Consider the following 57,671-nt stretch of genomic DNA (forward strand, 5'->3'; position numbering starts at 1 on the left):
CCGGGGCCCCGTTCGTCGCGTGGGCCACCTTCCCCACCGCCGGGCTTCAGGTCACCTGCGGCCAGCTCGCACAGTATCCGTCCTCAGAACGCGTGCTGCGGGGATTCTGCGCTTCGTGCGGTACCGGGATTTCGTACCGCAATCTAGATCGCAGCGAAGAGATCGACGTAGCCGTTGCCGTTCTCGACAACCCGGGCTTGCTTGAACCGGAATACCACATCTGGGTCTCCCACAAGCTGTCGTGGGTGGACCTCGGCGACCGGATGCCGCAGTTCGCGGAATGGCGGACGAGCAGAGTCGAACATCCGGCCTGACGAGCCCCGTTGAAATCCGCGGTTCAATGGACCGCTATACTGATTGGCAACGACCTTCAAATCGCCGGGTAGCCGCCTCGATGCCGCACGACAAAGACCTCCCTGAAGATTTTCTCGCGGGCAAGGCGCTGATAACGGAGCGCTACCTCCACAACGACGATCCCTATCTTCAATTCGGGTTCGGCGGCGGGGCCGAGCGCTGGCGCAATGAGCGCCGGCCCATTCTCGAGGCCGTTGATCGCGATGGCACGATTCTCGATCTTGGCTGCGCGAACGGCTTCTTGCTCGAGTGCCTCGTCTCGTGGGCCAACGAAGATGGCTTCCAACTCATCCCCTATGGCGTCGACCAGAGTGCCGCGTTGATTGAGCTTGCGCGCAAGCGCTTGCCTCGCTTCCAGAAGCATCTGTTCAACGCCAATGTGTGGTCCTGGATTCCTCCGAGACGCTTTGATTTTGTCTACACTCTGGCAGACGTCGTTCCGGAGGAGTTCCTCGGACCCTATCTCCGGCGACTCCGAACAGATTTCCTGGAGCCGTCGGGCAGGCTCATCATCGGATCGTACGGCAGCGACTCGCGCGGCGTGCCTCCACTCCCGCTGGAGACCCTGCTCCCACAGTACGGTCTTTCCCCGATCGGCTCACTTCGGGCCGGCCCAGGTAAAATCATCCACTTCGCCTGGGTTCAAGCCGCCGCTTCCTGACGAGGCGCTGAGCGAAAAAGAAGGAATTGAACATGAAACTCAGGCCAACCGCGTTTGTCATTCTGATCGCCGCGACACTTCTCGTGTCCTGTAGCGATCATGCTCCCGACTCGAACCACGATGAAGGCGATGCCCATTCAGCTCATTCGACCCCGCCTGAAGTTGGAGTCCGCCTGAACGACGGGCACAAGTGGAAGATGGACGCTCATACGAGGTCCAGCTTTGCCCAGATGGCGAATTCCTTCCTGACAGCCGATCACTCCGCCCTGAAGGAAGAGGGCCTGAAGAAGATGGGTTCCGATCTACAGGGCGAGATCAAGAATTTGATTCAAGGCTGCACCATGACCGGTGAGGCACATGATCAATTGCACACCTACCTCGGAGGTTATGTCGCCGCCGTTGCATCACTCTCGAAGTCGGGTCGAATCGAGGATGCCAGGAAGATCAAGCACTACCTGGAGGAATACGGCGAGTTTTTCGAATAGGGAAAGATCCGGAGGTGGCTCCACCGGCCGCCTCTGAAAGCTCGCCTCTCAGCAGGATCGTTCAGGGGCGTTCATTGCTGAGCACGATGGTCCCACTGGCAGCGAACATTCCGCCCACTCCGTGGGAGATGGAAATGCGCGCGTCGGGAACCTGCGCGGCTGCGGTTCCGCGCAACTGACGCACGCTTTCCTGGAGCGCGTACATCCCGTACATGCCGCTGTGCATATAGCTCAGACCGCCGCCATTGGTGTTGAGCGGCAGTTTTCCACCGGGGCGAGTGTTCCCGTCCCAGATGAACCGGCCCGCTTCGCCGCGGGCGACGAAGCCCAGGTCTTCCAGTCCGTAGATCGGCAGATGGGCGAAGGCGTCGTAGATCATCAGGTGGTCCACGTCGGCGTGCGCGATGCCCGCTTCGTCGAAAGCCTTGCGCCCCGACACGCGGAACGCCTTCGAACTGGTGAAGTCCTCCATCTGACTGACCAGTGGGGTTTCGACGCTCTCGCCCGTTCCAACCAAGTAGACCGGTCGGGTCGGAAACTCGTTGACGCGCTCGGATGCGCTCAGAATCAACGCTCCCCCGCCGTCGGTGACCAGACAGCACTCGAGCTTGTGGAAGGGGTAGGCGATCATGCGCGACGACAGAACGTCGTCGACCGTGATCGGATCGCGAAACGATGCGCGCGGATTGTGGCCGGCCCATTCCCGCTGCACCACGGCCACCATCGCCAGCTCTTCGTGGGAAAGACCGAAGTCCTTCATGTATCGCAACACCGGCAGCGTAAACATCGTCGGTGGGCCGGTCGGGCCGTAGGGCATTTCGAATTGACCCGGCCAGGTCGATGGCGCGCGAGCGGGTCGATTGCGACCGATCCCGGAACGACCGCTCTCACCGTGGGTCACCAGCACCGTCTTGCACAGGCCTTCGCGGATGGCCGCGGCCGCGTGACGCACGTGAAGCATGAACGAACACCCGCCCACGGAGGTACCGTCGACCCAGGTCGGCGTGATTCCCAGATAGTGAGCCACGGCCGCAGTCGACTCTCCAGCCGTGGCCACGCCGTCGATATCCGCAGCCCGGATCCCGCAATCGGCCATCGCGTTCAACGCCGCGTCGGCGTGCAGTCCCAGTTGCGAGAGTTCGGGAATCTTGCCCAGTTCGGTGGTCTCGGCCGCTCCGACAATGGCTACATCGTACGGTTTCACGCGGAGTCTCCGATCGGTCGGAAGAGCGGCAGACTGATCTCCTGATCGAGCGCTTGAAAGGTCACTTCGAGCGACATATCGAGTGGCAGGGCTTCGGGCGTCTGCTCGACCTCGACCAGGTTCGTCATCATGCGCGGGCCTTCTTCGAGTTGTACGACGGCGATGGCGTAAGGCGCGTCGAAACCCGGAGCCGGACGGTGATTGATCACGTAGCTGTACAGAGTGGCCCGACCGCTCGCCGCGAACACCTCGACACTCCGCGAGGTACAGGCCGGGCAGAACGGGCGCGGTGGAAAGTACACCTGCGCGCAGTCGCGGCAGCGCTGCAGGCGCAGTTCACCGGCGCGGGTTCCGTCCCAGAAGTGCTGGGTTTCAGGAGTAGGCTGCGGAATGAAGCGGCTCACGAATTCTCCGGGGCTATGGGCCCGGGGATCTTGCCGCCCGGCGATGCACGGGGTCAAGCCGGGAACCGGGCCAGACACCGACCCATGTCTTTTCCGCAGGGTCTGCGGCATTCCAGTGTGAATACTCCCTGACACCCGCCAGATCCTCGCGATCAGTGCTTGACAGGGGGTTGCTTCATCCGCTGTCATAGCTATTCGGAAGGAGTCAATGGAATGCAGCAGTCGGGCATCATTCTGATCGACGTGGAGCGAATATACGCAGACCTGTTCTCCGACTGGTGCGTGGCTCGCGGCCTTCCGATGGTGCGATTCGACGCCGAGACCTTTTCACCTTCCGGCAGCTTTGGCTTGTGCGTCCTGTCGATTTCGGCCGAAGACCCCAACGCGTTCGAGCGCGTGCGCGCGGCCTTCAAGACGGCCCGCTCCAGCCCGGTCGTGGTTCTGATGCGAAATCCCAAGGTGGAACTCGTGGTTCGCCTGATCCACCTGGGCATAGCAGACGTTCTGGAACTACCGGCCCCTCCCAATCAGATCGTCGCCAATGCCATGTCGCGCTTCGCCGATTCCGGCGAAGCCAAAGGTGGAAATGAGTTCATCGGTCAGGCGCCCGCGATTCGCGAACTCAAGGCCAAGCTCAAAGACGCGGCTCGGGTGCGCTCGACCGTGCTGATCGAGGGTGAGACCGGCACCGGCAAGGGCGTGCTCGCGCGCCGGATTCACGAGATGTCCGATTTCGAGGATCGGGGTTTTGTTCACGTCGACTGCGCTGCTCTGTCTCCGAGCCTGATCGAGAGCGAGCTTTTCGGGCACGAAAAAGGCGCGTTCACCGGGGCCGCCGGAGTGCGACGCGGGCGCTTCGAAACCGCCGGGAGAGGAACGATCTTCCTCGACGAAATCGGAGATCTCGACGCGGGATTGCAGACGAAACTCCTGCGCGTGCTCGGCGACCGCTGGTTCGAACGCGTCGGCGGCTCGCAGGGAATGCCGATGCAGGCCCGCGTGATCGCTGCCACCAGTCGCAAGTTGCTCGAAGCGGTTCAGGAGAATCACTTTCGCAAGGACCTGTACTTCCGGCTCAACGTGCTGCACTTCCAGATTCCACCGCTGCGCGAAAGACTCGACGACATCCCGCTGCTCGTACAGGCCGGCTTGAATCGCATCTGCACAACCCTGGCGATTCCACTGCCCACGGTATCGAAAGAGTTCTACGAACACCTGACCGACCATCGCTGGCCGGGCAATGTGCGCGAACTGATGAACCTTCTGGAACGCGTCCTGGTGCGACGCCGCGTCAGCGAACTGCTACCAGAAGATCTCGAGAGCGTGTTGCCCTCTTCGACGGAAGAAGTCCCGCCGCCAGCGGTTTTCGACAGCTCGAATTCCAGCGAGCCACTTGACGAAGCGGCGCAGATTGCAGCGGCCATTCACGACACCGGTGGGAATCTGGCACGGGCCGCTCGCCGTCTGGACGTGCCGCGCGGAACGCTGCGCTACCGCATCAAGAAGTTTGGCCTCGAACACCTCGTGCCCAAGGACTGATTCACTTCAGCCCTTCAAGAGTTCCCGCGCGATGATCATGCGCTGAATCTCCGAGGTTCCCGCACCGATCTCCATCAGCTTCGCGTCGCGCGCGATTCGCTCGACCGGATAGTCCCTGGTGTATCCGTAACCGCCCAGGACCTGCACCGCGGTCATGCCCGCGCGGGTGGCCGCCTCCGACGCCAGAAGCTTGGCCGCCGAAGCCAGCTTGCTGCACTTGGTGTCGCTGATACAACGCTGTGCTGCCTCGTACACCATCAGGCGGGCGGCCTCCACATCGACATACATATCGGCGAGCATCTTCTGCACCATCTGAAAGTCGCCGATCGGGCGGCCGAACTGCTCGCGCTCACGCGCATAGGCCACGGCCTGATCGAGCGCTGCCTGGCCCAGACCCACGGAGATCCCCGCCAACGTCGCCCGTTCGACGTCGAGTCCGCGCATCATCATCGCCACGCCCTGGTTCTCGTCGCCGATCCGATTTGCCGCGGGAATCTTCATGCCCTCGAAACGAAGCTCGGCCGTAGGACTGCCGCGCATGCCCATCTTGCTGAGCGTTCGGCTCGTGGAAAACCCCTGGGCATCTCCACTCACCAGGAACACGCTCACCCCGTGTGCACCCGATTCGGGGTTCGTCTTCGCGTAGACGACAAGCGTGTCGGCCAGGTTTCCGTTGGTGATGAAGGTCTTGGAGCCGTCCAGCGTGTAGACGTCGTCGTTGCGTTCGGCCCTGGTCAGCATGCCCAGCGCGTCAGACCCCGAGCCCGGCTCGGTCAGGGCCCAGGCACCGATGTGTTCGCCCGAGCACAGCCCGGGTAGCACGGCCAGTTTCTGCTCGTGGCTGCAATCGCGATTGATGGCGCCCATACAGAGCACCGCGTGGGCGCCGTACGAGAGCGACGCCGAACCCGAGAAGCGCCCCAGTTCTTCCATGATGAGCGTGGCGCCCACGTAGTCGCCGCCGCTGCCGCCGTACTCTTCGGGAATCAGTACGCCAAGTGCGCCGATCTCGCCCAGCTTGTGGAAGAAATCGCGCGGAAACCAGTCTTCTTCATCGATCTTCGCGGCCAGCGGCGCGAGCTCATCCTGAGCCAGGCGGCGCGTGGTCTCGCGAATCAACTCCTGCTCTTCGCTGAACTGCATATTTCCTGAGACTAGCAAATGCGCCGACACACGCGGGTTCCCGGACGCGCGACAGGACGGGACTCAGCTCGATTGAAAAATCGATTCATCGGGCAGGCGGATTGCCGTGAGCGGACCGCCGAACACGGCGCCGGTGTCGATGCCAATCGAGTACGGCGGGTTCCAGCGCACCTGCATATCGGGCAGCGGCGTGTGTCCGTAGATGATCGTGATGCCCAGGCTGTGGGGCAGATCGGCGGTTGCGCGCATCCAGAGCAGGTCGCGCGGAGTTTCCCGAGAAAGAGCGTACTTCGGATCCGACAGGCTGAGCGCGTCTCGCGACAGACCGGCATGCAGGAACGCGTACTCCCCTTCCAGGTGGTACAGCTCGAGTTCGCGAAAAAAGCGCTCGTGATCCGGGGGCAGGCGGAAATCCGGGCCGGACTCGAAGTAGCCATAACTGGTCAGCGTCGTCTCGCCGCCGTTGTGCAGAAACGCCTCGGAACCGAAATACCCCTGCCCTTCCCAGCCCAGAAACGACAGGAACATGGCCTCGTGGTTGCCTATGAGAAAGATGCACTCGTATTGCTTCTTCAGCTCGAGCAGCAGCTCGATCGTGCCCTTGGGATCGGGTCCTCGGTCCACGTAGTCACCCATGAATACGAGTTTGTCGCCCGGCGCGAGCGGCAGGCTCTTCAGCAGTTTTGCGAGAGGCTCGCGCATGCCGTGTATGTCGCCGATCGCGTAGATCATCCCAGTAGATCCTTATCGGAGATCGGCGCCTGATCTTTGGACACGACCTCGGAACCTTCGACCGAGTCGGCTGCCAGCGCTCCTAGTTGTCCACAGGCGGCGAAGATGTCGTCCCCGCGCGCACGCCTCAAAGTCGCGGTAACGCCCTGTGCTGCCAGGGACTCGACAAAGTCGTGAATGCGGATCTCGGTTGGACGCCGATAGGGCGCTCCGGCGTGCTCGTTCATGGGAATGACATTGACTTTGCAACGCACTCCTCGGATCAGCTTCGCCAGGCGGATGGCATCGGCCGGGGTGTCGTTCACATCGCGCATCAGCGTGTACTCGAACGAGATGCGATCTCTGCGGGCAACCGGGAAATCCCGACAGGCCTGGAGGAGCTGCGCGATCGGAAAGCGCCGGTTGATCGGTACGAGGGTGTCGCGCACCTCGTCGGTCGTGGCGTGCAGCGACACAGCCAGACGTACGGGCACAGCCTTTCCCAGGTCCGCCATACGCGACACGACACCGGCGGTCGACACGGTGATGCGCTTGGGAGAGAAGCAGAGCCCCTGATTGTCGAGTAGAACGCGAATCGCCTGCACGACGTTTTGCAGATTGAGCAGCGGCTCACCCATTCCCATGAACACGACGTGCGACAACTCCTCGCCGCGCTCGGCCAGCACTTCCCAGCCGTGCAGGACCTGATCGACGATCTCCTCCGCTCTCAGATTGCGGCCCAGCCCGAGACGCCCGGTCGCACAGAACGAGCAGTCCAGACTGCATCCGACCTGCGACGAAACGCACAGCGTGTTGCGGCGCTGTTCGGGAATGATGACCGATTCGATGCGGGCATCGTCATCGGTGCACAAGACGAGCTTGCACGTACCGTCGGCCGCTGTGTGGACATCGGCGCGTCGCAGCGCGCTGGAACGCCAGATCTGGGCCAACTGCTTGCGCAGGGGCAGGCTCAGATTGGTCATGGCATCGAAATCGCGTACGCGCCGCCCACACAACCAGCGTGCGACCTGCTGTCCCCGGAATCCGGGCAGACCGCGCTCCTCGAACTGCTGGCGCAACTCGTCGGACGTGTACGCGAGAAGTGACGAACGTTCGTCTGGCGAACTCAAGCGCGCCTCCTGTACTCGAAGTAGACGATAACGCGGCCCTCGGCGAGCCACTCGAGTTCGTAGGCCGTCGGATTTCGCTCTGGGCGATTGGCTGACCACGGGAGCGGCTCGTGGAGATTCTCGAGACCCGACTGTTCGCGCAATACGTCGTCGATCCAGCCCGCGTAGTTCTCGTGGTCCGTGCACAGGTGCAAGATCGCCCCGGGAGCCAGCGCGTGTACCAGGCGTTCCACAAACGGTGCCTGGATCAGACGGCGTTTGTAGTGGCGTTTCTTGGGCCACGGATCGGGGCAATTGATCCAGCACTCGTGGATGCTCGCTTGCGGCAACACGCGATCCAGGACGAACTCGGCCGGCGCATTCAGCAGGCGCACGTTCGCGATACCGCGCTTTTCGGCGCGCCGGCCCGCCTTCACCACCCGCTTGCGAGAGACTTCCACACCCAGGAAGGAGCGGTCCGGGTTTTTCTCGGCCAGATCCAGGATCAACTCGGCACGACCAAACCCGATCTCCAGCACGTAGGGTGGCGGACCGAGACACTTCTCCAGACCGAGCTGAATCAGCTCTTCGGCCTCGAGCAGTGGATTCAATCCAGTGGAACCTCGGTCGGACACAGGCACTGGGCTCCGGGCGAAAGGAGATGAGTCTCCAGAGGGTTCGAGCGCAACAGCTGCGCCAGTGAACTCGCCGCGGGATAGTACACCGCTTCACCCTCATCGGAACCCAGGCCGGCCAGGGCGCGGGCGCGTTCCAGAGCCAGATCGACTCCCCCGAGCGCGTCGACCAGCTTCTTCTCGTGCGCCTGGGCTCCGGTCCAGACGCGACCCTCGGCCACGATGCGCAGATCGCGTTCCGAGACCCCGCGGCTCTCTGCGGCCTTTTTCACGAAGCTCTCGTAGATACTCTGCACCTGGCGCTTGAGCACGGCCTTGTTCTCGCGACTGCGGCGACCGGTGGCATCGTAGATATCGGCATGGGCGCCGCGTTGCACGCCCTCACTGCTCGCACCCAGTTCGTTCAAGAATTCGTCGATGCCCAGACTTATGAGCACGACGCCGATCGAACCGGTGAGCGTGGTCGACTCGGCGACGATCTCGCGCGCAGCCATTGCGGCGTAGTATCCGCCCGAGGCGGCGGTGTCGCCCATGCTGGCCACCACGGGCTTGGCTTCGGAAAGCGTCCGCACGGCGCGCCAGATCATGTCGGACGCCAGGCTGTCCCCCCCTGGACTGTCGACGCGCAGCACGACCGCGCGCACGCGATCATCGCGTTCCAGGCGGTGCAAGAGGCCGACTACACCCTTCGGCGAGCTGCTCGCACGGCGAATCGTACCGGTCAAAGGCACCACGGCGACCTGCGCGCGACCGCGGCTGAGCGAGTGCCAGACGAAGCGCGGTCGGGCGAGCTTCAGGTAGGAGGACGTGCCAATCAAGCGGGCTTCGGGTTGTTCTTCGGCGTCGTCAACGGACTCGAGCTCGTCGCGTTCGAGCTGCGCCAGTCGGACTGGAAGCTCGTCGGGATACAGCAACTCGTCGATCAGCCCGGCTTCGGCGGCTTCGGCGGCCAGATAGGGACCTTCGTCGATCCAGCGCACGGCCTGTTCTTCGTCCTGGGCGCGGCCTGCGACGAGTCCGCAAACCAGCGAGCGATACAAATGCTCGACCACGGCTTCCAGCGCCTCGCGCGCCGGCTCACTCATCGAATCGCGATCGATGATGTCTGCGGCCGACTTGTAGCGACCCGCTGCGATCACTTCCGGACGGATGTGCCAGCGATCCAGCGCACGCCGGAAGAACAGACTCTGGGCGCGCACTCCAATCAGATCGAGTCGGGCTTCGGGTGCCATCCAGAAGCGATCCGCCAGACCCCCGAGCCATGCTCCGGCGTTACCCGTGCTCTCCGAATAGGCGACCAGCTTCTTTCCGGACTCGCGCAACAGGCTAAACGAGCGAGCCAGGGATGCGACCTTCGCCCAGCCCAGAGACGCGCTCCCCACGCGCACGATTACACCGCGCAGCCGGGGATCTTCCCGCGCCATTTCCAGAGCTTCCAGCGTCGAGGAAAGCGGGGGGGGTGCCGGCATGAACGATTCGAAAAAACCGGGGCGATTGCTAGGCACTTCGGTCACACCGCGGTCCAGTCGGATCACCAGCCAGTCGCGCGGAACGAAGCTCGCAAACGGGGCGACCGCAGCGTCTCGCAAGAACCCGCCCAGATTCGCGAGCGCGCGGCCCGCGATTCGCGCCGGGGCTGGTGATGTGCGCTTGTCCGTCATCAACGAATCCGCCGTCGCTTCTGGCTCAGATAGTCCACCATGACGTACTCACCGATCTGCCCCGGCGTGGTGTAGAACGCGCGCCCCTTGTTGATGCGCGTCATGCCTTCGACAAAACTCATCAGCTCGGGTGCATTGTCCAGCATGAAGGTATTGATCGTGATGCCCTTGCGCGTAACGCGCTGCACCTCGCCGAAAGTCGCCCGGTTCGCGTGCGGGCTCGTACCGCCGGTCCCATTGGGCCACTCGACGCGCAGTTCGTCACCTGCAAAGTAGGCCGTGGGTTGGCCATCGGTGATCACGATGATCTGACTGTTCTCACTCGGATGCCGGTCGATCAGCCTCTGTGCGACCCGGAGACCGTCCTGCAGATTGGTAAACGGATCCGACATATTCCACGACAGCTCTGGCAACTCGTCGATCTGCAACTCGCGCGCTCGCGTGTAGAAGCCGACGATGAAGAAGTAGTCGCGTGGGTAGCGCGTGCGGATCAGGTGATCCATGGCAATGGCCACGCGTTTGGCGGCCGCCCAGCGCCCCGACCACGACATGGACCAGCTCATGTCCAGCAGAAGGACCGTGGTCGTCTCGGTGGTCTGATCGGTATCGTAGACCTGCAGATCGGTGGGTTCGATTCTCAGCGGCACACCCGCGTTGCTCGGATCGCGCAGGAGCGCGTTTCGCACCGTGCCTATGGCATCCAGGTGGGCCGGATCACCGAAGCGATACGGCTTGGAGCGCTCGACCGCCACATCACCGCCACCGCGGTACTGCGTCGCGTGTCCACCGGGATTTCCGTCCTTGAGCGAAGCGTAGATGTCGTCGAGCGCGAGTTCTCCGATTCGCCGGATCGCGCGCGGGGTCAACTCCAGACCGTTCTCGCCTTCGCGCAGATAGCCGCCGCGCTGCAACGAGTCTTCCAGGTCGCGCAGAATCATGATGGACTGGGCGCCTTCTTCGCCGAATAGTTCGCGCATCTGCTCCATCGACAGCTCTTCGAAGTTCCCTTCCATGAGGTTCCGCGCCAGATCACTGATCTGCTCGACCTGGTTCATCAAGTCCAGCGCTTCCTCGTAACTCAGGTCGTGATCGCCTCGCATCGTCTGCTTGTTGCGACTGTAGAACTCCTCGAGGGCGCCGACGTCCTCCAGGTCTTCGAGAAGCTCGCGAAAATCCGCTTCGGCTTGCGCGTCGGCCCACTCGTAGTCCGCGAAGCGCTGGATGGCCTCCGATAGCTTGCGCGGCAATCCGTCGGATCGCTGGCGAAACTCGTTGAAGCGACTCGACTCGGTGCCCGATTGCTCGCGCACTGCCTGCTCTTCGCGTTCGAGGATCTCGTCGAGCTTCTCACGTCGCGAATCGAAGCTGTGGTCCATATTGTGCGGCGACATGAGTTCGCGCGCCTGGTCGCGCAATTGCCGGAGCATCTCCTCGACGCCCATCACGCGAAAGTCCATTCCGGCCAGATCAAAACCGTTGAAGCGCATCCAGTCCAGAGATTCCTGCGCGTCGAGGCCTTCCATGAGGAAGCGCGAAAACTCGTCGAGCGCGGCGTCCGCGTCGAGCGAGAATTCCGTCTGGCTGCCGTCCCAGCGGCTGTAGCGAATCAGGACCATGGCCTGGCTCAACTATAGAGGATTCGCTGATCCTGAACTTCCCGGTTCAGCTGATTGGACAGGTGGAGCCCCTCGAGAATGAATTCGACGCCCGAGGCCACGCGTGCCGGGCTCGACACTTCTCCCAGCTTTTCGAGCAATGGACGCAGACCCGGAATTTGATCCACACCCTCGGCGTACTCCTTCGACGGCATGCGATCGCCCACCTCGACCTTCCAGCCCTCGTTGAACGCGCGGACCACCGGTTCGAGGTCTTTGTCCTCGAGTAGTTCGTCGAATACGACTTTCAGCGCGCGACGGGTGAGCGCGTCAATGATCTCCGCCTCGCTCTTCTCGGTGCCGGCGTACTCCAGCTCGATCTTCCCGCCCATCGACGCGGCCAGTCCGGGCAGATCGCTGACTCGTGGAACGGCGCTGTCCTCGCCGAGCATGAGGGCCCGGCGTTCCGCGGCGGCGATCAGGGTTTCGTAGTTGGCGATGCTCGCACGCACCGAGACACCCGACGACTGACTGATGTCGGGGCTCTGGCGCGCCTGTAGAGTGATCTCGGCAACGACCTCCGCCAGGAAATCGGGCACGTGTACATCGACCAGGCGCTTTTCGGGCTCGCGCAGTTCCTGCTTCATGACGTCCATCTCGAGCGCGCGCGTCAGCGGGTAGTGCGTGCGCACCTGAGACTGGTAGCGATCCTTCAGCGGAGTGATGATGCGACCGCGTCGCGTGTAATCCTCGGGATTCGCGCTGGCCACGACCAGTACATCGAGCGGCAGTCGCACCTTGAAACCCTTGACCTGAAGATCGCGTTCTTCCATCACGTTGAACAGACCCACTTGCACCTTCTCGGCCAGGTCGGGCAGCTCGTTGATGCAGAACAGACCGCGGTTCGTGCGCGGAATCAGCCCGTAGTGGATGGTGCGTTCGTCGGCCAGGTAACGACCTTCGGCCACGCGGATCGGATCGATCTCTCCGATCAGATCCGCAATGCTCACGTCGGGTGTCGCCAGCTTTTCGCCGTAGCGTTGCTCGCGCGGCAGCCAGGCAATCGGAGTGTCGTCGCCCAGTTCTTCGACGCGCGCCTTGCCATAGTGGCTCACGGGTTTTAGTGGATCGTCGTTGACCTCACTTCCCTCAATCACCGGGACCACTTCGTCGAGCAGCTCGACGAGTTGGCGAATCATTCGCGACTTGCCCTGTCCGCGCTCGCCCAGAAAGATCATGTCGTGACCGGCGAGGAGCGCGCTTTCGATCGCGGGCAGCACGCTGCGTTCATAGCCGATCATATTGCGGAAGAGCGGCTCCTTGCGACGGATCCGCTCGATCAGGTTGGCACGCAATTCCTCGCGGACAGAACGTGCGCGATACCCGGAGGCCACGAGTGCCCCCAGCGTCGTCGGTCGATTCACGGCCAAGCTCCCTTCGCTTCTGAAGCCTAGAACCGACGTCCGGTCACTCCTCGGCTTCGTCTCCCTCTTCCACGTCGATACCCGCATCCGTTCCGACGATCAATTCCAGGCGCTTCTGGATGATCGCGAGTCGACCACCATCGTCCTTCCGCGCTCGACCGAGGTCCGGCAGGGCGGCGATCTCGGATCTTGCATTTTCCATTCGATCGGTCGTCGCCGGATGACTCGCCAATAACTGCGGCGGCTTGAGCCCGCCGCCAGCCTCCTCCTTCAAGGTTTCGAACATCGTGATCAGTGCATTCGGATCGTATCCTGCGCCGCGCATCGTCTCAACTGCAAGCAAATCGGCCTCGCGCTCGAATTCCCGCGAGTAAGTCGAAAGATAGGCCTGAGCCGCAACCCTCGAAGCCATGTCGCCAGCGTTGGCCATATAGTAGTTGCCGGTCAATATCGCGATGGCCATCGAGGCGACCTGTGCAATGAAGCCCGTATTTCGCTGTCGCCGCACGTTCTGTGCCACATGACGCGCCGTGACGTGCCCGATTTCGTGGGCGATGACACCGGCGAGTTCGGCGGCGTTGTCCACGGCCTGGATGAGCCCCGTATTGACATAGATGGCGCCGCCCGGGATCGCAAAGGCGTTGAGATCTTCGCTCTCCACCACGTAGAAGCGAAAGTTGAAAGGACTGGGACGCGCGGCCGAACTCAGTTCCGCACCCAGCTTGCGGACATAGGAGACGGTGACCGGCTCGCGCATGAGCGTGAACTGCTTGGCGACCTGCCGCTGCGCCTGATGCCCGAGCTGCTTTTCTTCTTTGACCGAGATCGTTCCGCACGCGACGCTCGCACTGGTGAGGAGCAACAGAAGCGAGGTCCGGCGAATCCACCCCCTGGAAGTAGCGGGCGAGCTGTTCAACATGGATGGCTCCGTATGCCGGGGGTTGATTCGAATGAAAGGGCTTTGCTCTACCGAGCTGCTGATCTGTTTCAGACAGCCCCGGAGATCGACTTGTTCAAGGTCGAGATGACCGAACGGATCACCGAGAGCACGGCATTGTCGAAGTGGACGTTGTCGATGATCGGAAGACCGTAGTTCTCGGCTTCCGCCAGGATGTGGTCCTGGATCGTCAGAATTTCCGCGAAGTGATCGATGTAGTGGTGGGCCGGTCGTTCTCGGGCGCGAACTCCACGGCGCAGGAAGCGGCTTCGATAGGCCTCTTTGTCGAGCGAAGCCGTGACCAGGAAGATGACGTGCGCGTCCTCGCGATAGCGTTCGAAGTCGACGATCCCGGGTACGAGATTGGCACCTTCGATCAGCATGCTGGTGTTCTCGGCGACAGCGCGGTCGAGCAAGGCGTGAACACCGACCGCAATCTTTTGCGCCTGCTCTCGAAAGCCGACGATCAGCGGATCGGTTCCCGAGCCCGGGTCCGGGTCCGTCGTCAGGCGCAGGTGGACATCAAAGGTGGAACCGTGGATCTCGGGCATCAGGTTCTCGGAGAACATCAGCCGCATGATCTGACGGATGGAATCGGTGCCGATCACACGCGGGATCTCGAGCCGGCGGGCGACATCGACCGCAATCGAGGTCTTGCCCACACCCGCAGCCCCACCTAGCAGAATGAAGACCGGGTGGCCGTCGTCGAGAGCCCTCCGCCATACGCGATAGCGCGTGGCGCTGTGCATACCGTGCGTCTGCTCGATCGTTTCAGCCACGCGCGTGCGCAGGTCGCTGCGCTTGATGCGCTTCATGCCCTCGCGCGCCATCCGCGCCTCCAACTCACGCGCCACGTCGTAGGCATCGCCCGGCTCGAGCCCGGCCCCCTGGAGCGAAACGGCGAGAATGCCCTTCGAGAACGGATTCGAGCTGCTGTCGTCGGACTCGACCCGTGGTGGATCCTGGAAAGGTGGGAGCGCATCGGCATCGATATCCGGATGCTCGGCTAGTTGGGCGTCCACGAGCTTGGACAGCTCGTCGATCTCCAGCCTACCCTGGCTCGCGACCTGTGCGCGAATCTTGTTGGCAATCTCCAGCGCGAGTTCGAAAGGGACTCCGCGAGAAACAAGAGACTGCACAAGGATTCCGCGCATGAAAGGCCGGTCACCGTCGGGTCCGACAACGACGATAGATGCGCTAGACACGAGGCTTGGACCTTATCAAAACGCGGGGTCGCCTTCGAGAAGCCGAAGAGCGACGCCGTGCCGAACTCCCCGCCCGCTGGCTTCGAAGCCGTCGGCACCCAGCTTTTTCAGGATGACATCCAGGATCATCAATCCCGCCACGATGACATCTGCGCGGCCGGGTTCCAGACCCGGAAGACTCTTGCGCTCGTCCACGCTCATCTTCGCCAGACCGGACAACCAGCGCGCGAGGGTCAGGCTGGACACCCGATACCCCTCGACCCGACCCGCATCGTAGACGGCGAGGTGCTGATCGAGCGCCGCCACGGTCGTGGCCGTACCCGCGACCGCAATCACGCGCGCGCCGAGCGGCGGCTGGACCTGGCTCCCGATCGGGCTCGCGATCGACTCGATCCGGGTCCGAAGATCGATGAGTTCCGTTTCCGGCACCGGATGGGAAGTCACGCAGGCTTCGGTCAGACGGACTGTTCCCATGGGCAGGCTAATTCCGCTCACGCGCTCATCCTGCTCCGTCCAGGCCAACTCCGTGCTGCCCCCTCCGACATCAATCACAATCAGTGGCGTTTGCCCCACGTTTCGATCTCGACGCAACGCCTCAATTGAAAACTCCGCTTCTTGATCGCTGGTTAAAACACACACCCGATCCAGGCCGTCCAGCGAGTGAAGGAATTTGCCCCCATCAACAGCTTTCCTTACCGCTTCCGTCCCGACGGCATCGATGCGATTCGCCCCCATGCGACGTGCCTTGTCACTCAGGAGTTGAACGGCCTCGCGAGTGCGCGAGATCGCATCGGCGGCCAGTCGACCGGTCTCGAACACTCCCTGGCCGAGGCGCGTAATTCTTGAATCTTCAAGAACTACTTTGCCTCCGGCTTCCATCACCAGCAAGACGACAGTATTCGAGCCGATGTCGAGCACGCCGACACATGTTTTTGTATCACTGTCGCGATTGGCCATTCGTTTCGTCTGCTGCTACGCTTTTTTTTTCTGATTTGGGGGTGGTGAGCCGTGGGGCGGGTCAACCGATCTGGTACTCACATACACGGACGGTACGCGGAATGCATCCGTTCAAGTTTCAAAAATCCGCTGCGAGTAATTCGCGGCGACGCACTCCATCCCCAACACTCTAGCCAAAGTCATTCGATGACTCGTTCCAGATGCCCCGGTTCATTCCCGTCTGGTCTCGTGTTTCGGATCCGATTCCCTGAATCAGGGAGAGTGTGACCCAAGGGGCAGGAGAGACCATGCGTTGTATCGCTGTCATGAACCAGAAGGGTGGCTGCGGAAAGACCACGACCACTGTCAACCTTGCCGGGTGCCTGGCGGTGGAAGGGAACCGCGTTTTGGTCGTCGACATGGATCCGCAGGCCCACGCAACGCTGGGGTTGGGAATCGATCCCGAAGAAATTGATCAGAACCTGTACGAAGTCCTTTCAGAGGATCAGGACTCCGCTGCTCGACTCGACGAGATCATCGTCAACGCGAGCGACGGCCTCGATGTCGCGCCCTCGGGCGTGATCCTTTCGGCTCTCGAACAGAAGTTGACTGCGGAAGGTGCCCGAGGTCGGACCAATCGCCTGGCCTGTGCCCTTGAGAAGCTCGAACAGACCTATGACTTCGTGCTGATCGACTGCCCTCCGAACGTCGGCATTCTCACGTTCAATGCCCTGCGCGCGGCCGAAGAAGTCGTCATTCCTCTGGAAACCAGCTATTTCGCCATGCACGGCGTGGGAAAACTGCTCGAAACCGTCGGCCTGTTGGAGGACCGCATCGGACACACCTTGAAGGTCCGCATCCTCCCGACCCTTTTCGACGGTCGTACGCGCTTCGCCAAGCGCGCCCTCACGGAGATCCGCGAGACCTACAAAGACCTGGTCTTCGATACGGTCATTCGCCAGAACGTTCGCCTGCGCGAAGCCGCCCAGCGCGGCATCTCGATCGCACAACTCGACCGGCGAAGCTACGGATTCGTCGATTACATGTCGCTGGCGCTCGAGCTGCTCTTCGACCGCGAGGAAGAAGTGCTTCCGGCAGACGCCGGTAACGAAGAGGTCGAGGGCTTCGACGACGAGGATCTGTCGGTCGGGGAAAAGGGCGTCGTGTTCGCCTACAAGGATCCCGGCGTGCGTGAAGTCCTGCTGGCCGGGGATTTCAACGATTGGATCCCGGACAAGGACGTCGAAACGCGCCTCGGACCCGGCGGAACCTGGGAGAAGATTGTCCGTCTCGGTCCTGGGGTGTATCAGTACAGGTACTTCGTCGACGGAGAATGGCAACCGGATCCCAGCAACCCACGACGCGTCGAGGGCCCTGCCGGCGGGATCAATTCAGTTCTGATCATCAGCTAGCCGACGTCCCGCGCCCGGGCGTCCCGGGAGAACAGCGTGGAAGGAAGCGAGCACCCCCCTGGCGATCCACCGCGGGCAAATCCGCGCGCGCGGCGTAGTCGAAAGCTCACCGACGTCCTGCACTACTTCATCGACGAAGAAGAGCAGGCCGAAGCTCTCGCAGCCAGGAGCGCGACGGACCCGCCCTCCGACGTCGCTGAACCGACCGGCAGGGAATTCGAGCCGGAGGCGACGCCCGCGAACCCGGAGGACTCGGACAACCCGAAACGTGTCGAGGGACGCAGCATGCGCTGGTGCATCGCGGCAGATCCCCAGCGCATGCTCTGTTCGGCCCTCGCTCTCGATCTGGCTGCGGCCCTCGCACGCCGCGGAAACGCCGTGCGCGTGATTTCGCCTTTCTCACCCTCGCCCGTGGTTCCCCAGCCCCGCGATGTCGAGTGGCAGACGATCGAGCACGCACTCGCGGATCCCGCGGCGATTCAAGCTGCGCTCTCCGACCTCGACGGGCAGACGGGAGCGATCGTTCTTCTGCCGCCGAACAGCGTGTCGCGTATACTCAGCGGGTTGACGCCGCAGGCGCTCGACGGCGTCTTGCTCCCGGTCGACTGTGCACCCTCCGGACTCACGCGCGCGCTGGGTTGGCTGGGCCGACTGGGAACCGCCCTTCCGAACCTGCGCATCGGCGTCACCCTGATGGGCGCGCCGGATCGAGAAACGGCGCAGCGCCTCTACCGAAAGCTCTCGGGCGCCGCACTCCGACAGTTCGGACTGCAGATCGAACACCTGGGTGAATTGCCGCGCGATCAGAGCAGCGATCGCTCTTTACTGCTGGGCATACCCGTGGTCGACGTCGACGCCCAGGGAAACGCCGCGCGCTGCCTCGACGCCGTGTGTGGGCGACTGCAGTAAAGCCCGGGTCCCCTCAGTGAGCCTCTGATCCCGCGACTTCCGGAACGCCGCGCGAATCGGACGACGCTTGCGGCGGTCCGACCTCGATCGCAAGCAGAGTTCCCGCCGTGACGAACAGCGGCAGGCACAGGAAGTTGAGTCCGGGGATCAGTAGCGTGAACAGCGCGGTCGAACCAAAACCGAGCATGGTTGTCCGGTTGCGCCAGATCCAGTCCCTGCGCTGACCAAAGCGCACGCTGCGTCGATCGAGCACATAGCCGGTGTAATCGAGCGGAAGAAACAGGGCCGTGAACAAGGCTCCCCCGGCGACCGCAAACGCTTGCGCTCCCGGAATCAGCGCAAGAACGACAAACACCAGCTGGATCGCGACGAAGAACGCCACGCGTTTACCCTCTTCTCTCAGACTGCGCAGAGCGGAAAGCCAGATTTCACGCCAGCTGGCCGATGGCCTCGGGGACCCGTCGCCGAGACAGATCGACTCGATTCGCTCGGACAGGACATCGAGAAACGGGGACGCGATCAACGCACCAAAAACGGTGAACGCAAAATACCCCGCGACCAGAAATGCAAGCAGCAGAAGCCACTGCACCAGCCACGAGATCGCGCGCAACGGACCGACCCACAGCCACTCGTACCAGACCTGGGCCTCGGGAGCCGGAATGCCCGAGCTGATCCATTGCGAGAGTTCCGCCAGATTCGCGATGAAAGCCCAGGCTGCGAGTCCAAAAACCAGAAGATTCAGCAGCATGGGCAACACACACAGCGGCCACAGTTCCTTGCGGGTGCGCAACAGGCGCAGCGCATCGACCAGGAATCGCGGTCCGCGGAGAACACTCACTCCCACACCTCTTGGATCAGCCCTCGATCACCGGCAGTAGCTGCTCACAGCGGAGCTTCACTTCCTCCTCGCTGGGCGCCTCCAGATTCAGGCGCAGTAGCGGTTCGGTGTTCGAAGGCCGCAGATTGAACCACCAGTCCTCGTACTGCACGGTGAGCCCGTCGAGTTGATCGGCTTCGCCATCGGGAAAAGCCTCACGCACGCGCGTGGTAGCCGCGGCAACGTCTTTGACGCGTCGGTTGAGCTCCCCGCTTTGACTGTACTTGCGATACGGAGTCCAGAGTTCGGACAGGCGACAATCCCGAAGCTCGAGCGTCTTCATGAGCAGTAGCATCGTGGCCGCGGCATCGTCGGCAACGTATCCGGAAGGAAAACTGAAGTAGTAGTGCCCGGACAGTTCGCCACCGAAACACGCCCCGGTTTCGCGTAGCACCTGCTTCATGAATGCGTGGCCGACGCGACTGCGAATCGGGATGGCTCCACAGGCTTCAATCGTCTCGGGCACGATGCGGCTCGATCGCAGATCGTAGACGATGCCGCCTCCCTGCTGATGATCGAGCCATCCCTGTTCTACGACCGCGCACGCCAGAGCCGCGGTCATCAGGTCGGCCGGGATCGCTTCCCCAGTCTCGTCGACGAAGACCGCACGGTCGCCGTCACCGTCGAAGGCAATACCCATGTCGGCCCCCTGCTCGCGCACCGCCTTCTGCAGATCCTCCAGGTTCTCGGGTTCGAGCGGGTTGGCTTCGTGATTCGGAAAGCTCCCGTCCGGTTCGAAGTAGAGCCGCGTCTGTTCCAGCGGCAGACTGTCCAGCAAGTCCGCGTACGCCTCGCCCGCAATTCCGTTACCCGCATCGATCGCCACCTTGAGCGGGCGGCTCACGGGAAACAACTCGCGCAGGCTTTCAGCGTAGCGATCGTGGACAGACTCTTTGCACACGGACGCCTGAGCGGTGCCCGGTGATTCGTCCAGCAACTGGAAAGCCAGGTCGCGGATCTCGGCCAGGCCACTCTCGATGCCGATCGGGATCGCAGCGGGACCACAGAGCTTGAAGCCGTTGTAGCCGGCGGGATTGTGCGACGCCGTGATCATGACGCCGCCGGTTGCGCCGAAAGCGGCCGTGGCAAAGTAGACCATGGGAGTGGCAACACGACCGATGTCGATCACCTCCACCCCCTCGGAACTCAGGCCCTCGATCATCGCGTCGCGCAGCTCGCCGCCGCTTTCGCGCATATCGGTTCCGATCACGATGGATTCCGCGCTCAGATGGCGCGCCAGGGCGCGACCCACTGCGTTCCCCGCGGGTGCGTCGATTTCCTGAGGGAATAGACCGCGAACGTCGTAGGCCTTGAATATGCTCTTTTTCATGACGGGAATGTCCCCGGTCGTCGCGTTGACTTCAACCCGTGAGTTGCCGATGCTGTCCCTATGTTCGGACTCGGAGTACCTGAACTCCTCATCATCATGGTGATCGTGGTCGTCATCTTCGGCGCCACCCGTCTGCCCCAGATCGGCGAGGGGCTGGGCAAGGGAATCAAGAATTTCCGAGGAGCCATGCAAGAGCCCCCGGAAATCGATGTGACACCGGACAAGGACGACGACAAGGAATAGTCGTCCGAGCTCCCCACACGAGCTCTAGCAGGCCTGCGGAAGAACGCTGCTAGCTCGGGATCAGCTCGACGAGAAAGCGCCGGGCGCCGGGCGCCGGTTCAGGCAGGATCAGTGTGAACCCGTCGGCTTTTTCAGGGGCGGTCCTGGGGCCCACCGCGGCCCCTTCGCCGACCAGAGGATCCAATAGGGGATCGTCGCGACGTCCGACCGTTGCGACCCTGGGCGCGCCGAGGGGCTGGCCTTTGGCGTCGATCAGAGTAACCTGAACGAGGGGAACGGGACTCGCCGACTCGGCCTTGAGCGTCCCGCGCAATACGAGCAACCGGCGCCGGCTCGGGTCGTAGATGTGGAAGGCTTCGATTTCCGTGGCGGTCCAGCCTGCCCCTTTTACCGCTGCGGGGCCGGGAATCTCGCCAAGCCCGTGGGTCCAGGTCGTATGAACGACTCCCAGACTCACGATCACACCCAGCGCGAGGGCCAGAATCTGAATGATCGCCGCGCCCCGACGCCGGGCCGGAGCTTCGAACTCGACCTCGGGCTCATGCTCGATCGCAGGCCGGAAGCGGGTGGAATCCCGCTCCGTCACTTTGTGGGCGGCGGCGAGTACGTTGTCGGTCCCGGCCGGGCCTGCCGGCTCGGACGGCTGGGCAGCTGCGGGAGTGGTCGGAACGGCCAGGGATCCCCAGCTGTCGTCTTCATCGTCGTCGAGATCCTTGCCCAGCACGTCTTCGAAGCTCTCGACATCACTGATGGGGGGGGGGGCCGCCTTCTCGTTGCGCTCGACCTCGAGAATAGGCATGTCATCGTCTTCCGACAGGCTGACACCCTGGGCCGCGACCGGCTCCTCGGAGTTGAGGGCCGAAGGCTCCACCCCGATCATCTGCGAATCGCGCTCGAATACGGGTGGATCTTCCTTGCGCTCGGCCGGTTCGGAATCCTCTTCAATCTGGTCGGGAGGCTGCTCCGTAGCGAGATCCGGCACCTGTTCAAAATCGAGCTGCTGCCCCCCCTGCGCCTCGCGCAACGACGGTGCCGTCGCGGAAGTCGAAGGCCCGGGTTCGTCGAACAAGAACTCGGGGTTGTCCAGATCGGGATCTCCCGCGGACGTACTCGGGGGTAGAACGCTCGAAGACTCCAGCGTCTGCGACGCGCTATGCTCCGGTGCGTCCGATGGGGGCGTGGGTGTCGCAGGAGGCGGCGTTGCGTGGAAGCGGTGATGGCAGTTCGAACAGCGAACCCGTGCGCCTTTCGAGGAAAGACGACCATCCGCGAGATGGAACCGCGTCTTGCACTTTCCACACTCGATAACCATGAAACGCTTGATTCCCCTCGGACCGGTGCGGATCTGCACCTACCCGTTCTCCGGGTCGGCGACTCCTGCGTACTGCTTGAGGTAATGGCTTGAATACGACGCTCGAAGAACTGCTATCGCGTCGTCTCTTGATCGTTGCGGGAAAGGGAGGCACAGGAAAGACCACCTTCGCCGCTGCGCTCGGTACTCTGGCGGCTCGCGCTGGAATCGACACCGTGGTGGCCGAAGTCGGTGCGGAACCGGTGCTCCCACGTCTCTTGTCGGAAAAACCAGCGCATTCCAAAGACCCGGGACGCAATCCGATCCGCATGGCTCCGCATCTGTTCACCCTTCACGTGCAACCACGCGCTGCGCTCACCGAGTTCCTGGAGTTGCAACTGCGGGTGCGCGCCGTCGCCCGCGGGATCGTCAACAACCAGGCTTTCGGCCTGTTTCTCGAGGCCGCGCCGGGCTGGCGTGAGTTGATCACGCTGGGAAAGCTCTGGTATCTGACTTCCCTGGAGACCCGAGGCAAGCCGCGCTGGCCGCTGGTCATTGTCGACGCACCCGCCACCGGTCACGGCCTTTCGCTTCTCTCGGTCCCGAACGTCGTCCTCGAAACCGTGCGTCTGGGACCGCTGCGCCGACACACCGAGGCCGTGCAACGGCTGCTGCGCGATCCCGCAAAGACGCTGGTCCTGCCGGTCACCCTGCCCGAAGAGCTGCCGGTAAACGAAACGCTCGAGTTATGCGAGCGCATGCGAGATCTCGAACTGAGCGTCGGTCCGATGATCGCCAACGGCGTGGAGACCCCACCCGATCTCCCGGATCTCGACGCAGTCGTGAGAAGCCTCTCGGGGCTGCCGAGTGCCGAAGCTCCCCCGTTGGCGAACCCGTCGAGCGTAAAGGAAGCGCTACAGCACCGCCTGTTGCGATCGCGCATGCATCGGCAGTTTCTCGAACGACTGGCCAATCGAGGCGATGAGAGCTGCTGGGAATTGCCTTATCTGGCCGCGGACCTCGATGCGCCGTCCGGCATCGGACTGTTGAGCGACGCGCTGGGGGCGGCACTTTGACTGCGTGGCTGGAGCATCGCGTATTGATCACCGTCGGTACGGGCGGAGTGGGCAAGACCACCGTCGCTGCCGCGCTGGCGTTGCAGGCCGCGCGCAGCGGCAAGAATGTGCTCGTCCTGACGATCGACCCGGCCAAACGCCTGGCCGATGCACTGGGCATCGGCGTGTTGGACCACGAACCGCGCGAAGTACCAGCCGAACTCGTTCGCGGAGAGTCCGGCGAGAATAAGGGCCGAATGTTCGCGATGATGCTCGACACCAAGCGCACCTTCGACGAACTGGTCGCGCGCTTTGCGCCCGACGAGGAGGCGCGCGCGCGAATTCTCGCAAACCCGATCTACCAGAACCTGACCGATGCGCTCTCAGGTACCCGCGAATACTCTGCGATGGAGAAACTCCACCAACTCGCAAGTGACAGCGAGCACGATCTGATCGTGCTCGACACGCCCCCGGCCGCGCACGCACTCGACTTTCTCGATGCACCCCGCCGCCTGACCGGCTTTCTGGATGGACAGTTCATCAAACTTCTCCTGCACCCGGCCGCAGCAGTCGGTCGCGCCGGTTTTCGTCTGTTCCGCGCCGGCTCAGATCTGGCCTTGAAAGCACTCGAGAGAATTACGGGTCTGGAATTCCTTCGAACCATCTCGGAATTCCTGCTGGCGTTCGACTCGATGCTCGATGGGTTCATGGATCGCGCGCGCGAAGTCCAGGACATGCTGCGAGATCCTGGCTCGGGCTTCATTCTGGTGGCCGGTCCGGACCCCGAGCAGGTCAGGCGAGCTGAATCCTTCTGGAAACGACTCGAAGATGAAAAGATCCATCTGGTCGGACTCGTGATCAACCGCATGCGCACCTGGCCACAGAGTGGCGAGCCTCCATCCGTGGATCCCGACGCCCGAGAAGCGGCGCGTACCTGGCTCGCCGGCGCATTCGAACGAGCGGAAGTGGGCTTCGACCCGGCGAAAGCCGCCGATGTTCTGGTGTCGACGACCGCCCGGCACGCGCTGCTCGCGGCTCGCGATGCCCAGATGCTGCGCCAGTTACAATCCGCACTCCCCCTGGAAACGAGTCAGGTGCGAACGATTCCACTATTTTCCGAAGACGTGCACGCACTCGAGGGCTTGAGCCGCATGTGCGGGTTCCTGTTCGCGGAAGGCGAAGATGCCTGAGAAAGCGAATCGAAGTCTGCTCCATCTGATCCGAGCGGCAGAGGAACTGCTGCACGCAGGTGCAGAAGCGGCGTCCGCTGCGCGACGGCGCGTGGAGCACGAAGAGGGAGCCATCGGGAACGGCCCCGCGGAGATTCTGGCCTCCCTGGTCGGCCAGCTCGAAGGCCCGGCTCTGGCGCGGCTCAGAGGGGCCGTGCGCGACGAGATCGGTCGCTGGTCCCAGAGGGCCGCCTCGGATCCAGCCGCCGAAAAGGTTCGCGACCTGCTCGCGGCGCTTCTGGCGGCCATTGCACGGGACGAAGAAGCCGCGGAGGCCCAGCCGGTTTCACCTCGCCCACGGGCAGCCCCGCGCCGCAGCACGCGCAACAGGAACTCCTAAGCCCCGGCCTGCTCTCGATTTGACCGGCGGCCTGAACGGGTGGGATACTGCAGCCCTATGGCCGTTTTGATCAAGCGCTACGCGAACCGCAAGCTCTATAACACCGATTCGAGTCGGTATATCACGCTCAAGGGAATCTCCGAGCTTGTCCGCGAAGGCAAGGACATCTGCGTGATCGACAACGAGACCGGAGAGGAGATCACTCCGATCATCCTCTCGCAGATTCTCGTCGACGATCAAAAGCAGAGCCGCGAGGATGGCTCGGGTGTACCCGGTCGCGTCCTGACCGAACTCGTTTCGCGCAGCAGCGATGCGTTGTACAAGCTGGTGCGCCGCAGCATGGACGACGCGAATCAGAACCTGAACGAGGTTCGCGACAATATCCGCAAGTGGGTCAACACAGAAGATGAACCTTCGGTCGACCTCGGCGAGGTCCAGCGCACGGTTCACGATGCGGTTGAACGCGTGCTGCGAGTTGCGGATCTTCCGACGCGTGCGGATCTGGAAGCGCTTAACAAGAATCTCGAGCGATTGTCGACTGCTTTGTCGAATTTCGAACGGCAGTTGTCGGAGCGTTCTGGTTCTTAGTTCTCGGTTTGATTTTTCGTTGAGGTAGCTGAGTCGGTCGGACGCAAGCCCCTGCCGGTCGTGCTCCGCTCGCTTCGTGTGGACCTTGCAGCGCTCTTTGGTGGCTCCGAAACGCCCGGCAGGGGCTTGCGTCCGACCTCCACGCCACGCTCCAATCTAGCGTCGAATTCCGGGTCTCCTGGCGACGGGACTCAATCTCGACGATCGAGCAGGAGCGCAACGCAGGCGAGTGTGAGCATGACTGTGGCTCCCGCCTCTGGAACTGGGACCGTCAGGATCGCGGACAACGCATACAGACTCTCTAGATCGACTGATGGGTGTTCCGTATAGGCAGCCTGTATCCACGAGATACCCGGGTCAAAGGCCGCTCCAAGTGTCACCTTCGCCCCACCCAGCGGGAACACTGCAACGCCGGAGAAAATCGTGCCTGTGTAGACGCCAACACCTACAGGGGCGATGTTGCCATTGCTATCGACGCGTAACGGCGCATCAAGACTTGCGTCCCAGAGGTCGGCGTAGTCATCGACTAAGCGGATGTCGTCCAGTCGGTAGATTGGAATGTCGGGAATAAGTGGGTCGGTCCCGGTGTGATCGCGTGCATCAACGGTGGCCGTGGAACCGATGACCTGCCACGTCGTGCCTAGGGAACTCAGTTCGGGGACTGAGTTTGCCTCAGCGGTTACGAAGGCATCGTAGTCCGCGATATCCGCGGAGACTGCATTCCTAGTACCGACAGTCACGAAGGCCAGTCGGTATTGAGCGCCGGGTAGGAGGTCCGTGGGTGTTGTGATCGGAGTGGCGAAGCTCGGGGCGGCTGGAAGCGTGAGTGAGGCGATCGCGGTAATCGCGATGCAGATGCGCGACAAGCGGTGCCGAGGCGACGAATCAGCCATCGCCTTCCAGTGTACACCGGAAACGATCCGCCAATCCGTCAAATCCGTCAAACATCTCCACACGCCAAGAAAGTCCGGCAAAACGCAGCGGCGAGGTTGAAAGCAACCCCCGCCGGGCGTTTCGGAGCCACCAAAGAGCGCTGCAACGCCCACACGAAGAGCGCGGAGCACGACCGGCGGGGGTTGCTTTCGACCGACTCAGCTACCGCAACCGCCGGACCTATGAGAATACCGCAGGCCTCCGCCGCACCTCTTCCTCGAGCAAAGTCTGAACAGCACCCCGCACACGTTCCCGCGTCCGATTGACGTACAGCGGGTCATCCGCAGCCTCGGGTTCGACTGAATCGAAGTAGAAGGGCTCGCCGAAGCGGATGCGCCATTGACTGGGTAGTGGCACGAGTCCCAGTGGTCCCAGCAGCGGGAACGTCGGCGTGATCGGAACGGGAGTTCCGAGAATCCGCCTGGGCAGACGCGGCTGGAAGAGAATCGGATGGACCTCTTCGGCTCCGACGACGGCTACCGGGACGATGATCGCGCGCTGTCGGACCGCCAGAGATACGAAACCGCCGCGACCGAAACGCTGCAGGCGATAGCGATCGCGAAACGGCTTGACCGCGCCTTTCTGCCCTTCGGGAAAAGCGATCACCGAGTCCCCCTTCTCCAGCAGGCGTTCGGCGTTGTCGCTCGACGCCCGAACACCTCCGATGCGTGCGATCGCAGGTTGCGTGAAGGGCAGAGTCATCAACCAGTCCGCAACCAGGAAACGCGGACGCTGCGCTCCGGGGACGTGCCTTTCGACAGTGCTTGCGATCATCAGTCCGTCGTAGGGAAGAATCCCGGAGCGATTCGACACGAAGAGCAGGCGCTCGGCCTGGGGAATGTTCTGGGTGTCGAAGGCCTTCACGCGGAACCAGCGCTCGTAGAGGAAGTCGATGTAGCGGCGCGCTCGGCGCAGGTAGCGTTCATCGAGTCCAAATTCGTCGACGACCGCCGACACGTCGCTCTGGCCGGGTAACGATGAGTGTTGCCTCAGCTCTTCGTACAACTCCACGACATCGAAGTCCCGAACGCGACCGACCATCTTGCGGCGCAGTCTCGCGATCAGACCCTCTTGTTCGATCTCCTCATCTTCCAGCTCGGGGTCGCCCTCTTCCACTTCCGTTGATCCGACGCCGAAGCGGCCCTCGAGTTCGCGTCGCAACGCGCTGATGGAGTCGCGCAACTCTTCGAACTCGTCGGGCCGGGCGTCTTCTTCGCTTTCACTCATCGGTAGGCTCGCAGACGCCGGCTGACCACGAAGCTCATCCAGGCTTCCTTGGTCGTGTATTCGGGAACGAAACCGAGTTCTTCGCGCGCACGTGAGGTGTCGACGACCCACAGGAAGCGGAAGAAATCGTAGAAGCCCGCCGGATCGTCCCCACTGCTGCGCAGGAAGTTCAGATACTCCAGTCGGAACAAGAGGGGATGCGGCAGGGAGAAGCTGCGCTTTCCGGCCAGGCGCAGGAGAGTCGAGAGCGGAAGCACGCCATCGCCCGCGAGATTGATCGGCCCGGGTACGTCCTGCGCAAGAGCGAGTTCGACCGCGTCGAGCAGGTCCTGCTCGTGCAGCACCTGCAGCAGCGGGTCGTATCCGAGCAGGGTTCGAACAGAGTTGCGAGCAAAATAGCTCGAAATGAAGCTCTCACTCTCCGGGCCGAGCGTCCAGCACGGGCGCAGTGAGGTCACGGTCATATCGGGATGGCGCGTGGCAAATACGCGCAGCAGGGATTCCATTTCAGCTCGATCCCGAACCGAACACGCACCTCCATGACCGCGCAGCGGCGCGTCCTCGCGCAAGAAGTTCGGGTTGTCGGGGTGGGCCCCGTACACCTGTGCGTGGCTCAGGACAACCAGCTTTTGAACCCGAGCAGCCGCGGCCGCATTCATCACGTGCAGGGATCCGAGGACTTCGAGTTCGTGGGCGTATTCGGGATCCGCATGGGGCTGACTGAAGAACGCGCAGTGCAGCACCGCGTCACAGCTTTCCTTCTCCAGGATCTCGGCGACCAGCGAATCGGCCGTGGGTTCGGTCAGGTCGACGCGGTGGAAGCGCATTCGCCCTTCCAGTCTTCTCGGCAGAGCTACGTCTATCCCGATCAGGTTCTCGAGAAGCGGCGAATCGAAGAGTCTCTGCGCGATCCGGCTGCCGACGAACGTGTCCAGACCGGTAATCGCCAGGCTCCGCGGCATGCGGGTAGGAGTCACAGGTTCGTTGTATGGAGCACGTGGGCGGTGCTGTCAATCGCTTGCTAGCCTAACGGTCCGTGCCCAACCTGGATCCCCTTCCGATACTGGTGCGCGATTCTCGCTTTCGCGAGCACGCATTGCCGGGCGGACACCCTGAGTGCCCCGAACGGCTCGACGCGATCGACGCTGCGCTGGCCCGCCGCGCCGCTGGCCTGCACCAGATCCAGCCCCGGGCGGCCAGCGACGACGAGATCCTGCGCGTTCATACCCGCTCTCATCTACAGACACTGGTGGACGTCGAGGGAGAGCAGACGCGGCTCGATCCCGACACGTACAGCGCTCCGCGCTCGCTCGAAATCGCACGCCTGGCGGCGGGCAGCCTGATCGACATCTCCCTGCGCGTGGCACGTGGCGAGGCCCCGAGCGGGTTCGCAGCGATCCGGCCGCCAGGCCACCACGCCGAGTCTGCCCACGCCATGGGCTTCTGCCTCTTGAACAACGTCGCGCTTGCCGTACGTGCGCTACAGGCTGAACTCGGCATCGAACGTGTGGCTATTCTGGACTGGGATGTGCACCACGGTAACGGCACGCAACACATCTTCGAGGACGAGCGCGACGTGCTGTTCGCATCGCTACACCAGTTCCCCTTCTATCCGGGCACCGGAGCACTGGGCGAACGAGGCAATGGCGAGGGTCTCGGGAGCAGCGTGAACCTTCCGTTGCCAGCCGGTTGCGGAGACGCGGAATACGGCGCGGTGTTCGACGAGGTCGCGCTGCCGATCCTGCGACAGTTTGCTCCGCAGATCCTGGTGGTCTCGGCGGGCTTCGACGCGCATGCCCGCGATCCCCTCGGGTCGATGCAGGTCTCGACGCTCGGCTTCCGGCGTTTTGCGGAGCGGGCCCGCTCGTTAGCCGACGACGTGTGCGGCGGTCGCCTCGTAATCGCGCTCGAAGGCGGCTACGACCTGCAAGCGCTCGGCGAGTCCGTGGCGGAAGTCATCGACACGCTGTGCGCAGAGAGCGTCGCGGATGGGAAATTTCCGCCTGCCAGCCCGATTGGTATGCAGGTGGTAAGAGAATTTCGTCAGGCACATGCAGAAAACTGGTCGGATTTGCGCGATTCGACCTGGTCAGGCAGTCCAGACCCCAAAATCTAGGGGGTAGGGAACTGCTCAACCCCAACATACGGGGCTCGAGCGAAAAGCGAAAAAACCTGTGAAAACGCGACCTTTGGGGATCGGGTGGGTTGACAGAGGGATGAAGTGGGATACACTCCCATTTCAGTGGGATCGGGTTTCACAGGTTTGGTGCTGTTTTAGGGGGGGAGCATTGAGTCTGTGGAACCCCCTCCCCCACTGGTTCGTGCGGGGGTCGAAACGCGGGTGTTTCTTAGCTGCTTCGATCACGTACTGGACGAGAAGGGTCGCACGAGTCTTCCGAAGTCCTTTCGGAAGCAACTCAGTGGGTTCTCCGACGAGCCAGTACTGACAGCTCATTCGGATTGTCTGGCGATCTACCCGCCCGACGAGTTCGAACGGTTGCGCGAGCACTACTCGCAACCCGGACTCAACGATGCGCGTCAGCGGCTGAAGCGTCTGACCATGGGCCTGGCCACGCTCCTCAGCGTCGACCGCCAGGGCCGCATCCTGATTCCCGCTCGACTGCGCGAACTCGCCGGTCTGCAACGCGAAATCGTCTTTCTGGGAGTCGATCAGACCATCGAGATCTGGGATCTCGCTCGTTTCCAGCGCGATATCCGCCAGACCCAGAGCGAGTTCCCCACCCTCACCCGTGACTCGGGAGAGGTCCCTCGGTGATCTCGGTGCACGTCCCGGTGATGGTCGAGGAAGTGTTGAATCTCCTGAACCCTCGCCCGGGAGCGCGCATCGTGGACGCGACCACCGGGCACGGTGGACACGCAGAGAAGATCCTGGAGCGTCTGGGCCCCGACGGCGAGTTGATCGGACTCGACCGGGATTCCGGCATGCTCGAAAAGGCCGCCAAGCGCCTGGAACGGTTCGGTTCGGCGGCGCGACTGGTACACGCTCGGCTCGCCTTCTTGCGCGATGTCGTTCGCGGGACGGGAAACGAAACCGTCGACGGCGTACTCATGGACCTGGGCGTGTGTTCCGAGCATCTCGACGACCCGAGCCGGGGCTTTACGTTCAGGGATGCGGGAGAAGACGTGCCTCTCGACATGCGCATGGACACGACGCAGGGCGAGACGGCGGCGGAACTCATCGAGAATCTCGACGACGAGCGCCTGGTCGAGCTGATGCGCGCGGCCGACGTGCCCGCACCGCGGCGCGTGGTCGCAGCGATCAAGGAGAACTCGCCGATTCGCACCGCGCAGGATCTGCTCAACGCACTGCGCAGCGTGCGTCTGCCCCGAAGACGACACAACCCGGCGACACTCGTGTTTCAGGCGCTGCGCATTGCGGTCAATGACGAGTTTGGTGAGCTGGAATCGGGCCTCGAAGCAGCCCTGGAGGTCCTGGCCCCCGGCGGTCGCCTCGCGGTACTCAGCTATCACTCCGGTGAGGACCGACGCGTCAAGCAATTCCTGCGACGCGAGCAACTCGGCTGTATCTGCCCCCCGGACCTGCCGGTATGCGGTTGCGGACGCACCCCGCGCATTCGCATTCTGGCCAAAGGCCAGGGACCCGGCGAAGAAGAGATTCGCGCCAATCCCCGAGCCCGAAGTGCGCGTTTGCGCGGAGGCGAGCGATGCTGAACTCACGTCTGAAACCGGGCGGCTTCGTCCTGCACGTTCTGTTGTCGATTGCAGTCGGTGTCATGATTGGCGCGGGTGCACTGGTCCTGGCGCGCACGAAGATGACGTCTCTGCGCTACGAACTTTCCGGCTTGATGAAGGCCGAATCGGAATTGAGCGAGCAGGTCGACAAGCTGCGTGTCGAAGTAGGGACGCTTTCTTCGCCTGAACGCGTAGAGCCCGCCGCCGTCGAACTCGGGATGACCTATCCAGAGCCGGGCCAGGTGATCGATCTACCGGTGCCAAACACTTCGTTCACAAGGGAGGCGAGAGCTTTCGAGGCCAGGCCGTGAAGCGAGCGCGGCGCACCCCCCGCCGCCGCCGCACAGGACTGGCGCCGCAGCGTCTCACCGTCATCGCGCTGTTCGCGCTAACGGGCTTTGGATTGCTCGCCGTGCGGGCCGCACAGCTCCAGACGATCGACGCAGAGAGACTGGCCCGTATCGCAGAGCGCCAGTCGGCTACCCGGATGGTCATCCAGCCGAAGCGCGCCAACATCCTGGACCGAAACGGAAACCTGCTGGCGATCTCGGCCAATGTGCAATCCGTGGCCGCCGCGCCGATCAAGATCAACCCCGCACAGCGTCGCCAGACGGCGCGGGAACTGTCACGAGTCCTGGGGATCCCGGCCCGGGAGATCGAGAGGCGCATCGCGTCTCGCAAGCAATTCATCTGGATCGCTCGCTGGGTTGAGCCGGAGATCGCCGAGCACGTGCAGAGGCTAGGTCTCGACGGTGTATTCCTGCGCAAAGAACGCCGACGCTACTACCCCAACGGAACTCTTGCGGCCGCCTATGTCGGCATCGCGGGCCGCGACGGCATCGGCCTGACCGGGCTCGAACTCGATTTCGAACGCGAACTTCGCGGCGAATCGGCTTCGATCCCGGCGAGCAGAGACGCGCGCGGCACACGACTGCCTCACATCTCCTCGTCTGCGGATTCGGGCGAAGGCGAGCCTCTTCGGCTGACGCTCGACGCCAAGTTGCAACACTCGGCCGACAAAGCCCTGCAGCGCTCGCTGAAGCGCACGGGCGCGCGCAGCGGGAGTCTGGTGGCGCTGGACCCGCGCAACGGCGACGTACTCGCGCTGGCCCAGGCACCGACGTTCAACCCCAACCAGTTCTGGTCCGAGAACTCGAAGAACTTCCGCGTGCGAGCCATCGTCGATCCTTTCGAACCGGGCAGTACGCTCAAACCGTTCTCGATCGCAGTCGCGCTCGAGTCGGGAATGGTCGATGCCAGAGACGTCTTCGATTGTGAGAACGGCAAATGGTCCGTGCTCAATCGAACGATTCACGATATGAAACCCCACAGGGTGCTCAGCGTGCACGACATCCTGCGCGTCTCGAGCAACATCGGCGCCGCGAAGATCGCCAATCGGATCGGCTCCAAAGAACTGGTCGTCGGCTTGCGCCGTTTCGGTTTCGGCAAGCGAACCGGTAGCGGTTTCCCCGGCGAAGCTTCGGGAGTACTGCGCAATCTGGCCGAGAACCAGCAGGTGGAGCGGGCGAATATCGCTTTTGGCCAGGGTCTCGCCGTAACGGCCCTACAGCTCGCCGGCGCCAGCGCCGTGATCGCCAACGGCGGAAACCGGGTGGTCCCGCGCCTCGCTCTTCGCGAAGGTTCGGACTCTTCCCACGCCTCCGAGGATCGCGTGATCTCTCGCGAGACAGCCGCACTCGTCTTGAAGATGATGCGCTCGGTGGTCGAAAATGGCACGGGAAAGAGAGCCGCCCTGACCGATCACAGCGTCGCTGGGAAGACCGGAACTGCGCAGAAAGTGGTAGATGGAACCTACTCCCGCGACCGTCACGTGGCTTCGTTTCTCGGTGTCGTGCCCGCAGTGAATCCGCGACTGGTCGTAGTCGTCGTTCTGGATGAGCCTGTGGGCGCGTATTCGGGTGGCGAGGTCGCCGCTCCCGTCTTCAGGGAATTCGCCGGAAGTGCGGTCCGGCAACTGGGAATCCCGGTCGGGGGCGCAGAGTGAGCAAGAACTTCGCGAATCTTCTGGATGCGTCGGACGCCCAGATTCGCTCGGGCGCGGACACCCAGATCCTCGACATCTGTTACGACTCGCGACAGGCGCGAACCGGATCCCTATTCGTGGCCTTGCGGGGCGAGACCAGCGACGGCCATCAGTTCATCGAACAGGCGCTTTCTTCTGGCGCGGTCGCCCTGCTGGTTGAAGAAGCACCTGCTGAACTGCCACCCGAGGTCGCCTGGGCCACGGTACCCGACACGCGCGCCGCCCTTCCCGGCCTGGCCGAACGTTTCTTCGATCATCCCGCCCGCTCGCTCACGCTAGTCGGTGTAACCGGGACGAACGGCAAGACCAGCACGGCCCGCATGATCGAGTCGGTGCTCAATACATCGGGTCGGCGAGCCGGAAGCATGGGCACCATCTCTGTACGTTATCCCGGTTGCGAAACGATGGCCCAGCTCACCACACCCGAATCACTCGACCTGCAGCGTACGTTCGCAGATATGCGGGCGGCGGGTGTGGAAATCGTGGCCCTCGAGGTGTCTTCGCACAGCCTGGCGCAGGGACGCGTGCGAGGTCTGCGTTTCGAGGTCGGGGTATACACACACCTTTCTCAAGACCATCTGGACTTTCACGGGGATATGGAATCCTACGCGGATGCGAAGGCCTTGCTATTCACGCCCGAGTACCTGGCCGGAACCGCCGTACTCAATGCTGCCGACCCGCACTCGATGCGCTTCGCCGAACTCGCGCAGACAGCGGGTCGGCCCGTCATCTCCTTCGCACGCGAGGGACAGACAAAGACGGATATCCAGACGACCCGAGAAGAGGTCAAACTGGACGGCTCGCGCGTACGCCTGCAGACCCCCGAAGGCGAACGCGAACTCGTTCTTCCGCTTCCCGGCGATTTCCAGATCGACAATGCACTGGCCGCAGCCTGCGCGACACGCGCGCTGGGCCTGTCCTGGGACGAGATCGAAGCGGGGATCGCCGCCTGCCCGCCCGTTCCGGGTCGCCTGGAACGCGTCGCGAACTGCCGCCCCGTCGTGCTGGTCGACTACGCACACACACCCGATGCCCTCGACAACGTACTTTCTCGCATCCGTCCGCTGCTTGAGGACCGCTTGATCACGGTTTTTGGATGTGGCGGCGATCGGGATCGCAGCAAGCGAGTGATCATGGCGCGAGCCGCGTGTGCGAGCAGCCACTACGTGATCGCGACCAGCGACAATCCGCGCACCGAAGACCCCGATGCAATCCTGCGCGATGTTGCTGAAGGTCTTTCGGGCCCCCACGTGGTGATCCGCGATCGCCGCGACGCGATCCGCCGCGCGATCGGTCTGGCCCGTGACCAGGACGTGGTGGTGATCGCCGGAAAGGGTCACGAGGACTATCAGATCCTCGGCACCGAAAAGGTTCCCTTCGATGATCGCGTCGAAGCGCGACGCGCGCTGCGCGAGCGGGGCAGCTTGAAGTGAGTTTCACGCTGGGCGGGCTTGCGGGTTACTGCGGTGGACGACTGAGCGGCGACGCGTCCCTGTCCATCACGGAAATCTCGACCGATACGCGCTCGATTGCACCTGGAAGCCTGTTCGTGGCGATTGTGGGCGAGAACTTCGACGGACACGAGTTCGCGAACGACGCGATTGCGAACGGCGCCGCCGCGGTCCTGATCTCGCGCGAGGTACCGGGTCTATCCGCTCCATCGATCCGCGTGGACGACAGCATTGCGGCGCTGGGTGAACTCGCTCGTGGACAGCGCGAGCGTTTCGAGATCCCGGTGGTCGGAATCACCGGATCCAACGGCAAGACCACCACAAGGGAGCTTTGCTGCGCAATCCTCGGTGCCGCCGGAGTTCGCACACACGCGACGCTTGGAAACCTGAACAACCATATCGGCCTGCCCCTGACGGTCTTGCAACTCGACGAGCGCGCTCAGGTGATGGTGGTCGAGATGGGCATGAATCACCCCGGTGAGATCGAGCACCTTGCGCGCATCGCATCACCGACCGTCGGTGCAATCACGAATGTGGCACCGGCCCACTTGGGTCCGCTCGGCTCGATCGAGGCGATCGCTCAGGCGAAAGGCGAGTTGTTCGAGTGCATCCGGCCCGAGGGCACCGCGATCATCAATATCGACAATCCGCTCATCATCGAACAAGCTTCGCGCTTCAAGGGCGAGCACATCCGCTTCGGATGCAGCGCCGATGCGGACTTCCGCGGCCTGCCCGAAATGCCGCATGAAGGTCGGGCCGTATTCGAACTCGTCACAGCCCTGGGTCGTTGCCGGATTCAACTGGGCGCTCCGGGCCTCCACCTGATCGAAAACTCTCTGTGCGCTGCGGCCGCTGCGTTTGCCACCGGTCTGCTCACGGATGATCCACTTGGCGCCATCCAGAATGGTCTCGAGAGCTTCTCGGCCGTGTCCGGGCGTTTGAATGTGAAGCCGGCGGCCGGGGGGCTGGTCTTGATCGACGACAGCTACAACTCCAACCCGCACTCCGTGCGCGCCGCCCTTGCGACGCTCACGCAGATGCGCGCCGGGGCACATACGATCGCAGTTCTCGGCGACATGCTGGAACTCGGGCCGCGGGAAGCCGAAATCCATGAGGAAATCGGGCGGGTCGTTGCCGAACAACCGGTAGATGCACTGGTCGCGGTGGGCGAGCTTTCGCAGAATACGTGGCAGGCCGCACGCGATGCCGGACTGTCGCAAGTGCATCACGTGATGCTGGCCGAAGACGCGGTCAGCTGCGTCCGCGAACTGGCGAACTCTGGCGATATCGTGCTCATCAAGGGTTCACGCGGCATGCACATGGAACGAGCGGTCAATGCGCTCGTTGAAGGAACCTGATGCTCTACCACCTGCTGTACGAACTGCTTTCCGATGAAATCGGCGCATTCAACGTCTTCCGCTATCTGACCTTTCGCTCGGTCGGTGCCGCCCTGACCGCACTCCTGATCGCCTTCATCGTCGGTCCTGCGCTGATCCGCATGCTCGAGAACCGCCAGGTCGGCCAGACGATTCGCGAAGACACCCCCGATCGGCACCAGGAGAAGAGCGGCACCCCCACGATGGGCGGGACCTTGATCCTGCTCGCCGTGATCGCGAGCACGCTGCTCTGGGCCGAGTGGACCAACGTCTATATGTGGATCGTGGTGGGGGTCACACTGGGCTGCGGTGCGATCGGTTTCGCCGACGACTACCTCAAAGCCGTTCGCAAGAACCCCGATGGCATCTCCGCGCGCACGAAGTTCCTGTCCCAGACCGTCGTCGCCACGGTCGCGGTGGGCGCGCTGTATTTGTGGACGGGCTTCGACTCCGAGGTTTCTCTTCCGCTGTTCAAGGACTTCCACCCGTCACTCGGCGTGCTCTATCTTCCGCTTGCCGTCATCTTCGTCGTTGGATTCTCCAATGCGGTCAACCTGACAGACGGTCTCGACGGACTCGCGATTGGCCCCACCATGATCAGCGCCGCGGTGATCGGCGGCTACGCCTACGTAGTGGGCAATAGTGTGATTTCCGAGTACCTCGAACTGAAGTACGTGCCCGCAGTCGGAACTCTGGCAATCTTCTGCACGTCCCTGATTGGCGCGGGGCTGGGTTTTCTCTGGTTCAACACCTACCCGGCCTCGGTCTTCATGGGAGACACGGGCTCGCTCGCACTCGGGGGCGCGCTCTCGATGGTCGCCGTCATCATCCGCCAGGAAGTCGTTCTCGTGATCGCGGGCGGTCTGTTCATCGTCGAGATGTTCTCGGTCATCGTTCAGGTGGCTTCGTTCAAACTCACGGGAAATCGCGTCTTCCGAATGGCGCCTATCCATCACCACTACGAACTCCGGGGTTGGCCGGAGCCACAGATCATCGTGCGCTTCTGGATCATCTCCGTGATCCTCGGGCTGATCGCGATTTCGCTGCTGAAACTGCGTTGAACTACCTGGGACAGAAGATCCTGGTGCTCGGCACCGGGCGCTCTGGACGCGCCGCTGCGGCGTTGCTCCTCGACCGGGAAGCTCAGGTCTTCGCCTACGACAAGAATGAAGCAGCCCAGGCCGATCTGGACCCGCGTATCGAACGTCTGCGCGAAATCCCCGCGAACTTCGACGACTTCGACAAGGTGGTGGCCAGTCCCGGATTTCCGGTCGAGCCGGGGCCCAAGGTTCTGCCGGAAATCGATCTGGCCGCAATCCACATCGAAGCGCCGATCGTGGGCGTCACGGGCACCAACGGCAAGAGCACGGTGACCGTCTTGATCGGACGCATGTTGGAGCAGAGCGGCCTGCGCACCGCAGTCGGCGGAAATCTGGGCGTTGCGCTGTGCGAACTCGTGGCGCTGAAGGCGGAGCGTGTGGTGTCGGAACTCTCCAGCTTTCAACTGGAGCACGCGCAGCGACTGCACGCCCGTGTCGCGGTGCTCCTGAACCTGTCCCCGGACCATCTCGATCGCCACGGCAGCATGGAGAGCTACGGAACCGCAAAAGAGCGCCTGGCCGAACTCCAACAGCCCGATGACGTGCTGGTATTCAACCTGGACGATGCCTGGGCGCGCGCCGTGGGCGAGCGCGCACGCACGCGCACGCGGGCTTTCTCGACCCGGAGCTTGCTGGAGTCCGGCGCTTTCGTCGACGGAGACCAGATGGTGCTCGCGCGCGACGGCGAAGTCCTGTTACGCATTCCGATCTCCGAGCTTTCCCACGCCTGTCGTTCGCCGTTGGCCAACGCGCTGGCCGCGGCGAGCGCCGCCGAAGCCGCGGGTGCAACCGCTGAAGCGATCCGCAAACAGCTCACGGAATTCGAAGGCCTGCCGCATCGAAGTCAGGAAGTCTGCGTGAGTCGAGGCGTGCGCTACGTAGACGATTCAAAAGCCACCAACCCCGCAGCTGCGGCCGCCAGCGTATCCGCCTGTGAAGCGCCGGTCATCTGGATCGCGGGCGGACGCAACAAGGGCCTGGATTTCGCACCCCTGGGCGAGGTCGCCGGTGACGTGATCGCGCTGATCACCTACGGAGAGTCGGCAGAGGATCTCGCAGTGGCCGGAGCGCAGGCGCCCGAAGTGGTGCGCTCGCAGACACTGGCAGAAGCCGTCGAGCAGGCCGTGCGCCGGGCGCGCCCGGGCTACACGGTCCTGCTCTCGCCCGCGTGTTCGAGCTTCGATCAGTTCGACAGCTTCGAGGCCCGTGGACGAGCCTTCGCCAGACTCGTGAACGAGTCCGGGGAAACTCCAGGAGGCGGCGCATGTTGAGCAGGTTGGGCGCACCCCAACTACTCTGGTCGACCACGGTGTTGATGGGCATCGGGATCGTCATGGTCTACAGCTCCAGCGCAGCTCGTTCCGAATTCATCTTCGGCACGGCCTGGGTTTACTGGCTGCGTCAATCGATGGCGCTCGCCGTAGGCGGCGCCGCGCTGTACGCACTGATTCGCGTGCCAACCCGGCGGATTTCAGGTCTCGCCTACGCCATCTGGGCGATCTCCGTCCTGGGCCTCCTGACGACTCTTTCCCCACTGGGCGTCTCCGCAAATGGCGCCTCGCGCTGGGTTCAGATCGGACCGATCGTATTCCAGCCGCTGGAACCCGCAAAGATCGGAGTCATTCTCGCGCTCGCGCGCTGGCTGTCCTCGCATCAAGACCGGCTCGCGGACTTCCGGGTCACCGTGCTCGTGCCCGCGCTGCTGGCCGGCGTGCCATGCGCCCTGCTCCTGATGCAGCCCGATTTCGGCGGTGTGCTGCTGATCGGCCTCTTCACCGCGGTGATGGTATTCGCCGGTGGCGCGCGACTCGATCACCTGCTCGCAACCGCCTTGATCTCGCTACCGCCGCTTTTCACGCTCGCGGTGCTGCGCGAGTACCGCTTGGATCGACTCCGGACCTTCATGGACCCGTGGGCGGATCCACTTGGCAACGGCTATCAGCTGGTGCAATCGCAGATCGCGTTCGGTGCGGGCGGAATCACCGGAGTGGGCCTGGGCGCTGGCCAGCAAAAGCTCTTCTTCCTGCCCGAAGCCCACACCGACTTCATCTTGTCGGTCATCGGAGAAGAGGTCGGATTGGTCGGTGTGCTGTGCGTGCTGATCTGTTTTGCGCTGCTCGCGCTGGCTTCACTAGGCATCGCAGCGACGGCTAAGTCCACTTTCGGCACACTGCTCGCCGTGGGGGTCAGCTGCCTCCTATGGCTTCAGGCGATGGTCAACGCTGCGGTTGCGATGGGTGCGCTACCCACCACTGGCACGACACTTCCTTTCCTGTCCTATGGACGGACATCGCTCGTGGTGTCGCTGGTTGCGATCGGCGCGCTGCTGAACATCGCGCGTCCGACGTCCGGGAGGTCGGGATGGCGCTGAGCGTGATCCTCGCCGGTGGAGGGACCGGCGGGCACATCTTTCCCGCGATTGCACTGGCGGACACGATTCGTCGGCGCAATCCCGACGCGAGTGTGGGCTTCATCGGCACACAGCGCGGACTCGAAACCCGGTACGTGCCGGCGGCCGGCTACCCGCTCTCCCTGGTGGCCAGCACGCAGATTCTGGGACGCAATCCGCTTCGCGCGGCACTCGGGCTACTGACCGTCGCTCGCGGAGTCTGGCAAGCGCGCTCGCTACTGCACGAGGCGAATGCGGATCTGGTGGTCGGTGTGGGCGGCTATGCATCCGTCCCAGCGGTCGCGGCAGCGCGCATGATGGGAATTCCAACCGCTTTGATCGAGCCTAACGCGCGGCCGGGACGTGCGAACCGGCTGCTCGGGCGCTTCGCGAAACGGGTTTTCGTGCAATTCGAAGATGCTGCCGCGTTCTTCCCGCCGGAATCCGTCAGCCTCACGGGATTTCCCACGCGCATCGGGCCCGAGCTCCGGGAAACAGGTCGGGAATCCGATGACAAAGGAGAAGACTCCCTCTGCCTCCTGACCGTCGGCGGCAGCCAGGGTGCGCGCTCCCTGAATCGGGCCATGTGCAGCGCGCTCCCACGCCTAAGAGAATTCGACGAACTCTCGATCGTTCACCAGACGGGACCGGCGGACCTCGACGAGGTCCGCGATGCGTATGCGGTGTCCGGGATCACAGCCGAGGTCGAAGCGTTCTTCGAGACTCTGCCCGAACATCTGATGTGCGCGGATCTGGTCGTTGCACGTTCGGGAGCTGCAACGGTCGCAGAGTTGTGCGTTGCGGGAGTTGCTTCAATTCTGGTCCCCTACCCCCACGCCGCGGACGACCATCAGATGGCCAATGCGCGGGAAGTGGAGCGCGTCGGTGGTTGCATCGTGATCCCCGATTCGGAATTGGGCGCGCGCCTCGCCGATGAGGTCGTTACTCTTCTCGGCGATAGCGATCGGAGACGACAGCTGGCAGCGGGCGCTGCGCGCCGCGGAAGTCCGGACGCCGCCGATCAGATCTGGGATTCCTGCGTCGCGTTGATCTCGGGGGGGGCGGCATGAGGGGAAGAGTCAAACGCGTTCACTTCGTCGGCATCGGCGGCGTGGGTATGTCCGGCATGGCCGAGATCCTGAAGACCAGTGGGTACGAGGTATCTGGATCGGACATGCGCGATAGCGCGGCCACGCGGCGCTTGATCGACCGTGGCATCCTCGTGACGATCGGCCACGATGCAAAGGTCGTCTCCGAAGCAGACGTGGTCGTCTACTCCTCCGCCATTCCGGCCCGCAATCCGGAGATCGAGGCCGCAGAAGCCCAGCACATCCCGGTCATCCCGCGCGCCGAGATGCTCGCGGAACTGATGCGGATGAAATACGCAGTCGCCGTGGGCGGCTCGCACGGCAAGACCACCACGACCTCACTCGTGGGCACCGTACTCGAAGCGGGGAACCTCGAACCGACCACGATCGTGGGCGGACGCGTCAAGAGCTTTGGCACCAACTCGCGCTTCGGAACAGGGGAAGTCCTGGTCGCGGAGGCGGACGAGAGCGACGGTTCGTTTCTGCGACTGGTCCCGACAGTGGTGGTAGTGACCAATATCGACCACGAGCACCTCGACCACTACGGCAGCTTCGAGAATCTGCTTTCCGCGTTCCGCGATTTTGCGAACCGCGTGCCGTTCTACGGTGCGAGCGTGCTGTGTCTGGACGATCCGAACGTGCAGACTCTTCTCCCGCAGATCATGCGCCGGACCTGGACTTACGGATTGTCCACACAGGCCGATGTCTGTGCCGATCGCATCGAGTCCGATGGCCTTTCCATGCGCTTTAGGGCGAGTGCGCGCGGTGTCGATCTGGGCGAAGCCTGTGTGCGCATGCCCGGCCTGCACAACGTGAACAACGCTCTGGCGGCCATCGCCGTGGGGCTCGAGTTCGACGTGGAGTTCGCGCGCATCGCCGAAGCTCTCGCTGAGTTTCGCGGTATCGAGCGTCGCTTCGAAGTACGCGGCGAGTGCAAAGGCGTCACGGTGATCGACGATTACGCCCACCACCCTGCCGAGATCCGCGCCACCCTGGCCGCGGCGCGCAGCCTGGACCGACGCATCGTGGTCGCCTTCCAGCCGCATCGCTATTCGCGCACTCGCGATACCTTCGACGACCTCGCGCGCTCCTTCCACGACGCCAGCGCATTGGTGCTGACCGAGATCTACGCTGCCGGAGAAGCAAAGCTCCCGGGAATCAGCGCCCACGCGCTCAGCGAAGCCGTTCGCCAGTGCGGTCATCGCAGTGTCGAGTTCGCTCCCGAAAAGGCGCAACTCGTATCCCTGCTGGACGAGATGACCGAACCCGGCGATCTGCTGATTTTCATGGGTGCCGGTGATATCGGCCGCCTGGCCGACGATTTTCTGCAACTCGAAGCGGAGGGTTCCGACGATTGAAGCGCGAGTCCGAAGAGCGCTGGGCGATGTGCTCGGCAAGCAGGTGGCCTTCGACGAGCCGCTGGCAAAGCACACCTCGTTGCGGGTGGGAGGCCCTGCCGATGCACTCGCTCGCATTGATGACCGCGACAGACTGGAACGCGTACTCGAAGTCTGTCGGGAGTATCAGCTCGACCCGCTCGTACTCGGCGGCGGTTTCAACACACTGGTGCGAGATTCCGGATACCGAGGACTGGTTCTTCGTCTACAGGGATTGCGCCAGATCGAGTATCGCGACGGCGTACTCCACGCGGGGGCCGGAACCTCGCACTCGAGTATCTCGCGCTTCTGTGCGGACCAGGCGCTCACCGGCCTCGAATTCGCCGCAAGCATACCGGGAACCGTGGGGGGATGGATCGCGATGAACGCAGGTACCCGCGAACGGGAAATGGCAGACGTCGTGGCCCGAATCGAGGTCGTCGATCCCGAGACGGGCGGGGTCGAAGTGCGGGAGCGCGAAGCCCTGTCATTCAGCTATCGGCGCACGGAACTCCCCCGAAGCGAGATCGTCGCGGCCGCCAGCTTCGAGATCGAACCGGGCGACGCCGAGGTCATTCAGCAGATCACACGCGAGTTGCTCGAGAGTCGGCGCGAGACCCAGCCAGTCGACCAGCGATCGTGCGGCTCGGTCTTCAAGAACCCATCTGGAGACTCGTCCGGCCGGTTGATCGAAGCCGCCGGGCTGAAGGGCGCACGACACGGCGGCGCCCAGATCTCCACGATTCACGCGAACTTCATCGTGAATCGGGGGGACGCGACGGCTTCCGACGTGCTGGCGTTGCTCGAGCGCGCGCGCGAAGAGGTCGCGGGCCAGTTCGGCATCGAACTCGAGCCCGAGGTCTGCATTATTGGAGAGGAAGCGTGAAGAAGGACAAACAACGCGCCCAGAAACCCAAAGGCCGCCGCTCGAAACTCACTCTGCTCGGGGTCGGCAGCCTGGGAATCGCGCTGGGCGCGGGTATCGCGATCGCCGCGAATCTGGGAGGATTCGACCCAGAGCACTGGGCCACGCAGCTGCGTCAGCCGGCTCTCCGGCTGCGACACGTGGATTTCGTAGGTCTTTCTGCGCTCGAGGCCGAATCCCTCTGGGGGCAGACCGGTATCGAGACGGGTACGGCCATGATCGATCTGGATCTGGACTCGATCGAGCAGCAGATCAAGCAGCACCCGAGGGTAGCGCGCTGCGACGCCGTCCGACTTCCCCCGAACCGATTGATCATCGGCGTGCGAGAACGCGTTCCGGTCGCGGTCGACGCCGAGACGCTTCAGGGAATCGATGCTCAGGGCGAGCGTTTCGCGATCGCCGAGTCCGAGGCGGTTGGGATTCCGCGTATCCGGGGTACGGCTTCGCGAGCGCTTTTGCTCTTGGATGCGGCGGAGAAACTCGGTACCGAGATTGAATCCATCGATGCCCAGAAGGACAACGACGTGCACTTCGTGTCGCGCAGCCCGTTGGCGCTGGTACACGTGGGCAGAGATCCGATGGTGTCACTCGCGAGCTGGCAGCAGATCCAACGCAGTGGTCTGATCGACGGCTACGGCGCGAAAGAGATCGATCTGAGATTCCCGGGGAGTGCGGTGCTGCGCAGATTGTCGGTCAAGAGGGGGGACTGAGCTATGGCTCGAAACGATGAGCTGATTGTGGGTCTGGATGTGGGCACGACCAAGATCTGTGCGGTGATCGCAGAAGCGAAAGAAAACGGCCTGGACGTGATCGGGATCGGCACCCATCCATCGGTTGGAATGCGCAAGGGAGTGGTCATCGACATCGACGCAACGGTCGACTCGATCCGCAAAGCCGTAGACGAGGCCGAACTGATGGCCGGTTGCGAAATCAACGCGGTCTACGCGGGCATCGCGGGCGGGCATATCGAAGCCCATAACGAGATCGGCATGGTGGCGATCAAGAATCGCGAGGTCAAAGCGACCGACATCAAACGGGTGATTGAGCAGGCCCAGGCGATCGCGATCCCGGCGGATCGCGAGGTCATCCACGTGATTCCCCAGGAATACGAGATCGATGGCCAGGACGGCATCAAACACCCGCTGGGAATGTCGGGCGTGCGTCTGATTGCCAACGTCCACATCGTCACGGCTGCGGTGACTTCCGCCCAGAATGTGATCAAGTGCTGCAACAAGGCCGGACTCAACGTGATCGACATCGTGCTGGAGCCGCTGGCTTCGAGCGAAGCGGTCCTGGTTCCAGATGAAACCGAACTCGGGGTCGCGCTGGTCGATATGGGTGGCGGAACGACCGACCTGGCGGTTTTCCAGAACGGTTCCATCAAGCATTCGGCCGTTCTCAGTCTGGGCGGCTACCACCTGACCAACGACGCGGCCGTGGGACTGCGTACGCCCTTCGACCAGGCCGAGCAGATCAAGCGGCGCTTCGGCTGCGCGGCAGCCCGTTATCTGCCGCACGACGAACTGCTCACCGTACCGAGTGTCGGCGGACGAGCGCCCCGCGATGTAAGTCGCAAGATGCTGGCGGAATTTCTGGAGCCGCGCGTCGAGGAAATCCTGACCCTGGTGCGCGATGAGCTGGAGCGCACCTCGTTCCTGAACCGCTGTCCTTCGGGAATCGTCGTGACGGGCGGCAGTAGCGCACTCGAAGGCCTGCCCGACCTCGCAGAAGAAGTCTTCGAGCTGCCGGTTCGCCGCGGTATTCCGACCGGCATCGGTGGATTGGCCGATCGCGTTCAAGGGCCAGAATACGCGACTGGGGTGGGCCTGGCGCTTTTCGGAGCCAAACGAGGCCACCGTCCACGCTTCCGTGTGTACGAAGGTGCAGTTTTTCGCAAGGTTCGTGCACGAATGCGTGAGTGGTTTTACGGAGAGATGAGCTAAACATATGTGGTGAGAGGTTCGAGCCGGTCCCCCCCGGTTACGGCCCTCAGTAATCTACGCGCGGTCGTCGTCCGTGCGTTTTTGGGGGGGATTCCATGATCGAATTCGAGCAGGACGAGGAGCTCCACGCGAAGATCAAGGTCGTCGGTGTCGGCGGTGCCGGAGGCAACGCAATCAACACGATGATCCGAGCCAACCTGGGAGGCGTCGACTTCGTCGTCGCAAATACCGATGCCCAGGCACTCGACCAGAACCTGGCTTCGACGAAGATCCATCTGGGTGATCGCGGCCTGGGAGCTGGCGCCAACCCGGGCATCGGCCGCATGGCCGCCGAAGAATCGCGCGATCGACTGCGCGAGGAACTGGAGGGTGCCGACATGGTGTTCGTCACCGCCGGGATGGGCGGCGGGACCGGCACCGGTGCCGCACCGATCATCGCCGAGATCGCGAAGGAGCTGGAAGCGCTGACCGTAGCCGTCGTGACCAAGCCCTTCCTCTTCGAAGGTGCCGTGCGCGGACGCCAGGCCGAAACGGGCGCCGACGCGCTACACGATGTGGTCGACACGCTGATCACCATCCCGAACGACCGTCTCCTGGCCATGGCCGGCAAGGGGACCGCCATGACCGATGCCTTCCGTATGGCAGATGATGTGTTGCTCAACGCGGTCCAGGGGATTTCCGACCTGATCACGGTGCACGGGATGATCAACCTCGACTTCGCGGACGTGCGCACGATCATGAACGAGATGGGCATGGCCCTGATGGGCACGGGACGCGGGACCGGGGAGAACCGGGCAGTGATCGCCGCCCAGGCCGCCATATCGAACCCGCTGCTGGAAGACGTGAACATCAAGGGCGCGCATGGCGTTCTGATCAACGTGACCGGCGGTCCCGACATGACCCTGCACGAGGTCAACGAGGCCATGTCGCTTGTGCGAGAGGAAGCAGCGGACGATGCCAACATCATCTTCGGTTCTGTGGTTCAGGACGAGATGAAGGACGAGGTATGCGTGACCGTCATCGCCACCGGCCTTTCAGACAGGCGCGCCAGGAGCCGCGCGGCCGATCGGCCCAGCAATGTGACCGAACTGCACCCACAGCAACAGGCCCGGGAGCCGGAGAACGCCGAAGAACTGGCCGAAACGACCCAATCAGCCGTCGGGTCGGAACCGGACTTCCTGTCGCCGTTCGAAGAGGAGTTCGACGTCCCTGCGTTCATCAGACGTCGCGGCGAGTCCGAGGAAGTCGCCGGCTGATCCGTACTGTTCCGAATGAACGGGGCGCGGGGCGCGGTCTGTCGACCGGGCTCCGCGCCCTTTTTCTTTTGAGCGTGTGCTCCCTCGGCCTGCTCGGCAGCGGCTGTACCACCACCTACTCGCCCGCGTCCGCAGCCCTATCACCGGTCAGCCCCGCCGGGGACCCCGCGGCCCTGCAACACGAACCCCTCGATCTGAGCCTGGCGCAAGTCTCACCCGAGCCCATAACGGTCGGTTCGAACATCGCGCTCCGCCTGTACACGTTCTTCCACCGCAAGGGCTACGGTTCCTTCCGGGTCGATTACCCCGGAAGCACGGGAGAACCGGTCATCGGGCACTTTCTGCTGCCTCCGGGCGAAGGTCGACACCCTCTGGTCATCGTTTTTCCGATCCTCGAGGGTTCCCATGTCGTCTCTGAAGGTCTGGCCAAGGCGCTGGTGAACCGAGGCTATGCCGTCGCGCGCATCGAGCGGCGGGCCCTCCCGCTGGAGACCTCGAGCGATCCGACTCTGGTCGCTGAAGCACTTCGGGGCGCGGTACTGGACGCGCGGCGCCTGCTCGATTGGGCCGCCAGCCATCCTCAGGTCGATTCCGGGCGGATCGCAGCGGCCGGGGTGAGCCTGGGATCGATTCAGGCCCTTCTGCTGACGGCGGTAGACCCGCGCATTCGCGGTGGCTTCTACGTACTGACCGGCGGCAGCCTTGCCGAGATCCTCTACGACTCCACCGAGGTACCCGTACGGGTCTTCCGCGACCGGTTGATCGAGAAGCTGGATATGGTCGATCGCGAGAGCTTCGTCGCGACGATTCGCCCCCTGGCCGTGGATGTGGAACCACTGGGCTATGCGGGAATGCTCGACCGGGACAAGCTCTTGATGGCATCCGGGCGCTTCGATCGGGTGATCCATCCCGCGCGAGCGGAGCAGCTCTGGAAAGCCCTGGGCCAGCCGACCTGGATCCGTATTCCATCGGGCCACTACCAGTTCTTTCCCTATTTCTGGTGGGTGACGAATCGCGGTGCAGACCACCTGGATCGCCTCTTCTCTGCCGAGGAGTGATGGTTGTCACAGACCGGCAGACAACCGCGCCCGATGTTGTGTATACGGGTTGAACTCGATCGCTCGGATCGTGGTTCGAGTTGTGGTGGGTCTGGCCGGAATTGCACTCGATTTCACTCAGGTTCGTCGTGGGACTTCCGAAAGGGGAAGAGATGCAAGCTCAAGATATCGAGCCAAAGAGCCACCTGAAGCGAAACCTGGTGATGGTCGCCTTCTATCTGATCGTCATGACGGTCATCGCCGCCGGCTACGCCTGAGCCTCTGACCCCTCCGGGTCCCAGCGACCCGAACCCTCTCGATGTCCCTTCTGCGTATGATGGCTTTCGTCCATCCGCAGGAGTACCGCCATGCCCTTGCCTCTCTGGCGATCTCGACCCACGGCCTTCGAGATGCTGCCAGCGACGAGCGTTCGAAACGGCCCGATCAACGATTTCATCTACCTCTCCGAAGGCAACTCCAACGCCTATCAGGTCGTGACCGACGAGGGCCGGGTCGTGATCAACACCGGCATGGGTTTCGAGGCGCCCGTCCACAAGGCGGTCTTTGACGCGATCGACTCCGGACCGATCCGCTACATCCTGCTGACCCAGGGCCATGTGGACCACGTGGGTGGCGTCGACTTCTTCAGGGAAGAAGGCACTCTGTTGATCGCCCAGGCCAACAACCCCGCACAACAGGCCGACGACGCGCGCATCGGGGCTTTTCGCGCGCGACGCAGCGCCTTCGCTTTCGCCGAGGCTATCGCGAAGGCCAATGAGTACGTCAAGAAGCACCACGGCTCCGCAATCTCCCCACAGAGCCAACCGAAACCGGACATTCTGGTTGATGAGAACTACGCCTTCGAACTCGGAGGCCTGCGCTTCGAGTTGATCGCGGTCCCAGGCGCCGAGACGACGGACTCACTGCTGATCTGGCTTCCCCAGCACGGCATCTGCTTCACGGGCAACGTGTTCGGTGCGCTGTTCGGACACTTCCCGAATCTGGTGACGATGCGGGGGGATCGCTACCGCGACGCACTGAAATACGTCGATACACTCGAAACGGTCATGGCACTCGAAGCGGAAATGCTCCTGGTCGGGCATCACGGCCCGGTCGTGGGTCGCGAGACCATCCGCGCAGAACTCGAGCGCACTCGCGACGCGGTACTCCACGTGCACGACGCGACGATCCAGGCCATGAATGAACGAAAGGATGTCTGGACGGCGATGCGGGAAGTGAGCCTGCCTGCCGAACTCGAGGTGGGCCAGGGTTACGGCAAGGTATCGTGGTCCGTGCGCGCAATCTGGGAGAACTATTCCGGCTGGTTCCATCAGCGATCGACCACGGAACTGTACGCGACGCCTCCTTCGAGCGTACACGCGCAACTCGTCGAGCTGGCCGGCGGGCCCGACGCGGTGGCTGGCGCCGCGCACGGGAGAGTGGAAGCCGGTATGCCCGTTCAGGCGATTCACCTGGCCGAGATCGCGCTCTCCGCCGATCCCGAACACCGCCTCGCCGCAGAGGCGAGCGTGAGTGCGCACCGAGCCCTGCTCGCGCAGAGTGAGAACTTCTGGGAAACCGCCTGGTTGCGCAAAGAGATCCGCAGGCTCGAAAAACGACTGAGCGACAGCAGTTGAATTGGCGAACAGACTGGTGCTCACAACAGAGGAAAGCTCGATGACCCCACTTCGCGATCGCATACGCTCGGCCTGGCAGGGGCGGATTTCCGGTTGTCAGCTCGGAAAGCCCGTTGAACTGCTCGCAATGCGGCAGGGATGGGAGGCCCTGGATGCCTACCTGAAAGGAAACGACGCGTTTCCATTGCGCGATTACGTACCGGCCGCCGAGGACAGCTTCGTGGCCTCGATCGGCCTCGCTTCGTGCCGCGGACATATCACTCGCAGCGAACCCGACGATGACATCAACTACACCACCTTGGCGCTGCTCATGCTCGAAGAGCACGGTCTGGCACTGACGACCGAGGACGTCGCGCGCACATGGTTGTTGCTGCTTCCCGCGGGCGCGACCTTCACGGCCGAGCGCGCCGCCTACCGAACCCTGATGCACCGGGCGCATGAGTGGTTCGCGCAGGGCGCGGAGCCGGGCTTTGACCTGGCCGAGTGCTCCGACAATCCCTACTCCGATTGGATCGGCGCGCAGATTCGGGCTGACCTGTACGGCTGGGTCGTGCCCGGGCGCAGTGCGCTGGCCGCAGATCTGGCTCGACGCGATGCCGCGCTCTCCCATCGCGGCGACGGCATCCACGGCGCCACATTCGTGGCTGCTCTGGGCGCGGCCATACCGGATTCGTCGACGCTATCGGCGGCCGTAGACCTGGCGCTCGAAGAAGTACCGGTCGAATCCGAAACTGCTGCCGCTGTGCAACTCGGTCGCAAACACGCGGGCGACCCGTCCGCCCACGAGACGATTCGCGACTGCTATCGCGGGCTCTCCCCGGTCCATACCGTGAACAATCTTGCGCTGGTGGTCTGGGCTCTGTTGAGCCATCCCGACGACTTCGGAGCGGCGATCGGAGACGCGGTCGCAGCGGGTCTGGATACCGACTGCAACGGCGCGACCGTGGGTGCCCTGTGGGGATTGCAGGGCAAAGCGATCCCCGAAGCCTGGACCGAACCCTGGCAGGGACGCGTCGGACTCTCGCTGGCTGGCTACGACGAGCTTCCCCTCGAAACACTCGTGGATCGCACGACGGCTCTGGCGGAAAAGCTCAGCTAAACAGGGACTCGGCTACGAATTCGAGTCGGCGAACTCCTGCAGCACCTTCTCACTCTCGGACACCAGACCCGAAACACGCGGATAGCCGGCGTATTGCGCCAGGTGGATGACCATCTCCCGCACCTGTTCCGGGTTGAGCTCCTCGTTCTTGAGCGCGCTGCGCACCTGGATCGCCCAGGCCTCGCGTTCGCCAAGCGCTGCGATCACACCCATCGTCACCAGGCGTCGATCGCGTTGCGAAAGCGCAGACCGCGTCCAGACCTCGCCGAAAAGCTGTTCGAGCATGACGTCGAAAAACGGCATGGCTCCAGGAGGTGGGGCCGGCAGATCGCCGCAGTACACCTCGTTGAACTTTTCCAGACCGCGTTCGAATCGCTTCTTGTCCGACATTCCGCCCTCCGTCACGTTTCGTCGGGCCGGAGTATATCCCTCCAGCGGAGTCGCCGTGTCCGGAGAGAGTCGCGTCTACTTGACGATATCGATCGTGCGGAAGAAGTAGGCGATCTCGACCGCAGCGGTTTCTGGCGCATCGGAACCGTGGCATGCGTTCTGCTCGATGTTGCTCGCAAAACGCTTGCGAATCGTTCCTGCATCCGCTTCTTCGGGATTGGTCGCGCCCATCAGCTTGCGGTAACTCGCGATAGCGTCATCGCCCTGAAGACAGCTGACGACCACGGGTCCCGAAGTCATGAACTTCACAAGATCTGCAAAGAAGGGTCGCTCCTTGTGCACCTCGTAGAAGCCTTCCGCTTCTTTCTGGCTGAGGTGGAGCATGCGACTGGCGATGATCTCGAGACCTGCGGACTCGATCATCTCCAGGATTGCTCCGATGTGGTTGGCACGTACGGCATCGGGCTTGATGATGGATAGTGTTCGTTCCATGGCGCGCGGAGGGTAGCCGCGACTTTCTCGCCGTCAACGTGGGACAGCTGCGCCAGCCCCCTGCGGCGGAGCGGCAGAGTCGGGAAAAATCTCCCAGACTCCGGTCATGGATATTTCGCGAAGATCGTTCAATCACCTGGTACTGACGGGGCTGGTGGCACCCCGACTCGGCCTCAGCGCCGCACCGCTTTCCCGCTGGGGCGTCAAGAAGAGCCGGGTTCCCGGCGGGGGTCGCGTCATCGTGATCGGCGCCGGTTTCGCGGGCATCTCGGCTGCGCGTTCACTCCGCGATCGCGGATATCAGGTCGAGATACTCGAGGCGCGCGATCGCATCGGCGGGCGCGTGAGCACGGTCGATGGCCTGGGCACGCCCATCGACCTGGGAGCTTCCTGGTTGCACGGCGGTCCTGGGAATCCGCTCAAGCAAATCGCAGGAGACGCGACGATCCCGGTTCACGTCACCAACTATCGGAATGCCTGGATTCGCGACATCCATGGTGGGTCTTCGGAAAGCCTTTCCAAGAAGAAGTTCTTTGCCAACGATTTCGACCATCTGCTGAGTGAGAGCGCCGCATGGCCCGTCTTCCAGCTTCGCTTGCGCCGATTGCTGCGCATGGGCGGACCGGGAACCACGCTCGCCGACGTGATCGAGCGCAGCGCCGATGAACTCGGAGATGAAGCCACCCGTTGTGTGTTGCGTGAAGCGCTCGAGAGCATGTACGCGTCTCCCGCCGATGAACTCGGCATCGCAGCATTACTACCCGAGTCTCGCACCGAACCCGTGGGCGGAATGCTCGCGGAGGGAGAGGAATTTGTCATCGGTGGCATGGGCCGTGTGCTCGATGCCGTGCGCGGCGATCTCGAGGTGCGCATGGGTACGCCCGTCACACGCGTCTCATTGGACGAATCTGGAGTGGTGGTGCGAGCCGGGGATGAAGAACTGAATGCCGACGCCGTCGTCGTCACGGTTTCCGTCGGCGTTCTGAAGGCGCAGGGCATCGAGTTCGACCCACCGCTGCCAAAGAGACACCAGCGTGCGCTCGAGACACTCGATATCGGAACCATGAACAAGATCGTCTTGCGCTTCCGTCGGCTGCTCTGGCCGAGCCGACTCGACTACTTCTTGACCTGTGGCGGCCTCTGTTCGAGTTACTGGAATCTGAAGCGCTACACCAACGAACCCATACTCGTCGGACTCGCGGGCGGTCAGCGCGCGCTGGAGATCGAGACGATGACGGACAAGCAGATCATCGATCGCGTCGCCACGGAACTGGCTCAGGTCTTCGGTGGCCGGCGCAATAATCCCACCGACTTCAAAATCACGCGCTGGAAGTCCGATCCGTATGCGCGAGGTTCCTATTCCCGTCTGCTGCCCGGAGCGGATGGGACCGAGCGCGATGCTCTCGCACAACCGGTCGAAGGACGGCTGTTCTTCGCGGGTGAAGCCACCGACCCCACTGATCCCAAGACGGTACATGGAGCGTACTGGTCCGGACAGCGCGCCGCGGCCGAGGTTGCCGGCGAAGCTTGATAGGCGAGGCGCGGCTAGCGGGCTGCGGACTAGAGATCTTCAGGTCGATCCAGGTCGCGACCGCGTTGCGGGTCGAGTTCGAGGCTGCGCAGATCCTCGGGATGGGCTCGGATCACATCCCGCCCCCCCTGCCCTGCGCGTAGCGCGAGTAGCTCCTTGGCGTAGCGGCGCGCGAACAGAACCGGATTCCCGGGCCGTCCGGCATAGCTTGCGCGAATGATGCCTTTGGATCCGACTGCAAATTCCGCGATCAGCACATCGAAGTCGCGAGCCAGCAAAAAGGGCTGATCCGCAAGTGCGATCAGCACGCCTGCGTCATCCGGACGCAAGCCTGCGATCGCGGCCCGCACCGATGAAGCGCGTCCGGTCTCCCCCGGGTCGGGGGTCAACACGTCCACCTCGAACGGCTCGACGAGCCGTCGACCGTCGAGATCATCTCGTCGCAACACGACGCTGACGCGACAAGCATGACTCTGGGCCAGTTGCGAGATCACTCGGGTCAGCATCGCTTCGCCGTCGACTTTCAGCAGATGCTTGCCGCCGGGCGGAGCAACCCCTCGCATGCGCTCGCCGCGGCCTGCCGCGAGCACGACGGTGGGGATTCGCACATCCGCCTTCGCGAAAAGAGCCAATGAAACGCCGGCCTCGCTCTACGCCCCGCCCGAAGAGATCGACTCGATCAGTTCGGGGACTCGCTCGTGCACTTCTTCGGGAACTCGAAACGTCGTCATCCAGGCCAGAACCTGCAGGTCTTCGGGTTCGACCCGGTCGCGCCCGGCGAGCAAGGCGCGACCGCGCAAGAGCTTGACCGCCTTGACCAGAAAACTGCGGTCCGTCAGAAGTGAATTGGTTTCGTCACAAGAGTGGTCCACCACCAGTCGCCGGAGAAATTCGAGCAGGGCCTCGATCAGCGCGTCGGGTAGTTCCACGCGCCCGAGCGCCTCGTAGAGTTCATCGAAGTCGGCGCGTCGAAGTACCGGTTGGGCGATCGGTTGCTCCTGAACCGCGCCGTCGGCAAATCGGTCGATCAGGGTACGGGCGGCACTGGCGTCGCCCGATTGAATCAGTCCGCAGACCCGCAACTGAATCGCGAAACGGTCGAGATTCGCCGGGTCCAGCGGCTCGTTGTAGTACTCGTCGCGCATCGGGTTGCTGGTCGCGATCGCAGTCAAGAGCGGAATCGGCTGGTCGCCGAATTGCCGCTCGTTGAGGATCCGCAACAGCACGTTGAGCGCCTCACCGGGAGCGCGCGAGATGTCGTCGAGTACGGCGACCTCCGCGGTCAGGATTCCTCCGGGTTCGATGCGCTGATGAATGCGCTCACCAGACCCGTCGTCGACGGGCCTGCGCTCGAGCACCACATCGCCGACCATATCGGCGAGCCGTGCATCGCGATGCAGTTGATAGAAAAAGAAGCCGAGGCTGGAGCCGCGCGCGGCCAGTTCGGCCATGCGCGTCTTGGCGGTACCGGGCGGCCCCTCCAGATAGATGTGCTCACGACACACCAGCCCGAGCAGGAGAGCGGACTTCGTCTCATCGTGGGCGATCACGTGCTGGTCCAGCAGATCGCGGAGCGCCTTGAGTTTTTCTCGCATCAGACTGCCACTCTTTCCGGAACTTCCAGAACGCTGAGTTTGCCCCCGGGCCTCGGTCGCGCGGTGAAGCGAAGACCTCCGGTCTCCGCGGCGATCTCGCCGAGCACGCGCGGACACTCCCCGAGTCCGAGGAATACCGTGTGTACTCTAACTCCGAGTTCCCGGGCAAGCGCGCGTTCTCGGCGTACCTCGGGATCCCCGAGAATCGGCACGCCATCGGTGAGCAGGACGATGTGGCGATTGCGTCCGCCGATACGGCTGAAATCGGCCAGCGCCGAGCGCAGGGGAGCCTCGTAGTTGGTTCGCCCCTCCGCCCGCCGACTCGCCGCCAAACCCAGCAGCTTGTGATAGCGACGGTGGAAGAAGCGGCCTCCCGCGCTGAAACGTTCGGCATCGTGATTGAATTCGATATAGCCCATGCGCATGCCGCGCTTCGCGCAGGTGCGCACCATGCCCCAGACCACCTGCCCCGCCCAGCGGGAGAGCCGACCCTCCATCGATGCGGAAACATCGCGCAGGACCGCGAGGGTGCCGCCCGCGTTCTCGCGACGCCGCCTGTAGACACGTGGCTGGCCTGGCAAGCGCGCCTCGAGCAGAAGCACGGCATCGACGGGATCGGCATCGAGAATCTCGTCCAGGCGCCGCATGCGTCGATAGCCCCTTGGCTGACCCCCGGGATCATCACCGGTGTCGGCCGCACCGCGCTCGAAGTGCCCGGAGAGCGCACGCAATAGGACTTCGACTTCGGCGGCGTCATCATCGCCCCCCTTCCGCACGGTCGCAGCCGAACCTTCCAGTGTTGTGTCCGCCGTTGCCGACTCGTCCTGTGCGGAAAACCCGGCGGAACCCGCCGCTCCATCGCTGGGCGTCGCTCCGGGACGCGATATTGCGGGCGCGCCTTGTCGGTCGCCTTGTCGGTCGCCTTCGTGAATCACCTCGTCGATCAGCTCATCGACGACGCCTAGCAGGGACTCGGGAATGCGGCGGGCCAGCATATAGCGCAGGGCTCGCAGATCCTGGATTTCGACGCGATCGGCTCCTCGAACCAACGCGTGCGCGCGCAAGATCGAGACCGCCGCCCGCCCGAAGGCGCGATCGGTCAGAAGCGTCGCTCCCTCGCACCCCGCCTGCAGGCGAAGCCTTTGCACGAACTCGAGCAATCCGGAACGCACCGCGAGATCGAGTGAGAGCGCTGCGGCGCGAGCCTGCAGCGCAGTTCGTTCGCGGGTGTCGAGTGCCGGGTCGGCATTGAACGAACCGTTCCCTCGGCACTCGCGCTCGATGACTTCGCGGGCCGTCTGCCAGCGACCTGCATCGACCAGCCCGCGCATGCGCACCTGGACGGCGAAGCGATCGAGTTGAGTCGGTTCGAGCGGATCTGCGTGCACATCCTGGGCATCGGGAATCCCGGTGGCAATCGCACACTCCAATGGAAGTTCGCAATCCAGTGCACGGCGCTCGGCGAGGATTCGCAAAAGGGGTGCGAGCGCCTCTCCTGGAGCACGCGAAAGATCGTCGAGCACCGCCAGCTCCGCGCGGAGCAACGGCCCGGGCAGGAGTTCGCTACGGATGCGCTCCCCACGACCCAGTGAAAGCCGCCTCAACACCGAGTCCCCGAGCAACTCGGCGGGACCCGAATCCCGGTGAAAGCGCACCGCAGCGCTAATCGTCCCACTTTGGTGGGCAAAAGCGCTGGCCAGGAGGCTCTTTCCGCAGCCCGGGGGCCCCTCGAGGTACGCGTGCTCGCGAGCCACCAGCGCCAGGACCAGACCGGTCTTGGCTTCGTCCTGACCGCTCAGAACGTCATCCAGGCGGTCGCGCAGGCGTTGGAGGGGATTGGGCATGCTCGGGCAGGGTACCCGTTGTATGTCCGCCTATGCTCGCCCGGTCGTTCCGGGCTCGATACTCTGCCCCGGCAGCCATCTGCACGGTCACTCGGCTCGAAATGCGTACTCGCACCTCAGGAATCGATCCGTGCTGAACCGAGTAACTGAACCAAGCAACCACTAGCCGTCCGTCGAAAAACCCGCGCTGGCGCCAGGCTTCTTCGACGGGCTGCAAGATCGCGAAATGAGAGTCTGGACAAGTGCAATCCGATACCCGGCAAGCTCGATTGATTCTGGTGCGTCACGGAGAGAGCGAAGGAAACGCCAAGCGCCGTTTCACCCGGTCCCCGGAGGTCCCCCTGACCGAACTTGGACGCGCCCAGGCTCTTCGCGCAGGACAAGCGATTCGCGAGGACTTCGACCCGATAGGGGTTTTTGCCAGCCCGTACCGTCGTGCGCAGCAGACCGCGGAGATCATCGGCGGAGTTCTCGGTCTCGAAGTCGCGACTGAACACGACATCCGCGAACAACATCTGGGTGATCTGCACGGACAACCGTACGACGCGATGCTTGAGACCGAGAGTTACGGCCGCGTACCTCCCTGGGAATTTCGCCCACCTGCGGGCGAGACCCTGATCGAGGTGCAGTCGCGCGCAGTGCCCGTGGTTCTGCGCCTGGCCCGGGAACATTCCCGTGGCGATATCGTGATCGTAAGCCACGGTGGTACGACCCGGAGCGTCTGGGCCCATCTGGAGCGTGACTGGAGTACGACTCGCATCGTTCCAAACTGCTCGCTGCTGATCGTTCCGCACGACGGCACGAGCTTTGGCAAAGCGGAACTCCTTCAGACACAGGATTGAGTCAAGCCCAGCTCGGGCCCGACTCAATCGAAGGAAAAACCCAGATAGCGCTGGCCGACGTCGATGTTCGCTTCTTCGTGTCCCCAGTAGGCAGCTTCACGGGAGAGTAGTTGGCGGCGGCTATTGGGGTCGTCGGGCATCTCGGCGGCGATCGCTGGCGAGACGTTCGCGTTGCCGATCTTTTCGATTCCTGTGAACCAGAGCTTCACAGCACCGGCCGTGTACAGATCGTCGACCAGCCTCTGCACGGCCACGGCATCCCCTTCAAAGAGGATGTTCTCGGGTTTGGCGAGCCATCCCCTGGCCGACTCACAGCGCGAGTTTTTCAGAACATCGAGCGCCCACGTATCGACTTCCGAGGCAAACTCCTCGGGCGTGTAGTACTCCGCCTCCACGTCTTCTGGTTCGACTGGACCGCAGGCGCTCACGATCACACACGTCGCCAGCAGGAACCGAATGAATACGGAAACGCGCACCGCTGGATCTTCGGCGGGTGAGCTTTCGGGCTTGAGTATGCCGATGATCCGGATTCGAGGCAGGGCCATGACGGGCAGAATGGAACTGAAGGTCAGGCCGGTCAAACGGTGTCTGTCTCGCCGCTCCCGAGTCGAGGTGGGCGACAAGCCGGGCTGGCGTGATCTATCCTCTGATCATGGACGAAACAGAACTCGAGACTGACGGCGCACGCGAGCCCACTCGCTCCTCGCGATTGTTGCGCGACCTCATGACCGCGGCCGCTTTCGCGCTGCTGGTACTCGCCGCACGCTCGTCGCTCGCCGATCACTACGTGATCCCGAGCGGTTCCATGGAACATACTCTCGTTCCTGGCGATCGCGTCTTCGTGGACAAGCGCGCCTACGGCCTGCGAATTCCCTTCACTTGGATTGAGTTGATCAAGGGCGAAGAACCGAAACTGGGCGATGTCGTGATCTTCGACTCGCCAGAAGACGGAACCCGATTGATCAAACGTATCGTGGGCGTGGGAGGCTCGACGGTCGAACTGAAGAACGGCCACCTGAGCATCAACGGGAAGGCGATGCGCATCGATCGGGGAGAGAAGTCCGTGGAGCACCTGGGCGAGCATCTGGCGCAAATCAATCTGGCC

General features: G+C 63.1%; 57 protein-coding genes (1 of these 57 running past the window's edge). 33 read left to right on the plus strand and 24 right to left on the minus strand.

All coding sequences use genetic code 11. The features are described from left to right. From GY725_23015 to GY725_23025, 3 genes are all read left to right on the plus strand, one after another. Nucleotides 1–314 (plus strand): GFA family protein (locus tag GY725_23015; GenBank protein ID MCP4007062.1); only part of this gene is annotated, 314 nt, incomplete at its 5' end. Between the two features lie 80 nt (nt 315–394). Then, nucleotides 395–1,015 carry a methyltransferase domain-containing protein gene (locus GY725_23020; GenBank protein MCP4007063.1) on the plus strand — a complete coding sequence of 207 codons (621 nt, stop codon included), beginning with the start codon at nt 395–397 and terminating at the stop codon, nt 1,013–1,015. 32 nt (nt 1,016–1,047) lie between these two features. After that, entirely contained in the window at nt 1,048–1,500 is a 453-nt protein-coding gene (locus tag GY725_23025) for a hypothetical protein (protein MCP4007064.1), read from the plus strand. A gap of 61 nt (nt 1,501–1,561) precedes the next feature. On the opposite strand, the gene GY725_23030 is transcribed toward GY725_23025, so the two are convergent. Together GY725_23030 and GY725_23035 are read right to left on the minus strand one after the other, a co-directional pair. Beyond that, the gene (locus GY725_23030) at nt 1,562–2,704 is read right to left on the minus strand and encodes a thiolase (protein ID MCP4007065.1); all 1,143 of its coding nucleotides are present in this window, start codon (nt 2,702–2,704) and stop codon (nt 1,562–1,564) included. Then, entirely contained in the window at nt 2,701–3,219 is a 519-nt protein-coding gene (locus GY725_23035) for a Zn-ribbon domain-containing OB-fold protein (GenBank protein ID MCP4007066.1), read from the minus strand. Before GY725_23035 ends, GY725_23030 begins: the two co-directional genes overlap by 4 nt. A 102-nt stretch (nt 3,220–3,321) precedes the next feature. Between GY725_23035 and GY725_23040 the strand changes: the two genes are divergently transcribed. Next, complete coding sequence (locus tag GY725_23040; GenBank protein MCP4007067.1) at nt 3,322–4,647, plus strand: sigma-54-dependent Fis family transcriptional regulator; 1,326 nt, start codon at nt 3,322–3,324, stop codon at nt 4,645–4,647. A gap of 6 nt (nt 4,648–4,653) precedes the next feature. On the opposite strand, the gene GY725_23045 is transcribed toward GY725_23040, so the two are convergent. The 10 genes from GY725_23045 to GY725_23090 all read right to left on the minus strand — a co-directional run bounded on the left by GY725_23045 (nt 4,654) and on the right by GY725_23090 (nt 16,024). Further along, entirely contained in the window at nt 4,654–5,790 is a 1,137-nt protein-coding gene (locus tag GY725_23045) for an isovaleryl-CoA dehydrogenase (GenBank protein MCP4007068.1), read from the minus strand. Between the two features lie 63 nt (nt 5,791–5,853). Beyond that, a complete protein-coding gene (locus GY725_23050) occupies nt 5,854–6,522 on the minus strand; it encodes a serine/threonine protein phosphatase (protein MCP4007069.1) in 669 nt (222 codons plus the stop codon). Further along, the gene (gene rlmN, locus GY725_23055; protein MCP4007070.1) at nt 6,519–7,631 is read right to left on the minus strand and encodes a 23S rRNA (adenine(2503)-C(2))-methyltransferase RlmN; all 1,113 of its coding nucleotides are present in this window, start codon (nt 7,629–7,631) and stop codon (nt 6,519–6,521) included. Before rlmN ends, GY725_23050 begins: the two co-directional genes overlap by 4 nt. Then, nucleotides 7,628–8,245 carry a tRNA (guanosine(46)-N7)-methyltransferase TrmB gene (gene trmB, locus GY725_23060; GenBank protein MCP4007071.1) on the minus strand — a complete coding sequence of 206 codons (618 nt, stop codon included), beginning with the start codon at nt 8,243–8,245 and terminating at the stop codon, nt 7,628–7,630. Before trmB ends, rlmN begins: the two co-directional genes overlap by 4 nt. Continuing rightward, nucleotides 8,218–9,906, minus strand: coding sequence for a signal peptide peptidase SppA (gene sppA, locus GY725_23065; GenBank protein MCP4007072.1), 1,689 nt, complete (start codon nt 9,904–9,906; stop codon nt 8,218–8,220). Before sppA ends, trmB begins: the two co-directional genes overlap by 28 nt. Then, on the minus strand, nt 9,906–11,534 hold the full coding sequence (locus GY725_23070) for a hypothetical protein (GenBank protein MCP4007073.1): 1,629 nt from the start codon (nt 11,532–11,534) through the stop codon (nt 9,906–9,908). Before GY725_23070 ends, sppA begins: the two co-directional genes overlap by 1 nt. Beyond that, nucleotides 11,531–12,925 carry a magnesium chelatase gene (locus GY725_23075; protein ID MCP4007074.1) on the minus strand — a complete coding sequence of 465 codons (1,395 nt, stop codon included), beginning with the start codon at nt 12,923–12,925 and terminating at the stop codon, nt 11,531–11,533. The genes GY725_23070 and GY725_23075 overlap by 4 nt, the downstream gene beginning before the upstream one ends. A gap of 43 nt (nt 12,926–12,968) precedes the next feature. Next, nucleotides 12,969–13,844, minus strand: coding sequence for a M48 family metalloprotease (locus GY725_23080; GenBank protein MCP4007075.1), 876 nt, complete (start codon nt 13,842–13,844; stop codon nt 12,969–12,971). Between the two features lie 68 nt (nt 13,845–13,912). Next, entirely contained in the window at nt 13,913–15,016 is a 1,104-nt protein-coding gene (locus GY725_23085) for a hypothetical protein (GenBank protein ID MCP4007076.1), read from the minus strand. A 66-nt stretch (nt 15,017–15,082) separates the two neighbouring features. Further along, a complete protein-coding gene (locus GY725_23090) occupies nt 15,083–16,024 on the minus strand; it encodes a hypothetical protein (protein ID MCP4007077.1) in 942 nt (313 codons plus the stop codon). A gap of 287 nt (nt 16,025–16,311) precedes the next feature. Between GY725_23090 and GY725_23095 the strand changes: the two genes are divergently transcribed. Further along, the gene (locus tag GY725_23095) at nt 16,312–17,415 is read left to right on the plus strand and encodes an AAA family ATPase (protein MCP4007078.1); all 1,104 of its coding nucleotides are present in this window, start codon (nt 16,312–16,314) and stop codon (nt 17,413–17,415) included. Nucleotides 17,416–17,451: 36 nt separating this feature from the next. Next, entirely contained in the window at nt 17,452–18,324 is an 873-nt protein-coding gene (locus tag GY725_23100; protein MCP4007079.1) for a hypothetical protein, read from the plus strand. 13 nt (nt 18,325–18,337) lie between these two features. Here the strand turns inward: GY725_23100 and GY725_23105 are convergent, their stop codons facing one another. After that, nucleotides 18,338–19,162: a hypothetical protein gene (locus GY725_23105; GenBank protein MCP4007080.1), complete on the minus strand. Its 825-nt coding sequence runs from the start codon at nt 19,160–19,162 to the stop codon at nt 18,338–18,340. Nucleotides 19,163–19,178: 16 nt separating this feature from the next. Continuing rightward, a complete protein-coding gene (locus tag GY725_23110) occupies nt 19,179–20,531 on the minus strand; it encodes a phosphomannomutase/phosphoglucomutase (protein ID MCP4007081.1) in 1,353 nt (450 codons plus the stop codon). A gap of 60 nt (nt 20,532–20,591) precedes the next feature. Here GY725_23110 and GY725_23115 point away from each other — a divergent pair, with 60 nt between their 5' ends. Next, entirely contained in the window at nt 20,592–20,774 is a 183-nt protein-coding gene (locus GY725_23115) for a twin-arginine translocase TatA/TatE family subunit (protein ID MCP4007082.1), read from the plus strand. Nucleotides 20,775–20,823: 49 nt separating this feature from the next. Here the strand turns inward: GY725_23115 and GY725_23120 are convergent, their stop codons facing one another. Next, nucleotides 20,824–22,125 (minus strand): hypothetical protein, encoded by a 1,302-nt coding sequence (locus tag GY725_23120; GenBank protein ID MCP4007083.1) that lies wholly within the window; start codon nt 22,123–22,125, stop codon nt 20,824–20,826. 50 nt (nt 22,126–22,175) lie between these two features. Here GY725_23120 and GY725_23125 point away from each other — a divergent pair, with 50 nt between their 5' ends. Genes GY725_23125 through GY725_23140 form a run of 4 tightly spaced genes read left to right on the plus strand, consistent with a single transcriptional unit; the run spans nt 22,176 to nt 25,277 of the window. Beyond that, a complete protein-coding gene (locus tag GY725_23125) occupies nt 22,176–23,141 on the plus strand; it encodes an ArsA family ATPase (protein MCP4007084.1) in 966 nt (321 codons plus the stop codon). Further along, the gene (locus GY725_23130) at nt 23,138–24,310 is read left to right on the plus strand and encodes an ArsA family ATPase (GenBank protein MCP4007085.1); all 1,173 of its coding nucleotides are present in this window, start codon (nt 23,138–23,140) and stop codon (nt 24,308–24,310) included. Before GY725_23125 ends, GY725_23130 begins: the two co-directional genes overlap by 4 nt. After that, nucleotides 24,303–24,689, plus strand: a complete 387-nt coding sequence (locus tag GY725_23135) for a hypothetical protein (protein ID MCP4007086.1) — start codon at nt 24,303–24,305, stop codon at nt 24,687–24,689. Before GY725_23130 ends, GY725_23135 begins: the two co-directional genes overlap by 8 nt. 57 nt (nt 24,690–24,746) lie before the next feature. Further along, the gene (locus GY725_23140) at nt 24,747–25,277 is read left to right on the plus strand and encodes a hypothetical protein (GenBank protein ID MCP4007087.1); all 531 of its coding nucleotides are present in this window, start codon (nt 24,747–24,749) and stop codon (nt 25,275–25,277) included. A 191-nt stretch (nt 25,278–25,468) separates the two neighbouring features. Here the strand turns inward: GY725_23140 and GY725_23145 are convergent, their stop codons facing one another. The 3 genes from GY725_23145 to GY725_23155 all read right to left on the minus strand — a co-directional run bounded on the left by GY725_23145 (nt 25,469) and on the right by GY725_23155 (nt 28,414). Next, nucleotides 25,469–26,221 (minus strand): PEP-CTERM sorting domain-containing protein, encoded by a 753-nt coding sequence (locus tag GY725_23145; protein ID MCP4007088.1) that lies wholly within the window; start codon nt 26,219–26,221, stop codon nt 25,469–25,471. Between the two features lie 169 nt (nt 26,222–26,390). Next, nucleotides 26,391–27,437: an acyltransferase family protein gene (locus GY725_23150; GenBank protein ID MCP4007089.1), complete on the minus strand. Its 1,047-nt coding sequence runs from the start codon at nt 27,435–27,437 to the stop codon at nt 26,391–26,393. After that, nucleotides 27,434–28,414 carry an NAD-dependent epimerase/dehydratase family protein gene (locus GY725_23155; GenBank protein MCP4007090.1) on the minus strand — a complete coding sequence of 327 codons (981 nt, stop codon included), beginning with the start codon at nt 28,412–28,414 and terminating at the stop codon, nt 27,434–27,436. The genes GY725_23150 and GY725_23155 overlap by 4 nt, the downstream gene beginning before the upstream one ends. 89 nt (nt 28,415–28,503) lie before the next feature. Here GY725_23155 and GY725_23160 point away from each other — a divergent pair, with 89 nt between their 5' ends. The 19 genes from GY725_23160 to GY725_23250 all read left to right on the plus strand — a co-directional run bounded on the left by GY725_23160 (nt 28,504) and on the right by GY725_23250 (nt 49,872). Then, nucleotides 28,504–29,553 carry a histone deacetylase gene (locus GY725_23160; GenBank protein ID MCP4007091.1) on the plus strand — a complete coding sequence of 350 codons (1,050 nt, stop codon included), beginning with the start codon at nt 28,504–28,506 and terminating at the stop codon, nt 29,551–29,553. Nucleotides 29,554–29,778: 225 nt separating this feature from the next. After that, nucleotides 29,779–30,213, plus strand: a complete 435-nt coding sequence (locus GY725_23165) for a division/cell wall cluster transcriptional repressor MraZ (GenBank protein MCP4007092.1) — start codon at nt 29,779–29,781, stop codon at nt 30,211–30,213. After that, on the plus strand, nt 30,210–31,130 hold the full coding sequence (gene rsmH / locus GY725_23170) for a 16S rRNA (cytosine(1402)-N(4))-methyltransferase RsmH (GenBank protein MCP4007093.1): 921 nt from the start codon (nt 30,210–30,212) through the stop codon (nt 31,128–31,130). The genes GY725_23165 and rsmH overlap by 4 nt, the downstream gene beginning before the upstream one ends. Then, nucleotides 31,124–31,462 (plus strand): hypothetical protein, encoded by a 339-nt coding sequence (locus GY725_23175; protein MCP4007094.1) that lies wholly within the window; start codon nt 31,124–31,126, stop codon nt 31,460–31,462. The genes rsmH and GY725_23175 overlap by 7 nt, the downstream gene beginning before the upstream one ends. After that, nucleotides 31,459–33,156 carry a penicillin-binding protein 2 gene (locus tag GY725_23180; GenBank protein ID MCP4007095.1) on the plus strand — a complete coding sequence of 566 codons (1,698 nt, stop codon included), beginning with the start codon at nt 31,459–31,461 and terminating at the stop codon, nt 33,154–33,156. Before GY725_23175 ends, GY725_23180 begins: the two co-directional genes overlap by 4 nt. Next, the gene (locus tag GY725_23185) at nt 33,153–34,628 is read left to right on the plus strand and encodes a UDP-N-acetylmuramoyl-L-alanyl-D-glutamate--2,6-diaminopimelate ligase (GenBank protein ID MCP4007096.1); all 1,476 of its coding nucleotides are present in this window, start codon (nt 33,153–33,155) and stop codon (nt 34,626–34,628) included. The genes GY725_23180 and GY725_23185 overlap by 4 nt, the downstream gene beginning before the upstream one ends. Continuing rightward, nucleotides 34,625–36,004 carry a UDP-N-acetylmuramoyl-tripeptide--D-alanyl-D-alanine ligase gene (locus GY725_23190; GenBank protein ID MCP4007097.1) on the plus strand — a complete coding sequence of 460 codons (1,380 nt, stop codon included), beginning with the start codon at nt 34,625–34,627 and terminating at the stop codon, nt 36,002–36,004. The genes GY725_23185 and GY725_23190 overlap by 4 nt, the downstream gene beginning before the upstream one ends. Then, complete coding sequence (locus GY725_23195) at nt 36,004–37,083, plus strand: phospho-N-acetylmuramoyl-pentapeptide-transferase (GenBank protein MCP4007098.1); 1,080 nt, start codon at nt 36,004–36,006, stop codon at nt 37,081–37,083. The genes GY725_23190 and GY725_23195 overlap by 1 nt, the downstream gene beginning before the upstream one ends. Then, nucleotides 37,080–38,393: a UDP-N-acetylmuramoyl-L-alanine--D-glutamate ligase gene (gene murD / locus GY725_23200; GenBank protein ID MCP4007099.1), complete on the plus strand. Its 1,314-nt coding sequence runs from the start codon at nt 37,080–37,082 to the stop codon at nt 38,391–38,393. Before GY725_23195 ends, murD begins: the two co-directional genes overlap by 4 nt. Further along, nucleotides 38,387–39,493, plus strand: coding sequence for a putative lipid II flippase FtsW (gene ftsW, locus GY725_23205; GenBank protein MCP4007100.1), 1,107 nt, complete (start codon nt 38,387–38,389; stop codon nt 39,491–39,493). The genes murD and ftsW overlap by 7 nt, the downstream gene beginning before the upstream one ends. After that, on the plus strand, nt 39,484–40,581 hold the full coding sequence (gene murG, locus GY725_23210) for an undecaprenyldiphospho-muramoylpentapeptide beta-N-acetylglucosaminyltransferase (GenBank protein ID MCP4007101.1): 1,098 nt from the start codon (nt 39,484–39,486) through the stop codon (nt 40,579–40,581). The genes ftsW and murG overlap by 10 nt, the downstream gene beginning before the upstream one ends. Further along, nucleotides 40,578–41,957 (plus strand): UDP-N-acetylmuramate--L-alanine ligase, encoded by a 1,380-nt coding sequence (locus tag GY725_23215; protein MCP4007102.1) that lies wholly within the window; start codon nt 40,578–40,580, stop codon nt 41,955–41,957. The genes murG and GY725_23215 overlap by 4 nt, the downstream gene beginning before the upstream one ends. A 28-nt stretch (nt 41,958–41,985) precedes the next feature. Beyond that, a complete protein-coding gene (gene murB / locus GY725_23220) occupies nt 41,986–42,861 on the plus strand; it encodes a UDP-N-acetylmuramate dehydrogenase (GenBank protein ID MCP4007103.1) in 876 nt (291 codons plus the stop codon). Continuing rightward, entirely contained in the window at nt 42,858–43,610 is a 753-nt protein-coding gene (locus GY725_23225) for an FtsQ-type POTRA domain-containing protein (GenBank protein MCP4007104.1), read from the plus strand. Before murB ends, GY725_23225 begins: the two co-directional genes overlap by 4 nt. Nucleotides 43,611–43,613: 3 nt before the next feature. Continuing rightward, nucleotides 43,614–44,843, plus strand: a complete 1,230-nt coding sequence (gene ftsA, locus GY725_23230) for a cell division protein FtsA (GenBank protein ID MCP4007105.1) — start codon at nt 43,614–43,616, stop codon at nt 44,841–44,843. 95 nt (nt 44,844–44,938) lie between these two features. Then, nucleotides 44,939–46,099, plus strand: coding sequence for a cell division protein FtsZ (ftsZ, locus tag GY725_23235; protein MCP4007106.1), 1,161 nt, complete (start codon nt 44,939–44,941; stop codon nt 46,097–46,099). 68 nt (nt 46,100–46,167) lie between these two features. Beyond that, nucleotides 46,168–47,157 carry a hypothetical protein gene (locus tag GY725_23240; GenBank protein ID MCP4007107.1) on the plus strand — a complete coding sequence of 330 codons (990 nt, stop codon included), beginning with the start codon at nt 46,168–46,170 and terminating at the stop codon, nt 47,155–47,157. A 347-nt stretch (nt 47,158–47,504) separates the two neighbouring features. After that, nucleotides 47,505–48,773 carry an MBL fold metallo-hydrolase gene (locus GY725_23245; GenBank protein ID MCP4007108.1) on the plus strand — a complete coding sequence of 423 codons (1,269 nt, stop codon included), beginning with the start codon at nt 47,505–47,507 and terminating at the stop codon, nt 48,771–48,773. 40 nt (nt 48,774–48,813) lie between these two features. Further along, nucleotides 48,814–49,872, plus strand: coding sequence for an ADP-ribosylglycohydrolase family protein (locus GY725_23250; protein ID MCP4007109.1), 1,059 nt, complete (start codon nt 48,814–48,816; stop codon nt 49,870–49,872). 12 nt (nt 49,873–49,884) lie between these two features. Here the strand turns inward: GY725_23250 and GY725_23255 are convergent, their stop codons facing one another. Together GY725_23255 and ndk are read right to left on the minus strand one after the other, a co-directional pair. Further along, on the minus strand, nt 49,885–50,262 hold the full coding sequence (locus GY725_23255) for a carboxymuconolactone decarboxylase family protein (GenBank protein ID MCP4007110.1): 378 nt from the start codon (nt 50,260–50,262) through the stop codon (nt 49,885–49,887). Nucleotides 50,263–50,337: 75 nt separating this feature from the next. Next, nucleotides 50,338–50,754, minus strand: a complete 417-nt coding sequence (ndk, locus tag GY725_23260) for a nucleoside-diphosphate kinase (protein ID MCP4007111.1) — start codon at nt 50,752–50,754, stop codon at nt 50,338–50,340. A 106-nt stretch (nt 50,755–50,860) separates the two neighbouring features. Between ndk and GY725_23265 the strand changes: the two genes are divergently transcribed. Further along, entirely contained in the window at nt 50,861–52,285 is a 1,425-nt protein-coding gene (locus GY725_23265) for an NAD(P)-binding protein (protein MCP4007112.1), read from the plus strand. Between the two features lie 29 nt (nt 52,286–52,314). Here the strand turns inward: GY725_23265 and GY725_23270 are convergent, their stop codons facing one another. Genes GY725_23270 through GY725_23280 form a run of 3 tightly spaced genes read right to left on the minus strand, consistent with a single transcriptional unit; the run spans nt 52,315 to nt 55,724 of the window. Next, nucleotides 52,315–52,893, minus strand: coding sequence for a nucleotidyltransferase family protein (locus GY725_23270; GenBank protein ID MCP4007113.1), 579 nt, complete (start codon nt 52,891–52,893; stop codon nt 52,315–52,317). A 42-nt stretch (nt 52,894–52,935) separates the two neighbouring features. After that, nucleotides 52,936–53,880 carry a MoxR family ATPase gene (locus tag GY725_23275; protein ID MCP4007114.1) on the minus strand — a complete coding sequence of 315 codons (945 nt, stop codon included), beginning with the start codon at nt 53,878–53,880 and terminating at the stop codon, nt 52,936–52,938. Further along, entirely contained in the window at nt 53,880–55,724 is a 1,845-nt protein-coding gene (locus GY725_23280; protein ID MCP4007115.1) for an AAA domain-containing protein, read from the minus strand. The genes GY725_23275 and GY725_23280 overlap by 1 nt, the downstream gene beginning before the upstream one ends. Before the next feature lie 242 nt (nt 55,725–55,966). On the opposite strand from GY725_23280, the gene GY725_23285 reads away from it, so the two are divergent. Continuing rightward, nucleotides 55,967–56,566 (plus strand): histidine phosphatase family protein, encoded by a 600-nt coding sequence (locus GY725_23285; GenBank protein MCP4007116.1) that lies wholly within the window; start codon nt 55,967–55,969, stop codon nt 56,564–56,566. A 23-nt stretch (nt 56,567–56,589) separates the two neighbouring features. Here GY725_23285 and GY725_23290 read toward each other — a convergent pair whose 3' ends face one another. Then, entirely contained in the window at nt 56,590–57,147 is a 558-nt protein-coding gene (locus tag GY725_23290; GenBank protein MCP4007117.1) for a hypothetical protein, read from the minus strand. A 71-nt stretch (nt 57,148–57,218) separates the two neighbouring features. Between GY725_23290 and lepB the strand changes: the two genes are divergently transcribed. Then, on the plus strand, nt 57,219–57,671 hold the 5' portion of the coding sequence (gene lepB / locus GY725_23295) for a signal peptidase I (GenBank protein MCP4007118.1). Its footprint extends 186 nt past the window's final position; only the first 453 of its 639 coding nucleotides appear in the window; it begins with the start codon at nt 57,219–57,221; the stop codon falls past the right edge of the window.

This window comes from bacterium, assembly GCA_024226335.1.
Lineage (GTDB): Bacteria > Myxococcota_A > UBA9160 > SZUA-336 > SZUA-336 > JAAELY01.

Excerpts from the sequence above, each read along its gene's own strand:
- GY725_23020 (MCP4007063.1), top strand. The coding sequence starts at position 395 with ATGCCGCACGACAAAGACCTCCCTGAAGATTTTCTCGCGGGCAAGGCG.
- GY725_23025 (MCP4007064.1), top strand. The coding sequence starts at position 1,048 with ATGAAACTCAGGCCAACCGCGTTTGTCATTCTGATCGCCGCGACACTT.
- GY725_23035 (MCP4007066.1), bottom strand. The coding sequence starts at position 3,219 with ATGCCGCAGACCCTGCGGAAAAGACATGGGTCGGTGTCTGGCCCGGTT.
- GY725_23040 (MCP4007067.1), top strand. The coding sequence starts at position 3,322 with ATGCAGCAGTCGGGCATCATTCTGATCGACGTGGAGCGAATATACGCA.
- GY725_23045 (MCP4007068.1), bottom strand. The coding sequence starts at position 5,790 with ATGCAGTTCAGCGAAGAGCAGGAGTTGATTCGCGAGACCACGCGCCGC.
- GY725_23050 (MCP4007069.1), bottom strand. The coding sequence starts at position 6,522 with ATGATCTACGCGATCGGCGACATACACGGCATGCGCGAGCCTCTCGCA.
- sppA (MCP4007072.1), bottom strand. The coding sequence starts at position 9,906 with ATGACGGACAAGCGCACATCACCAGCCCCGGCGCGAATCGCGGGCCGC.
- GY725_23080 (MCP4007075.1), bottom strand. The coding sequence starts at position 13,844 with ATGTTGAACAGCTCGCCCGCTACTTCCAGGGGGTGGATTCGCCGGACC.
- GY725_23085 (MCP4007076.1), bottom strand. The coding sequence starts at position 15,016 with ATGCGCGGAATCCTTGTGCAGTCTCTTGTTTCTCGCGGAGTCCCTTTC.
- GY725_23090 (MCP4007077.1), bottom strand. The coding sequence starts at position 16,024 with ATGGCCAATCGCGACAGTGATACAAAAACATGTGTCGGCGTGCTCGAC.
- GY725_23095 (MCP4007078.1), top strand. The coding sequence starts at position 16,312 with ATGCGTTGTATCGCTGTCATGAACCAGAAGGGTGGCTGCGGAAAGACC.
- GY725_23110 (MCP4007081.1), bottom strand. The coding sequence starts at position 20,531 with ATGAAAAAGAGCATATTCAAGGCCTACGACGTTCGCGGTCTATTCCCT.
- GY725_23115 (MCP4007082.1), top strand. The coding sequence starts at position 20,592 with ATGTTCGGACTCGGAGTACCTGAACTCCTCATCATCATGGTGATCGTG.
- GY725_23135 (MCP4007086.1), top strand. The coding sequence starts at position 24,303 with ATGCCTGAGAAAGCGAATCGAAGTCTGCTCCATCTGATCCGAGCGGCA.
- GY725_23140 (MCP4007087.1), top strand. The coding sequence starts at position 24,747 with ATGGCCGTTTTGATCAAGCGCTACGCGAACCGCAAGCTCTATAACACC.
- GY725_23150 (MCP4007089.1), bottom strand. The coding sequence starts at position 27,437 with ATGAGTGAAAGCGAAGAAGACGCCCGGCCCGACGAGTTCGAAGAGTTG.
- GY725_23175 (MCP4007094.1), top strand. The coding sequence starts at position 31,124 with ATGCTGAACTCACGTCTGAAACCGGGCGGCTTCGTCCTGCACGTTCTG.
- GY725_23195 (MCP4007098.1), top strand. The coding sequence starts at position 36,004 with ATGCTCTACCACCTGCTGTACGAACTGCTTTCCGATGAAATCGGCGCA.
- ftsW (MCP4007100.1), top strand. The coding sequence starts at position 38,387 with ATGTTGAGCAGGTTGGGCGCACCCCAACTACTCTGGTCGACCACGGTG.
- murG (MCP4007101.1), top strand. The coding sequence starts at position 39,484 with ATGGCGCTGAGCGTGATCCTCGCCGGTGGAGGGACCGGCGGGCACATC.
- GY725_23215 (MCP4007102.1), top strand. The coding sequence starts at position 40,578 with ATGAGGGGAAGAGTCAAACGCGTTCACTTCGTCGGCATCGGCGGCGTG.
- ftsA (MCP4007105.1), top strand. The coding sequence starts at position 43,614 with ATGGCTCGAAACGATGAGCTGATTGTGGGTCTGGATGTGGGCACGACC.
- ftsZ (MCP4007106.1), top strand. The coding sequence starts at position 44,939 with ATGATCGAATTCGAGCAGGACGAGGAGCTCCACGCGAAGATCAAGGTC.
- GY725_23245 (MCP4007108.1), top strand. The coding sequence starts at position 47,505 with ATGCCCTTGCCTCTCTGGCGATCTCGACCCACGGCCTTCGAGATGCTG.
- GY725_23250 (MCP4007109.1), top strand. The coding sequence starts at position 48,814 with ATGACCCCACTTCGCGATCGCATACGCTCGGCCTGGCAGGGGCGGATT.
- GY725_23255 (MCP4007110.1), bottom strand. The coding sequence starts at position 50,262 with ATGTCGGACAAGAAGCGATTCGAACGCGGTCTGGAAAAGTTCAACGAG.
- ndk (MCP4007111.1), bottom strand. The coding sequence starts at position 50,754 with ATGGAACGAACACTATCCATCATCAAGCCCGATGCCGTACGTGCCAAC.
- GY725_23265 (MCP4007112.1), top strand. The coding sequence starts at position 50,861 with ATGGATATTTCGCGAAGATCGTTCAATCACCTGGTACTGACGGGGCTG.
- GY725_23275 (MCP4007114.1), bottom strand. The coding sequence starts at position 53,880 with ATGCGAGAAAAACTCAAGGCGCTCCGCGATCTGCTGGACCAGCACGTG.
- GY725_23280 (MCP4007115.1), bottom strand. The coding sequence starts at position 55,724 with ATGCCCAATCCCCTCCAACGCCTGCGCGACCGCCTGGATGACGTTCTG.